We start from the raw sequence: 45,140 nt of genomic DNA, 5'->3' as shown, positions 1-45,140 counted from the left end.
AAAATATGAGTTAGTGTTGGATTAGGAGATAAAATGAAGCTTTAAAAGAGGGAATATTGTAAAAGATTGTAAAAAAAGATTCTAAGAAGTGTGTTGTGTATTAGGAGCTAGAGTAGGTATATTGGCTTCTATTATTTATATTTAGGCTATTTAGTGTAGTTAGTTATAGATTAATAAGGAGTTGGTAAAGATGGATTAAAGAGGCTTTATAATGAGTAAGAAAGTTAATTGATGTGATAGAAATAGGTGAAGATTTAAGCTTTCCACTTGCCTACACACTTGTAAGCAAGGCTGAATGTATGTGCTTTATAAATGGTTCTTTGTTTTCTGATTTTGAAATAGAAGAAAATAGCATTGTCTTTAATGAGCCGGTTTTTAAAGGTGCAAAAATAGAGCTACAACTAATAAAGCCACAAGAATAAGCTATGACTTAAACTCTCTAGCACTAAGGGCTATTTTTAAAGAGGCTATTTCTTCTTTTAGCTCTTTTATTTCTTTTCTTTTATCTTCTAGCTCTTCAACCCTTCTTCTTTCTGCTTTGTCTAGTTGTTCATTTTTATCTTCTATTTCTCTCCATCTGTTTTTTATTTCTTTATCCTTATGCCACCCCATACAAAAGCAACCAAAAATAAACCCAACCAAAACTCCAGAATTAAAACTCCCATCACTTAGCATTAGCTTTATAAACTCTACATATTCCATAAAAACTCCTAAAATAAAGATTATACAAAAAGCAAGAATTGCAAATAAGGACTAAAACAATCTATCCCTTACAATTGCAAAATAAAACCCATACAATGCTAGACAAAAAAGGAGTAAGCCATGAGCTTAATACGAAGTGCAGGTGATAGCAGACTTAAAAGAGTTCATCTAGCCATTGATGTAATAAAAAACCAAGATGAGCTAGTAGATGGGATAAAGGGAAATCTCTTTGCATTAGAAGAAGAGGAAGCATTTTTAATGCTAAAAGAAAATGTTGAAGAACCTAAAAGTATAAGAGAGTTAAGAAGAGAAGGCAAGATTATGATTATAGAAAATGGTAATGGATTAGGAAGAATACAAAAGGAGGCAGAGAATGAGCAATAATTGGATATTGCCAAATGTAGCAAGTGCAAGTGGAAGTGTGGAGAATGCAAGTGGAGGAGAAATACCAAACATAAGCGGTGGTGGAATCCCAAGTGAAAGTGGTGAAAGTATAGAACTACCAAATACAAGTGGAGGAGAAATAGTAATGCCACAACCTCCAGAAAATGAAAGCGAAGAAACTCTAAAAGACTATCTAGCAGAATTACAAAAAATCTATGAAGAGCTAAAGTGCAAAGAAGATGAATTAACACTAGAAGCATTAAGAAATGATATAAAAATCAAACAAGCAGAGATAAAAGAGATTCAAATAACATATAAACAAAAGCAAAACCAAGAAAAAACACTCCTAGCAGAAACAAAAGTATTGCAACAAGAAATAGACTCACTAAGAACTTAACATAAATCAATGCAATATTTTTTCTATCACTATACAATTCATATTTTAAACTTAAGGAGAATAAATGCTTGATTCAAAAACAATAGAAATAATAAAATCTACAATCCCGGCATTAAAAAATTGTGGTGAGGATATTACAAAGGTATTTTATAGAGAACTTTTTACAAGATATCCACAAGTGCAAAGTATGTTTGATATGGAAAAGCAAAAAAATGGAAAACAGCCAAAGGCATTGGCTGCTGCGGTTTTAAATGCTGCTATGAATATTGATAATTTAGAAAACATTAGGAAGAGTGTTGAAAAAATAGGCAAGATTCATGTTGAATTAAATGTAACTAAGGAGCACTATCCTTTAGTTGGTGAGTGTCTTTTAATAGCCATTAAAGAAGTCTTACAAGATGCGGCAACAGATGAAATAATGGAAGCCTGGGAGAAGGCATATGGAGAAATAGCAGAGTTCTATATCAATATAGAAGAAAAATTATATAAACAAAACTAAAATTTATAAAAATCTAACTTCATTATTTTTTTATTTACATTTTTCTGAAATAATATAAATTACACTTTGTAAAAGGAGAAATGATGAAGATTAGAAATTTACTCTTAGGTGCGTTGTTAGCTTCTAATGTGCATGCATTTGAAGTTAGCGAGCTACCTCCTGTAAGCTCTCGTGAGATGCCTGATGTATCTCAAAATAGAATCTACTCATATTATAATTCAATTAAAGATGCAAAAAATGCAGTTGTAAATATATCAACCCAAAAAAAAGTAAAAGCACCAAACATACAAGGACACCCACTCTTAAATGATCCATTTTTTAGGCAGTTCTTTGGTGATGCTTTTGGTTCTATAGTACCAAAGGATAGGATTGAGAGAAGCCTTGGAAGTGGGGTTATCATCTCTAGTGATGGATATGTTGTAACGAATAATCATGTAATAGATGGTGCAGATAAGATTCTAGTATCATTGCCAGAGAGCAATAAAGAATATGAAGCAAAATTGATAGGAAAAGATGAAAAAAGCGATCTTGCAATTGTTAAGATAAATGCTAAGAATCTTCCATTTTTAAAGTTTGCCTCAAGCAGTGATTTGCAAGTTGGCGATGTAGTTTTTGCAATAGGCAATCCATTTGGGGTAGGTGAGAGCGTAACTCAAGGGATAATTTCTGCTCTAAATAAATCTGGTATAGGAATCAATGATTATGAAAATTTCATTCAAACTGATGCTTCAATTAATCCCGGAAATAGTGGTGGTGCATTAGTTGATAGCAGAGGCGGACTAATAGGAATAAACACAGCGATACTTTCAAGAACTGGCGGGAATCATGGTATAGGATTTGCCATACCTTCTGAAATGGTAAAAAAAGTATCAAAGGCACTAATAGAAGATGGTGTAATAGAGCGAGGTTATCTTGGGGTTAGCATACAAGATATAAATAGTGATTTAAAAGATATGTATCAAAATCAAAGCGGTGCAGTTGTTTTAGCTATTGATGATAAATCTCCCGCTAGTAAAGCTGGATTAAAAGTATGGGATTTAATAACTCATATTAACAACAGGGCAATTAAAGGTGCAGCAGATCTTAAAAATGTAGTAGGAACATTTAGCCCAAATGATAAAATCACACTCACATATACAAGAGATAAAAGAGAGTATAAAACAACAATAGTGCTAAGCAAAGCTCCAAGTGGTAGCGATGGCAGTGTCGTATCTGGTGGAATCAAGGGGCTTGATGTAACAACTCTAAGTGCTGATATAAAGGCCAAATATGGAATCCCAAGCAATATAGCAGGTGTGTTTGTAGTAAATGTTGATCAAGGTAGTAAGGCGGATGAAATTGGATTTGTCGAGGGAGATATAATAGCTCAAGTTGAAAGCTACATGATAAAAGATACAAAAGACTTTAATGATGTAATGAATCGCTATAAAGGACAAGCAAAGAGAATGATTATAAATCGTGGAGGCAGAATCCTAACAATAGTAGCAAGATAAATAAATGCCAAACTCTTGGGTTTGGTATTTAGGACTTTTTATAAAAAGTCTGCTACCTGTTCATATAATAAAGGAAGTATCTGTAAACAAAACTATTGACTTATATATCCTTTATACCACACTTCTAATGCGTATAGATTCCATAGCATTTTGGCTCTTTTTTCCTCTCCATAATTTTGTGTGTTGTTACAAAGCGATAAAATCTCTCCTTGTGATAGAAAATTATTAGATATTTTTGGATTTGTTAGAGAATCTAAGATATTGTCTTTTAGGTCTTTATTTACCCATTTTTTAAGTGGCACTTCAAAGCCTCTCTTTGGTGCATTAAAGATTTCTTTTGGCAAATATTTTTGAGCTAGGATTCTAAGGATATATTTTGTCTCTCTGCCTCTTATTTTGAAATCATCATTGATTCTTGGTGCGAATTCTACAAACATCTTTGAAAGAAATGGACTTCTTGCCTCTAGTGAATGTGCCATTGTTGCTATGTCCATTTTTGGTAATAAATCGCTAAGTAGTATGTTTTTTGAATCTAATAGAAGCATTTTTGATAGCGGGGTTAGATTTGAGTTAAATATATCTTCTACTTCATTGCTAAATTTTTCTAGCATATTGCTTGATAGATTCATGTCAAATATATCGGTGGTAGATTTTAGGTAGTATTTACTTGGGTTTTTATAATAGTATTTTGCCATTTCCATAAGGCGATAGAAATATGTATAAAAAGAAGCTTTTTTGCTTGGTTTTGGCAAAAATTTGCTTATAGGTGCTAGATATGATACCTTTGGCATTAGCAGATGCCCTACATATCGTCTATATCCTCCAAATAATTCATCTGCACCATCTCCTGTTAGAATCACGCTTAGATGCTTTTTTGCCTCTTTTGCTACATAATAGCTAGGTATAGCACTGCTATCAAAAAATGGTCTTCCGTAATTTTGTAAAATTGTTTCTATATCATCTTTTAGATTTGTGCTTATTTTTATTGTTTTGTGGTCTGTGTTATATTTGTTTGCTGTTAGCTGTGCTAGATGAGATTCATCATAAGAATCTTCAAATGAAATTGTAAATGTTTTTAAATTTGGATTTAGATTTGATGCTATTGCTACTATTAGTGAGCTATCAATCCCACCACTTAAAAATGCACCAACTTCTATATCTGATGATACAAGTCTGTTTTTTATGCTTTCTTTTAGTATTGATTCGCAGTTTTCTAGGACTTCATTTTCATCATTTATTTTATCTATTTCATAATATCTTGCTAAATCAAAATATTGATGAAATTCTAAGACATGGCTCTTTAAGTCATATATCCCATAGTATCCATTTGGAATTGAGTGCGTATGCTTATATGGTGTGCCATCATGGTAAAAAAATCCACTCTTTAAAAAGAAAGCTATATTATCTAACTCTAACTCTAGCTTAGTGATACTAAGGAGTGTGTTTAGCTCACTAGCAAATGCGAATTTGTCATTTTCTTTGTAGAAAAAAAATGGCTTTTTGCCCATTCTATCTCTAGCCATGAATAAAGTATGACTCAATCTATCATATATAACAAATGCAAACATTCCATCTAGCATATTTAAAAATTCACTACCATAATTATCATATAGTGCCAAAATCGTCTCTGTATCGCTATGTGTTTTAAAGTCAAACTTCAAGCCTTCTCTTAAGTGCAGATGATTGTAAATTTCTCCATTAAAAATTATGCTCAAATGCTTATAGTGCATAGGTTGAGAGGCACTAGTGCTTAAGTCTTGTATGCTAAGGCGAGAGTGAAATAAATTTAAAATTCCCCCCAAGCTCATCTCTTCTAAGAATCCCTTATCATTTGGTCCTCTATGATATAGCATGGATTCTATTTTTTCTCTATTTGTAGATATATTTAGGCTTCCGGCAATTCCGCACATTTATTAATCCTTTATTTTATACACTACGATTTTATCATTTTTTAGGATTAATTCCATTTCTTTATTGTTGTTAAATAATATCCATTGTAATACATTGCTATTTTTGTAGGTTTCATCGATTGTTAAGACATTGTTTTTGAAGTTAAAGATTCCACTATTTTGCAGTGTTTTTCCATTTTGTGGGTTGATATTTCTAAATTTATTTATATTTGCAACTAGAGGTATCATTCTATATGGAATAATCCAAAAAATATCATAGTTTGAATCTTTTTTGATATTAGTATTTTCTAGCGTTTTTATGTATTCTAGCGGAGTTTGGTTATTGAGTGAGTTTGTAAATATAAAATTCCATTGCGACTTTTCCATGCTTTTCATGTTTTGTGCAAGTTTTATTGATAGATTTTTGGCGAATCTTTGATTTGTATTTAGCAGTATTTCTGCTATTGGATAGTTTATTATCCCTGCATGTCGTCCGCCATCTAGGAGTGTTATAGATTCCGTAAAATATGATATTGCATATCCATAGTCCCACCAAGAAAATGCAATATCTCCATTTTTTATTGGTAGCTTTTGCAAACTTTGTATTTCGCTCTTTGATAGAATTGGTTGTGGAATCTCATATTTCATACATGCTATAAATAAGCCAAGCGCTATGATTGACATGCCTAAGATTATGTTTTTGTATTTTTGAAGTTTATGCAACAAAAATGCTATTAATAAAACAATGCCAATAGCGATAATTGGGCTTAAAAACATGCTAAATCTAACCCCAAGCTTAAATGAGGCAATCCCTAGTAGTAAAAATGGTATCAAAAGCAAATAAATATATGCAAAGTTTCTATTTTTTAGTGCAAATATTAGTCCTATCACACAAAACCCAAAGATTCCACATATAAATACAATAATACCACCGCTTCTACTTGCCATATCTATAAAAGTCGCAGGTGTAGTCTCTAAAATCAAATTTACAACAGATGTATAAATATAGCTATTTGAATGCTGAATCTCTCCAAATAGATAAGCATTCACTTGAGAGATTATTGGGTTAAAAAGCCCAAAATAATACGCATAAATAATTGAAATTACTAGTATTAGATATTTATACTTTTTTAGCACAAAAACAATAAATAATGCAACAAAAGAATAGCTAAAGGGCGTTAGTGCAATTAAAAAAACACTTATTATATCTAGTTGTAACTCTTTTTTTATTGTTGCGTATAGCAAGTAGAGCATAAAGCTACTTAGAAGAATGCTAGAAATCCCATTGTGCCAATTTATAGAGGCAATAGAGAAGATTCCAAAGGCTAATAATGAGTAGCTCCTACCTTGTAAAATATATTTCCATAAAAATAAAATGCTAAGTAATGGTAGGGATAAAATTAACATATCAGTATCAAAATAGCCAATAATTGTTCTTTGAAAATAATGTGGAGCAAGCAAGCTTAGCATACTGCCTATAAGGGCTAGAATCTTATTTTGTGTTGTAGATTCAGTGTTTGTAAATTGCAAAATTTGCAGTATGCAAACATACATAATAATCCCAAAAATCACCCCAAATACAACACTGCTATATGTAAATGCAGTCTCTTTAAAGATTGCACTAAGTATCCCACCAAGTATAGAAAGTGGTGGTATGGAAGATAAAAGTGATAGTTGCTCTTTTATGTTTGATAGTGCAAATTCTTTTGCAAACTTTGCATAATAATATGAATCATAAGAAGTTAGAATAAGTGTGTCATTTATGAAATTCTGTGGATTTTGTGCAAATTTGTAGAACTCTAAATATTGAAATAAAAAATATACAAAACAAATAGTAAAAATAAATAAGCAGTGAAGATAAGCATCCTTGTGCTTGGAGAAAAAAGATTCCAAGATAGAATCTTTTTTATCTCTTTGAGAATTGAGGGCTTCTTCTTGCTTTTCTTTTTCCGTATTTCTTCCTTTCAACAACTCTTGAATCTCTTGTTAATAATCCTTTTGGTTTTAGGATTGCTCTGAAGTTAGTATCATATGCTACAAGTGCCTTTGAAATACCATGTCTTAGTGCCTCAGCTTGTGCTGAATATCCACTTCCCATAGTAACTGCAACTATATCAACGCTCTTTTCTTGCTTAGTTAATAAAAGTGGTTGCATAACTTTCATTTTGATAGCTTCATGCCCACCCAGCCAATTATTCAAACTAACTCCACCATTTATTGTAAATTTACCTGTTCCAGGTGCTAACCAAACTTTAGCGACTGCTGTTTTTCTTTTTCCTGTTGCATAAATCTTTGCCATTATCTATCCTTGTTTTGATACTTGCGCACTGTGAGGGTGAGTTTCGCTGTTATATACTTTTAGCTTTTTAATAATTGCTCTGCCTAGTTTTGTCTTTGGAAGCATACCTCTAACAGCTAGTTTATATAGCTTTTCTGGGTGCTTTTCTAGCATTTCTCTTAGTGTTTTTGACTTTGTGCTACCAAAATAACCTGAATGCGTAAAATACTCTTTGTCATCTAGCTTCATACCGCTAAACTTAGCTTTGCCAGCATTTATAACCACAACAAAGTCTCCACAATCTACATGAGGAGTATAGCAAGGTTTATGCTTACCTCTAAGTAGAGTAGCAACCTCTGTTATTAATCGTCCAAAAGTCTTGTCTTTAGCATCAAGAACAACCCATTCTCGTTTAATTTCGTTGGCTTTTGCCATTTTGGTAATTTTCATTTCTTTACCTTTATAACTTTAAGTTTTAAGTCGCAAATTATATTGAAAATTTGTTAAATTTTGCTTAAATTAAGTTTTGTAAAAGCTATTGTATTTCTTGTGGCATGAAGTTTTCGTTGTATTTTGTTATTTCTATTTCTTTGTTATTAATAATTGCTCTTGCTGGTTTTAATAATCCAGATTTACCACAATCAAACGCTCTTAAGAATCTGCTTCTATGCTCCAAATCCCAATTGCTATCAAAAAGACCATCATTTGGTAATTGTGATTTATAATAGAAGCTCCCACTACCTGTCATAGGTGTGCCTTTTAATTTTTCATTTAATAAATCTTGCAAAATCGATTCTAATGTCAAAACCCCAAGCTCTAGTTGCTCTTGTGTGAGTGATAAGAATGTATGATTTTTGTTTAAAATTATTTCTTTTTGCACTAGAATCTCTCCACTATCGATATTTTCATTGACCATATGCCATGTAATTCCGCTTTTTTCTTCATTGTTATATATACACCATAGTGCAGCATTTGAGCCTTTATATTTTGGTAGTAGAGAGTTATGGTAATTAATGATTGTTAGATTATGTTTGTCTAGAATCTTTTTTGTAAAAATAAAATAATTATTTGCACTAACTACTAGCGTCTTTGAATCTATCTGCATAAAGATATTTTCTAATTGGTTTTTATTGATTATATTTTGGTAGTTTATATTTTGCTTTTTGCAAAAATTGCTAAATAGTGATAGTTTTGGTTCATTTTGACTTAGAGCAAATATTTTTTCTTTTGGTAGCTTATATTTTTCATATAGAAGTTTCATTGTTTTTAGTGCCAAGTTTCCACTGCCTATTATGCATATTTTGTCAAACTTCATATTATTCCTTGTTAGTATCTATAAAGATTCCAATATAGTATCTTCTCCATTTTTAAAAGTCCAAAAACGTTTAGGAGATGTTTTTAGTAATAAATATGGATTCTTTGTTAGCTCATTTTTAACTGCTTTATAAAAGTCTTGTGCATTAAAATAATAGAGAAAAGAAGCACCAAGTTTTTGTGATTTAACAACTCCTAAAGAGAGTAAAGCTTTAAACATTTTAGAATAATCTACCACAATCTCGCCATTAGGTGGCAAACAAAAATGATAAAACTCTCCTTTATGTGATATTTCCTCTAAATCTATCACTTCACCAGAAAATGGCTTGAAATAGCGGTATTTAACGCCAAAGTTTGCTTCCACAAACATCATAAAAGTGCAAACTCTAATATCAATTCCTAAAAATATCATTAGTGCATTAGAATCTAATAAATTTTGATATACACAATTACCCAAAAATGGGTTGTATTCTACACTCTTATCTATGCTTTCTCCGTTATTTGAGCAAAAGCTAAACATAGGGTGGATACTTCTATGCTTAGTAGCATTTCTATATGCTTCTGTTAAGATTCCAACCTCGCTTGGCAAACTCCTTAAATCAGCAAAATGTGTCTTTGGAAAGGAGTAGTTAAAACAAGGCATTAAAATTTCGCTATTGCATTTTAATAGAATCTCTAAATAATTATCCATTATTTCTTGTGGTGGTATTTTTTGATTGTTTTTTGTGGGAATTCCTAAGTTTGCAATGGCACTATGAATTAGAATATTTTTAGAATCTTTTGTATGTATTTTCAAAAAAGATTCAAACTCTTCTAACGCATATGTTTTCACAAAAACTCTCCAAAGTTTTTAACAATTTTCTCATAGCTTTGCGTAATTTCTTGTTTGAAATCTTCATTATTCCATGCTTTACGACTTAAAAGTAAGAATTCTAATTTTTTGTTTAATGTGTTTATATCTTGTGTCAAATCAAGTTTTGCTAATAAATAAGAATACACAATCTCCAACGCCTTAAAGGCAAATATAAGCTTTGGTTCATGCAAAAGTGGTTCTAATTTTTCTTTTAAATTTTCAAAAATTTCTTCTTTATGCTCCCTTACTAGTGTGCAAGGATGGTTTGTATCATTGTAAATTACATCAAAAAATGAAGCATATAAAAACCCCTCACATTCGCCTTTATACGATATTTTGGGGATAAAGGGATAGATTCTGCAAATTAATGGTCGCATAGAGTGAGGATTGCATAGTCCCTTACAATCACATATCAAATAATAAAGCGTAAGATTTTTGCCATTTAACAAGGTAAATTCTTCTTTTTTAATTTCATCTATATTGCTAATCCCGCCATTTTGTTCGTAGTAGCTATACTCATCTTCTAAGAGTGGAAGCGTTATTTTAGAAAGTATGGAGAATTCTTTGTTCATAGTGCAACAATATCCATTGCAAGTTAAATGGCAGTCTTTGAAGGCCACAAATTCTGTGTTGTAAATATATTCCCATATCATTTTAGGTTTTCCTTCTTTATTATCTCATACAGACCGTTTAAAGTACCAAACTCAACTGGGTCATATTCGCTAAAGTCAAGTTCTATTTTCAGTTCGTCTTCTAAAAAGCTAAGCAATTCTAAAAATCCAACAGAATCAATTCCATTATTTCCAAAAATAGCTCCTCCATCGAAGTTTGGATTTTTTGTTTTTATAAAATTTTCAATTTTTTCTTTCATTTTTATCCTTTACATAATTAAATTACTTCTTCAATTAATCCGCATTCTATGAACTTGTTTATATATTCTTTCATACTAAGCAAATTAAAGCTACAAATTTCTGCAATTTCTAGCAAATCTCTCTTACCATCGCAATACATCAACAAATTCCGCATATCTTTAATTGCTTTTATGCTTTCTTTAGTTGATAGTGTGGGATATAGTTCATATTTTCCAAGCTGTGGCTCACAAAGAATTTTGTTTTTATACACTCTATTTAGTTCTAGTGCTTCTAAGATTCTTTTTGCAAAAGTATATCCACCCTCTAAGCCCTCTTTGCTGATAAAGTCTAAATTGTCTAGTGAAGTGTGATATTCTTTATACTCGCCAAATTTTGTGCGAGAGATGGTGCAAAATGGCAAATCAATCCCCGGCGCACAATACTGCCTCTCATCACTCCCACGCTCCAAATAAGAATATTCCCTATATCCTTTATAATAGTGCTTTAGGATATGCCTTGTGCTCCTATCTGCTAGATTGTTTCCCATTTGAGAAGTGACAAAAGAGTAGTTTTGATTATCTCCTAAGCAAGTTAGCACAAATCCAGCTATGCAATTTTCTTGCATTTGTTTTAAATGTGTGGAGAGATAATAAATTGCCCCTATGGTTTCTGGCAAGAATAAGATTCTATAAGAATAATATGAATCTTTTTCTAACAGATATTTAGCTAAGTATGTTGCAACACAAATTCCAGAAATTTCATTGTTTGCCATTTGTGGGTGACAAATATATGTGCTAAGAATTATTTCTTTTTTGCTTTTTCCCTCTATTAGAATCTCTCCATAACTAAGAGAGCCATTTTCTAGACTAGAATTAATCACTACTTCAAACTTTTCTTTGCTGTTTTTGTATTTTTTTTCTAGCTTCTTTTTTAGGCTATCTTGCAAACAGAATCCCCAATATTCTTTATAATAAGAGGTGATATAAGGAATCGCCTCACTTTGACTTTCTAGCGAATGCAGATGTGTTTTTAGTTCATTAAACTCTAGCTTTAAATTTTGTGGCGTGGAATATCCAACTAAATGCAGATTATTTTCTTTAAAATCACATATTTTCTCACCATTTGGGGTTACAATATAGGCATCTTTTACATTCCATTCTTTTGGAATTGTCCAATCATAAGCCTTTGTGCCACTTGCAACTTCGCAAATTTCTAGCTTATGTTCTAGGATTTTATCAATTTCTTTTAGAGTTTGCCTATTGCCATCACCACTAAGAGAGCGTGGGATTTTAAAGAGGAGCTTGGCAAATAAATAGAGTTCATAGCCAATATCATTATGCCCCCCCCCCCCACCACTTATTTGCTAATTCTTGCATAAAATCTCTTCTTTAATTTTATTTCTATCTATTTTGCCATTTGCATTTATGGGGAATCTCTCTAGCGTTACAAACTTGCTTGGTATCATAAAGTTAGGCATTTCTTCTTTGCATTTTGCTAAGATTTCTGCTTGGTTTATTTCTATAGCTTCTATTACGCCTATTAGCTTATTTATACCATTTTCTGTAATTACCACTGCAATACTAGGTAGGTTTGTGATTTTGCTAAGCTTTAAATCCACCTCTAAAAGCTCGATTCTATATCCTTGAATCTTTACTTGATCATCAATTCTACCACAATAGCAATATAAAAGCTCATTTCCAATTTGCTTTTTTATACCAATATCGCCTGTTTTATAATAATTTTTATTATTTATGTGTATAAATTTTTCATTTGTTTTTGGCTCATCATCTAAGTATCCTAATGCTACTTGATCTCCACTTATCCAAATTTCTCCCATTTCTCCATTTTCTACTTCTTTGCCATTTTCATCTCTTAGGCTTATTTCTAAATTCTCTAGTGGAAATCCAAGTGGGATCCCCTCTTCATTTAATGCTTCGTTGCAAGGTTTGCCAAATTTATAGCACAGATATTGTGTGGCAACAATTGTGGTTTCTGTGGGACCATAGAGATTATAAACTTTGCTTCTGTTAGCACATGTTGCCCATGCTTGCGCATTTTTTAAGCTTAGAGCTTCACCACAAAACATAGACAATCTTAGGCTTGGTAAAGCTTCTTCTTTTAAGGCTTTGAGTTTTGATAAAAATTTGATTAGCGAAGGAACTGCATAAAAGATTGTTAGCTCTTTTTGCTGTATGAATTTAATGGGATTTATTAGAGAATCTGCAGGGATTACGCATAATTTAGCTCCACTTAAAAGAGTGCAGAAAATATCATGCATTGCAACATCAAAAGTTATGTCAAAAAAGTTTGAGATTCTATCTTGTGGAGTTATTTTTAAGAGTTTTTGCATTTTTGAAATGTAGGCAAAAAGATTGTCTCTACTTACCTGAACACCCTTTGGAATCCCAGTGCTCCCAGAGGTAAAGAGTATGTAGGCAACTTCATTTTGTGCTACTTTATAAAGATTATTAGTGCTAGATTTTTTAATTGTGCTAAAAACTTCAAGCTCTAGCTTTAGCTCATTTTGTAATTCTAAAAAAAGCTCTTTGCAAGATTCATCTACTACGATTTTTGTGGCTTTTGCGTTTTGTATCATTAGCTTTAGGCGTTCTTTTTTGAACTTCGGATTTAGTGGGATAAAGGTTAGATTTGCTTTTATGCAAGCTAAAATAGAAACATATGTAAGATAACTTCTAAAGCAAAATATTAAAACCCTCTCTCCTTTGTTTTCTAAAAGAGAATTAGCAAGAGTGCTAGAATCTCTATCTAGCTCTTCATAGCTAAAAGTCTTGTCGTCTATTTCAAGGGCGATTTTATCTTTGTGAAGCAAAAGAGATTCTAGGAGGGAATTTTTTAGATTCATTGTTGTCCTTGTGAGGCTAGATACTCTTCATAACTTCCACGAAAATCAACTATTTCATTGTTTTCTTTAAACTCTATAATCCTATTTGCATACGCATCAATTAACTCTCTATCGTGGCTTATACAAATGACATTTCCACTATATTTGTATAATGCCTCTCCAAGTGCGATGATAGCCTCTAAATCAAGGTGGTTGGTAGGCTCATCAAGCACTAAGAAATTCCCACCTTCTAGCATGAGCTTGCTTAACATCATTCTATGTTTTTCTCCACCGCTTAGGGAGTTTATGTTTTTTTCTTGCTCTTCTCCGTTAAATAGCATTCTACCTAGTGCGTTTCTTATCTCTGTGGCTTCTTTTTTCTTATCAAATCCTCTTAGCCATTCATAGAGGGTTTCTTCGCCCTTTATAAGCTCGGTGGTGTTTTGAGGGAAGTAGCCTCTCTCAATCGTCGCACCCCATTTTATGCTTCCACTTTGTGGCTTTAGGTTTTCACATATTAGCTCACAAAATGTAGTCTTGCCAATACCATTTCTCCCAATAAGTGCGATTTTATCACCCGGAAGTATGGTTAGGTTTAAGTTTTTAATCACTTCTAAGTCTTCATAAGAAAAGTTCAAGTTTTCAATGTTTAATGCCTCATTTCCTATGGTGCGGTTTGGCTTAAAAAGTATGCTAGGATCGCGTCTAGAGGATACTTCAAGTGCTTTTATGTCTAGCTTTTCTAGTTGTTTTTGTCTAGAAGTGGCTTGTTTAGCCTTAGAAGCATTTGCCGAAAATCTAGCGATAAAAGATTCTAGCTCTTCTTTTTCTTTTAGCTTTTTGTTTCTCTCCATTTCTTGTTGTTTGGCAATGAGAGTTGAGGCAATATACCAATCATCATAGTTTCCACTAAATTCTCTAACAGATTTAAAATCCAAGTCCAAAATATGTGTGCATACGCTATTTAAAAAGTGTCTATCGTGTGAGATTACTACAAGTGTGCCTTCATGGCGTCTTAATTGCTCTTCTAAGTAGGAAATCGTCTTTAAATCTAGGTTGTTTGTAGGTTCATCTAAGAATAAAACATCAGGTTTTGGGAATAGAACTTGTGCTAGAAGCACTTTAAACTTATCTCCACCCGTTAGCGTTTTCATAAGCTCATCGTGGATTTTAGCAGGGAATCCTAAGTCTTCTAAAATCTTTTCTATTTGCACATCATATTCATAGGTGGGATCTTCTTCGGCGCAAATCATCTCTAATTCACCTAAGCGTTCATTAACTGGGTCGCTAAAGTCTCCTGCTTCATAAAGTCTTTCTTTTTCTTTAATTGCTTCATAAAGTCTTTTATTGCCATAAAGCACACAATCTTTAATGCTAAAGTCCTCATATGCAAATTGATTTTGCCCAAGCACTCCAAGCCTAGCATTTGGGTCAAATGAAATATCTCCGCTTGTATGCTCAATCTCTCCACTTAAGATTTTTAAAAAAGTGGATTTTCCAGCACCATTTGCACCTATTAGCCCATATCTTTTGCCCTTATCAAGCCTTAAATTTACATTTTCAAAAAGTTTTTTGGTAGCATATTGCATACCAAGCCCGGTTATTTGAACCATAATAATCCTTAATTATCCGCCTAAATATCTCTTTTTTATATCAGGGTCGTTTAGTATATTCTCCGCTGTATCATTCATCGTTATTTTGCCATGCTCTAGCACATAGGCACGATTTGCTATTTTTAGTGCTGCAAATGCGTTTTGCTCTACTAGTAGTATTGTAATTCCATTTTCTCTTAAACTCGTTAATATCTCAAATAGCTCTCCAACTATTTTTGGCGCTAGACCCAAGCTTGGTTCATCTAGCATTAGCAATTTTGGCTCACTCATCAATGCTCTTGCAATGGCTAACATTTGTTGTTCTCCACCGCTCATTGTTCCTGCCATTTGCTTGTGTCTTTCTTTTAATCTAGGAAATAATGCATACATTTTTTCTTTCATAACAACAAAATTTTCATCATTGTTATAAGCACCCATTCTTAGATTCTCATCAACACTCAAGTTTGTAAAAACTCTCCTACCTTCAGGCACTAAGACCAAGCCTCTTTGAATTATTTTATGTGTAGGTATATTTGAAATATCAGCACCAAAAAATTTTACTTTACCCTTTGTTTTAACGCTATTTACTATGCCATTTAGAGTAGAAGTTTTTCCAGCACCATTGCTACCTATTAGTGTGATTATTTCGTGTTCTTCTATGTGGAAGCTAACACCCTTTAGTCCATTTATAAGTCCGTATTGAACTTCAAGATTCTCAACTTGTAGCATAATAATCTCCTAAATATGCAGCAATTACATCTTTATTATTAATAGCGTCAAATGGGCTACCGCTAAATAGTTTCTTACCATAATCTAAAACAAGAACCTCATTGCATAATTTATTTACAAAAGGCATATCGTGCTCTATTAGCAATATGCTTAAATTAAAATCTTTTTTCATTTTGAAAATTAGTGTTCCTAGCTCCTCTGTTTCTATTGGATTCATGCCTGCTGCTGGCTCATCTAGTAAAAGAAGTTTCGGATCTGTCGCTAATGCCCTTGCTATTTCTACCTTTCTGCTATTTCCATAGCTTAGAGAGTTGGCTTGCATGTCTGCCTTGTCTGCTATGCCTAGATAGTCTAGTAATTCTAATGCCTTTTGTCTTATTCGTCTTTCTTCTTTAAAGAATCTGCCTATTCTAAATGCCGCTTCAAAAAAGCTATATTTTGCATTATTATGTAAGCCTATTAGCACATTGTCCAACACACTCATTGAATTAAAAAGCCTTATGTTTTGAAATGTTCTTGCTATACCCAAATTTACTATTGTGTTTGGCTTATAGTTTGATATATTTTTGCCATTGAAGCTAACTTTTCCAGCGGTAGGTTTGTAATTTGCTGTAATTATGTTAAACATTGTTGTTTTTCCAGCACCATTTGGTCCTATTAAGCCAAAGATTGTGTTGTTTTCTATGCAAAAGCTTACATTATCTATTGCCTTTATTCCACCAAATGAGATACTAACATCTTTTAGCTCTAGCAATGCCATTTCTAGCCTTTAAAAAATTTTTTCTTTGGGTTTAAATCCCATAATTCTTTTTTTCCCATAATCCCCTCTCTTGCAAAAAGCATGATGCATAGAAGTATAAGTGAGAAAAACACCATTCTTAAGCCGGGATATGAACCAAAATCAGTCCCAAAAAACACAAGAGGTTGATCTAAGAATCTAAGCCATTCTCCACCACCTATAACTAAAATAGTTCCTAAAATGGCTCCAGTAGTGCTACCAAGTCCGCCAAGAACAATTATTATAAGCAACTGAAATGTAAGTTCAAAACCAAATATTTTTGGATCAATCGTAGTTAGCCAAACAGCCATTAATCCACCACCAACACCCTCTAAAAATGCACTTGTAGAAAATGCAAATGTTTTGATTTTAAATGTATTAATACCCATAGCAATTGCTGCATCTTCATCATCTCTGACCGCCTTCATTGCACGACCAAATTTGGAATATACAATCTGTAAAATCAATATAACCGAAGCTGTTGCAATAATGCCACTCCAAAAGAAAATTGTGATATTTGCTCCATTCTCAAAAGAATGAGTATATAAATATGACATGAAAGCTTTTATGGATTCTGGCATATTTGGTGAGTTTGCAATGCTATACATAAAGGCTTGTATAGAATTCATTATTGTGTCGTTGTTGTTTGGTATTTCATTTAGCCCAATAGCACCATTTGTCCATTCTGGGTTGTTGATTGCTAGGATTTTTATTATAAATCCAAAACCAAGAGTAACAATGGCTAGATAATCGCCTCTAACCCTAAAAACAGGGAATGCTAATAGTATAGAGATAAATGCAGCTACAAGACCGCTACACAATAATGCAGGTAACAACTCACTATACATGCTTAATACAAATGGGTGAGGATCGCTTAGCTGAAACATACCAAGCTTAGAATCTGAATCTAAAAGCATTAATGCAGTTACATAAGCTCCAATGGCCACAAAGCCATTTGGCTCTAGCGATAGCTGTCCAGTAACACCATTTATTAGGTTATAGCTAACTGCTAAAATCACAAAAATAAGTATATTATTAAATACTCTAAGCAAGTAATCATCAAGCACACTTTGTGCTAGAAATAACACAACAATCATTAGTATATAGACTAGTATATGCCCACTAAATGTTGTGGCAGTAGGATTATTATGGTATAAATTTTTTACTTTCATGTATTAAAACCTACTTTTTTCTAATTTCCAATCACCCATGATTCCAACTGGGCGGAATAGTAAAACCAATATCAAAAATAAAAATGCAAATGCATCTTTGTAACCACCAAGATTTGGGAATATAGCCACAGCCATAACTTCTGTGAATCCTAAAATAAATCCACCAAGCACAGCACCGCCAACGCTCCCTATGCCACCTAAAACAGCAGCTGCAAATGCTTTTAATCCTATTAAAACGCCCATTAGAGGATCTATTGTAGGATATGAAACAGCATAGAAGATTCCACCAATACCTGCAAGAGAACTGCCTATGGCAAAGACTATGGCAATTATTGTATTTACATTTATTCCCATTAGCCCTATTGTGTGTATGTCAAATGCAGTTGCTCTAATTGCCATGCCTTGTTTTGTATTATATAAAAATTGCAACAACATAATTAATAGTAGAATTGTTACTGCTGGTATTATAATTGTTATATGTGTCAGGCTTATACCTACTATGTTTATGTTTTGGCTTAGAAACTCTGGTGCGTTAAAAAATTTCGGAGTTGAACCGAAAAATACATTAAATATATTTTCTAAAAAAAAGCTAATACCAATTGCAGTTATAAGCATTGAGATTCTAGGAGCTGAACGAAGTGGCAAATAAGCTATCTTGTCTATTATAATACCAAGTAGTATGCATAGAAGTATTGCAAATATAGCAGATGCAATAAATGGAAGTCCAAGAGAGTTTATAGCAAAAAAACTCAAAAAAGCACCAACCATCATAATATCTGCATGAGCAAAGTTAATAAGTCTCAAACACCCATATACCATAGTGTATCCTATGGCGATTAGGGCATATGTGCTTCCTAGACTAATACCATTTATGCATTGCTGTATTAATGTCAAAAAATCCAAGTCTTATTCCTTATGGTTCAATAGTTGTTTTATATACCAATTTACCATTTTTTACTTCATTTATTACGGCACTTCTTATTGCTTCTCCATTTTGCAGAGAGAATTTTCCACTTATTCCTTCAAAATCTGTTACATTTCTTATTTTGTCATTTATGCATATTTTATCATTTGCACCACATGCCTCTATTGCTGATATAGCAAGTCCATACGCATCAGCTAACATTGCACTAAATGTGCTGACAGGCTCTTTATATGTTGCTTCATATTCTTGTATAAATTTTGCACCTTTCTCTGTTTGTTTTGAGCTAGTAGAATAGTAATCAGTAACCATATATCCTTCTCCAGCATCTTTTGCTACATCAAAGAATATTTTGTTTGAAACCAATCCATCGCCACCTATTACAGGCATGTTTAGCCCCAATTGTTTTGCTTGAAGTGCTATTAATGCACCTTCATTGTAGTAGATAGGTAAATATATCATATTTGCTTTTGCTGCTTTTATGCTTGATAGTTGGGCTCTAAAGTCTTTTGTCCCAGCTTGTGCGTTTGTTTCTATTACTATTTCTCCGCCTAGTTTTTTGTATTGATCTCTAAAAGCTTTTGTTAGACCAATTGAGTAATCGCTACTATTGTCAAATAAGATAGCAGCTCTATTTGCTCCTAAGTCTTTAATTGCTAAATTAGCAGCGATGATTCCTTGAAAACTATCTGCAAATGAGATTCTAGATACAAATTTTTTACCTTTTGTTACTCTATCATTTGTAGCTACTGGAGATATTAGCGGAGTTTTGCTATCATCTGCTATTTTTGTCATGGCTAGCGCATTAGTAGAAATCATTGGACCAATTACTACACTTACTTTGTCGGTAGAAACTAGTTTTTGCATAGCATTAGCAGATTCTATTTTATCACTTTTGTTGTCTATCAATACCAATTCTATTTTGTCCCCATTTTTTGTTGTGCTTTGATTTTTATAAGCTATGTCAATACCCCTTTTACCTAGCTCACCAAACCCGCCAACAGCACCACTAATAGGTAATACAACTCCAACTTTGATTGTCTCTGCACTTACAGCACTTGCAAACATTCCAAATGCTAAAGTTAAGCTAACAAATACCTTTCTCATGACATTCCCTTATTTGTGATATTAAAATTTGCGATTTTATTAAAAAATACTTTTAATTCTTATTAATTTTTGGATTTTGAAAATTTCTTGCAGATATATAATCTGCAAGAATGGAGTAGATTATTGATTTGCTACTAGAGTTAGGATTAGCTTTACTTCATCGCCTACTAGGCTATCTTTTAGGCTAGATTCCCATACTACACCAAAGTCTGATCTTTTTATTGTTGTGTTTGCATTTATTTCTAGTGTTTTTCCATTTAGTTTGCTTTGACTATCTAAAATCACTTCTTTTGTTGTGTCTTTGATTGTTAGTTTCCCATATATTTTGCCATTTTCAAATTTAGTCATTTTAAATGTCATATTTGGAAATTTAGCAACATCAAATATATCTGGTGCTCTTAAGTGGTCATCTCTTTTTTGGTTTGCAGTATCTACAGATGCTACATCAATAGTGCCATCAAGTGCTTTAATAGCATTATTTTCATAGTCTATATTTCCACTAAACTTTGAAAAATTACCTTCAACTTTTGTGAGTTTTAAGTGAGATATTTCAAAGCCAACTTTTGATTTTGCCATATCTAGTGTGTATGGTGTTGCAAATAGAGCTAAATTTAATGCTCCAAAAATAGTAGTTATCATAAATAACTTTTTCATCGTTTTCCTTTGTGTTTAATTTAGCCCTACATTGTATCACATTTATTTTAGTTTTCTTGCTTTTAGGTATGCCCTTTGTGGTGCTTCATAGCCTTCTATGGTTTTTGTATGGGTGGAATCTAAAAAGTTTTCTAAGCTCATATCATTGCTCCATTTTGTTTTTCTTTGTTCGTTTATTTCTGTTTTTTGGGTTGCTATATGTTCTATATCAGAAAACCCACATCTGCTAAGCCAATTTTGAAATGTCTTTAGTGTGGGTATGAAATATACATTTGGCATTTTGGCATAGCTTCCATTTGGACATAGGGCTATTTCAGAATCTCCACTTATTATAATGCTATCAAATATCGCTTCGCCACCTACTTTTAGAGAGTTGTATATTGTCTTTATTGAATCAAGTGGGCTTTTTCTATGGTATAAAACTCCAAGACATAATAAAACATCAAACCTTATATCCATAAATTCTAAGTCTTCTATTCCAAGCAGTTCAAACTTAACTTTAGATTCATGTATGAAAAAATTTATAAAATCAAACTGCATTTTACATAGTGGCATTGGGTCTAGCCCTACTATTTGCTTTGGATTTTTTTCTAACATCTTAAATATATAGTATCCATTGTTACAACCAATGTCTCCTATTATTTTATTTTCTGCATTTATATGTTTTGAGATTAGATTATATTTTATTGAGCTATCCCACTCGCTATTTATTTCTATATCATTTATTTTAAACGGTCCTTTACGCCATGGCTTTAGGCTTAATGCTACATCTTCTATGAGCTTTAGGGATTCTTTACTTATATTTGGTAGATTTATTTCTACAAAGTCATTTAGAGTTATATTGCATATTAATTCTTGCTTGTCTATGCTATTTAGCCTATTTATAGATTCTATTAGTGGTGTTATGTTTTTATAGCTTAGAAGTTTGTTTCTTTGTTTTTTAATTTGTTCTAGATTCATTAGTATATTGGTGCGTCAAATTGATCTTGGCTTTGTTGCAAGGCTTCATCTGTGTATATGACATTATCAGGGCATTTTTCTCTATAATTTCCTTGTGCGTCATAATAGTATGTCTTATCATCCCACACAGAGTTTCCATATCCACAAGCATTTCTATATAAACAACCACTAAAGATAAAAGCTACAATAAAGCTAACAAGCACAATTTTCATACAATACTCCAAAAGTAATTTCTAAAATTCTATCAAATTATAAAAACATTCAAAGTTACTCTTTGCAATAGCAAAAACCAAAGAATCTCTCACCCAAAAAGCTAGGGTCAATTAGTGTTCTTATTTTTGAAGATTCTTTGCTATAAGATTCAAAGCCAAAATGCTCAATATACCAATTACACGCCATATCAAGCCCCATATCAACTAAGATTCTATTTTGTCTGCCAAATAGGACTTCTTTTGCATTTAGGCTTAAAAAGTAGTCTTTTAATATCTCAAAATTTACTTCATAAGTTATATCGCATTGTCCAAAATCATGGATAAAATCTCTTTTATATTTTCTTTTATTTGGTGATAGAAAGAGATTCCTTGTTTTGTGGTTTTTGTAGAATCTTAGTGTAAATTCATCTTTTCTTTCAACAAGTCCATAATCAAAGCTTATAAAATACCATTTTTGCAAGGATTCTAGGTTTTTAAAAAAGTCATCTAGTATTGGTATTTCTCCTCTTTGTATATTGAATTTTTGTGCGATTTGTTTGATTTTATTGCTGGCTTTTTTAAATATAAGATTCCCATGTTCGATAAAAGCCATGTCCTCACTATCGTATATTTCGCAAGGAAATGCGTCAAAGAGTTCATTGCTTATAAAAATTATATTGTCGTATGACTTTAGAGATTCAAAGTTATCTGTAGTTATTAGCTCTTTGTCTTTTATGCGTTGGTTAAATGTATTTTGTTGAATCTTTACTAGCTCTTTTAGTGGTTCTATTGTTATGTATTTTGCTTCAATGTTGTGATTATTAAGAAAGTAAGCAACAGAGGCTATCAAATTTCCAGTATTTGCTCCTATTTCAACTATTGCAGCGTTTTTAGTAATTAGCTTTGAGATATAATTTGCTATGCTATAACCAAAAATATCACTAACGCTAGTGCTTGTGTAAAAATCGCCACTTACGCCTATTTTGCTATGTCTATAATAGCCATCTTTACCATATAGCCACTCTTGCATATATTTAGAAAATTCCATAGCTTATCCTAGGTTAAATATTGACTTATCTAGTGATTTTATATGATAACTAGTTCGATGAATCTCGCATAATCCATATTTTTCTATAGATTCTATATGTTCTTTTGTTACATAGCCTTTGTTGTTGTGAAAATTATATTGTGGGTATTTTTGACTTATTTCTATCATTTCGGAATCTTTTGCACATTTTGCAACGATACTAGCTGCACTTATTGGTTGTAGTTTGTTATCACCTTTTATTAGGGTCTCTAGCGTGTTTATTTTAAAGTTACAATTCCCATCAAAAATATATCTATCTGCACAAAGGTTATCAATTATTTCAAGCAAAGATTCTCTTATGCATTTGCTTAGCCCATATTTATCAATTTCTTTTGAATCTTTTTTGACTAAATGAAATTTAGAATTTTCCTTTATTGTATCAAGTAGCGAGAATCTCTGCTTTTGGGATAATTTTTTAGAATCTTTAAGCTCTGCTATATCGCATTTTAAAACAACTCCACAGACAAAAAGAGAACCAGCTATACAGCCCCTCCCTGCCTCATCTATACCACAGATTATCATTTTATAAGTATGTGTTCTAGCACTTCTTTGAAGCTTTCAACTGCGTAAATCTTCATTCCTTCTTTTACTTCATTTGGTATCTCATCCAAGTCTCTTTGGTAATTTTTCTTTGGGATTAAGACTTCTTTTATACCGGATTTATATGCGGCTATTAGCTTTTCTTGTAGTCCTCCTATTGGCAATACATCACCCCTTAAAGTAAGCTCACCAGTCATTGCAACTAAGCTTTTAATCGGTCTGTTTGATAGGATTGACGCTAGAGCACTACCTATTGCTATGCCAGCACTTGGACCATCTTTTGGCACTGCACCTTCTGGTACATGCAAGTGTATGTCAAACCTATTGTATATTTCATTTGCTTCTGGTTTATATTTATCGTTTTTTTCTTTTTGTGTTAGAGGTATTAGTTTTGAATCTATTTTTAATACCCCATTATCTATTAGCGATTTTATATGAGAGTATGCTATTTTGGCACTTTCTTTCATCACATCGCCCAAGTTTCCAGTTAGATGCAATCCTCCTTTGCCCTTTATCTTTAGTGCTTCTATTTTTAGCACATCACCTCCGACACTTGTCCATGCTAGGCCATTTACTAAGCCTATTTCGTTCTTTTTGCTTATTTTGTCAAACTCAAAGACTATTTTATCTATGTAAGAATCTATATTTTTTGGTGTTATGGATATTTTTTGTTGTGGATTTTGCAAAATTTCTTTTGCTACTTTTCTTAGTATTTGTGCGATTCTTCTTCTTAGATTCCTAACTCCCGATTCTCTTGTGTATTTTTCTATTATTAGTTCTATTGCTGCTTTGCTAAATGATACTTCATTTGGCTCTAGCCCGTGTTTTTCTAGCTCTTGTGGGATTAGATATTTTTTGGCTATTTGCTCTTTTTGAGATGGAGTATAGCTATTTATGTTTATAAACTCCATTCTGTCTCTAAGAGGTGCTGGAATCTGTGATATATCATTTGCAGTTGCTATAAAAATTATCTGCGATAAGTCTATATCAAAGTTTGTGTAATAATCTCTAAATTCTTTATTTTGTTCTGGGTCTAAAATTTCTAGCAAGACAGATGAAGGATCTCCTCTAAATGAGTTATGTACTTTATCTATTTCATCTAACACAACTACCGGATTTAGTTCTTTTGCCTCTATTAGTCCTTGCACTATTCTTCCAGGCATTGCTCCTATGTATGTCCTTCTATGTCCTCTTAGTTCATTTACATCTTCTAGCCCACCAAGCGCGATTCTTACAAGCTTTCTCTTTAGGGCTTGCGCAATTGAGTTTGCTAAACTTGTTTTGCCTACTCCGGGAGGACCATAGAAGCATAATATAGTTCCTTTGCTATCGTTATTATTTTTCTTTCTTAATGCCAAGAGTTCCCTTGTTGCAAAGTATTCTACAATTCTTTCTTTTGGCTTTTTTAGTGCATAGTGATCTTTGTTTAGCTGTTTCTCTACTTCCTCTATTTTTAAGGCTTTTTTAGAATAGCTCCCAAATGGAATCTCTAGCACCACATCTATATAGTTTTGCAATAAATTTGCATCTGCGCTATCTTGGTGCATTCTACTTAATTTTTTTATCTGTTTTGATACCTCTTTGTATGCACTTTTGCTCATGTATTTTTTTATTTTTTCTAGCTTTGAGTGATATTCCTCTATTTCAGAATCTCTTGTAGCATCAGTGCCTAGTTCTTTTTGAATCTGCTTTAATTGCTCTTTTAGGAAATATTCTTTGTTGATTTTTTCCATTTGAGAATTAACTTTAACTTTTATTTCTTTTTGGATTTGTTGTGCCTTTATCTCTTCTATTATCGTATCAATTAGGGTTAATATCCTCTCTTCAGTGTCTTCTTCTTTAAAGATTCTATATGCTTGTTCTTTTTTTAGTTTTGTAGCACTTGCAATTAAGTCTATGGCTCTATTTGGTTCATAAGTTTCATTTATGCTTCTTAGTAAATCTTGCGGGAATGATTGTGATATGCTATGTAGTGTCCTTGTTTTTTCTTTTAGGATATTTAGCATTGCTTCTACTCTTGATTCATCATAAGGCTTGGGTAGAATCGGCATAACACTTGCGATTATTGGCTCTTTGTTTGTTAGGCTTATTATCTTTCCGCGAATTATCCCTTGAAATAGTATTTTTGTCCTACCTTCTGGTAAGGATACTTTTCGCATTATATTGCCTATAACCCCTACATCATAAAAAGAATCTTCTTCATCTTCACTCTTTTTTTCTTTTAGTGTGGTAATTAGCACCATTTTGTCTTTGCTTTCCATTGCTAGTTCTATGGCTTTTAGACTCGCTTCATCTTCTATAAATAGCGGTGCAATCATAAATGGATATAAAAACATATCCTCTTCTACTATTATTGGTAGATTTTTTGGAAATGAATCTTTGTCTATTTGCATGTTTTCTCTCTTAGATTAATTAATTACCATTCGAATAATTTTTTATACCATGGTGTATTTACTTGATTAAAATATACATCTTTTACCCATGAGTTTTCGTCAATTTTTTCTTGATATAGTTTTGCTGCGTCTTCTTTTTTCTTTTTGGTATATAGATTTATTATTTCTCTATTTAGTGTTAGGTTTGCTAGTTCTAACTTTAAAAGCATTGTATCTACCATTGGTCTATATCTTGAGTATGGATACTTGGCACTAAACTCCTTTGCTTCTTGTATTGACTTTAGAAGCAGTTGTTGATCTCTAAATTGCTCTGCAAATGCAAAGTAGTTTGCTTGTAGTTTTAAAAACTTGATGAAGTCTATGTTAGATTCTGTTCCGAATCTTTTTGTGTATTCATCAAAATAATATCCTGCCAATAAATATTCTTCTTCTTGCATGTGTGCTCTACCTAAAATTAGCATAGCTTCAGATAACAAGGGGGTGTTTAAATGTTCGCTTTGCAATGACACAAAGTAGCTATCTGCTTTTTCTAAATCACCATTACGAATCTCTTTTAACATATTTTGATACCAATAATCTGGTGTTTTATTTATTTCGTCTAAGTCTAATCCGCTATTTGACTTTGTAGTGCAAGATGCCAAAAACAACACAAAAAATAATCCGACCGCTGATACTTTCACTATTTTTAACACAACTTTTCCTCTAATTTTTGAGATTTAACGCATAAATAAATTGCAAAATGCTAATTATAGCTAATAAGAAATATAATTTTTCTAAAAACTATCTAAATAAAATTGATTTTTTGTTTTTCTTGCGATAAAATCACAATTACATAAAATAAACATAAAGCTTAGAGAGTTTAAGGAAAAAGTATGGAATTTGTGGTTAAATCACCGATTTTAGGGTTTGAACATATTGAAAAAATGAAGCTTGAGAGAATTTCAAAAGATGATGAAACTTTCATGCAGTTAAAGAGTTGTGGAGATGATGGCATATCTTTTACGCTGGTTAATCCATACGCTATGAGAGGTGATTATGAGTTTGAGATTCCTGCGCCAATTAAAGCACTCTTGGAATTATCTACCAAAACAAATACAGATACAAATAGCACTAAATTGGTAACTTTAAATATAGTATGCATAAAAGAACCAATCGAGGAATCCACGGTTAATTTTCTAGCTCCTTTATTGTTTAATTTTGATAATGCTACGATGGCTCAAGTTGTTTTAGAGAGCTTTAGATACGAAAACTTTGGTCTATCAGAGCCAATTTCTAAGTTTTTTGATTTTTCAAATAAAAACTCTTAAGCAAAAATGGAAACATTAATACTTGTCGGATATGGCAAGATGGCTAGAGCCCTCGCATTTGGGTTAAGAGATAGATTTAAGCTCAAAGTCTGCGGTAGAGACAAGATAAAGATTCGTGCTTTTTGTGATGAGTTATCACAGGGCAATTCATTTAATGTAGAACCATACTTTTTGGATGACAATATCATAGATATACAAGATTCTCATGTTCTTTTATGTATTAAGCCATATGCTATTAATGAATTTTTATACAAAGGTAAAGCAAGTGCTGTGTATTCGATACTCAATGCAGTGAATCTAGATTCATTAAAAACAGAAATTAGTAGTGAAACCTACATAAGGGCTATGCCAAATGTAGCTGCACAATTTAATAGATCGATTACTAGCATTTGCGGTGATATGGAAGCAAAAGATAAGGCATTTGATATTTTTGGTGTAATAGGTAGATGCGTATGGCTTGATGAGAAAAAAATGTCAATAGCAACAGCAGTTGGTGGTTGTTCTCCAGCATTTTTAGCAGTTATTGCAGAATCTTTTATCGATAGTGCAGTTGCGTATGGGCTTAGTAGAGATGAGGCAAGAGAGGTAGTTCAAGGATTATTTTATGGGTTTTCTAGTTTGTTAGATGAGATTCACCCAAGCCTAATAAAAGAGAGCGTAATGAGTCCGGGAGGCTCAACTTCTCAAGGCATTTTGAGTTTAGAGAGAGATGGCATAAGGGGTGTGATTAGTAATGCCATTTTAAATTCTAAGAATTTTTCGTAGTGAGAGATATAGAGCATATAGCAATACTTGGCGGTAGTGGCAGTGGCAAGACCAAATTGTCGCTCGAGGTTGCTACTTTATTTGATTGTGCTATCTTGTCATTAGATTCTCTTAGTGTGTTTAGAGAAATAGATATTGCTTCTGCAAAGCCCAGTAAAGAGGAAAGAGGAGATATTGTTCATTTTGGGTTTGATATTATTTCTCCAGCTAATAGTCATAATGTCCATACTTTTATTGATGAATATAATAAAGCGGTATCTTTTTGTAGGGATAATAATAAGAAGCTTTTAATTGTTGGTGGTAGTAGTTTTTATTTAAAAACATTGCTTAGTGGCCTATCAGAGATTCCTAAGCTTGATAAAGACTATATACAAGAAAAGCTAGATAGCATAGGTGATATTGCAGAGAGATATATGTTTTTAGATTCAATTGATAGTGAATATGCTAAAAATCTAAAACCAAGTGATACTTATAGGATAGATAGGGCTTTAAGCATATATTTTGCTACAAACACAAAGCCTAGTGTGTATTTTGCTAAAAATCCTCCAAAGCCAATAATAAAACAATGTAAAATCTTTGAGATTCTGCTTAGTAGAGATGAATTGCTAAAAAAAATACAGATTCGAACGCAAGATATGTTTGATAGAGGTATTATAGATGAGGTTAGATATTTGGTGGATAAATATGGAGAAACAAAGCAATGGATAAAAAGCATAGGCATTAAAGAATCTCTATCTTATATAAAAGGTGGAATCTCGCTAAAAGAAGCCCAAGAGTTGATAGTAACCCACACAATGCAACTTACAAAAAGACAAAGGACATTTAATAAAACACAACTTGAATCTCATTTGAAAGGTAATTATGATGAAATTTGCTCTAGTGTAATTGAGCATTTGAAAATGTGTTAAAATTCATTAAAAGTATTTATAAGGTTATATCATGGGTAAGAAGCTTTTGTATGTTAGTCCATTTAATTTGCACGATACTAGCTCTGGTGCTGCCTTGCAGGTAAGAACAATGCTTGAATCTTTGGTAAAAAGGGGTATTGAAGTTAAAGTTTTAAGCAGTTTTGTCTTTGATTCTCCTAGAGGCACTACTTATTTTGGAAATTTAGAAGAAGAGATAAAAAGGGGCGTTAATTCTCCAGCAATTATTCATGATAGTGGCATAGAATATAGATATCTTGTGTGCCAAAATAGAGATTTAAATTTAATGACTTATAAAGAGTTGTGGGATTTTTTCCAATACTTTACAATGATGTGCAATACATATAGACCTGATATTGCTATGGGATATTGTGTTGGAACAATAGGAGTAGCAATACAAGCAGAATCTAAAAAAAGAGGTATCCCATTTGTATATCCTTTGTGTAATGCAAATCACCCTCATTTTGAGTTTTGGGATTGTGATTTAATCTTTACAGAATCCAAAGCCACAGCTAATTTATATGGCATTAGGGATAGACTTAATGTATGTAGCACTGGTATTTTTATAGATAAGGATAAATGTGTAACACAAGAAAGAGATCCGCAATATATAACTTTTGTAAATCCTTCACCAAGTAAGGGTGCTACTATCTTTGCAAAAATAGCTGAAGTTTGCAAAAAAGAGTTACCTGATTTAAAGTTTTTAGTAATTGATACTAGGGTTAGTTTTGTTGAAGCTTTGCCTTTAATGCATTTATCAAGCAATAAAGAAAAGTGTCCATACAAGCCTCAACAATTTACAAATGTTGATTTTATGAAAGCTACAAATAATATGAAAGAAGTTTATAAAAGAACAAAGGTATTATTAGCTCCATCTATAGCTTATGAATCTTGGGGTAGAGTTATAAGTGAGGCAGTGCTAAATAAAGTCCCATGCGTAATAAGTGGTGGAAATGGCGGTATGGAAGAAGCAATGGCAGGAGCAGGTATAGCAGTAGCAGTGCCTGAAGCATGTAAAGAAGACCATCTAAGAATCCCTACTAATGAAGAAATTAAGCCATGGGTTTCTGCGATCAAAAAAGTACTAAAGAGTGATTTTAGCAAAGAGTTTGAAGAAGCAGAAAAACAACTAGATATAGAAGCTAGCACAGATAGACTGCTAGAGTTATTAGAACCATTATTTATGCGTAAGGCAAGTAATAGCCCTCATATAATCCATAATGGAAGCTTGAGAATGGGTGCTGATGGAAACTATAGATAAAGAAGTCTTTAGGAATATTCCTAAAATTGACAAATTATTAGAGCATGAATCTTTTGTTGGGTTTAATAGAGGATTTTTAAAAAAGTGTATAAATAAATTTTTAGAGATTTATAGGCAAGAATTACTTAAGGGTAGCAAGATTTTAAGCATTGATGAATGTGTGCTTGAAATATCAAAAATCTATGAATCTGTCTTTAGAAAATCATTAAAGCCACTTATTAATGCTACTGGAATTGTTGTGCATACAAATTTAGGAAGAAGTGTATTTTCCGAAGAATTATTAGATGAAGCAAAGCATGTTTTGAGTGCTTATAACAATTTAGAATATGATGAAAAATTAGCCAAGAGAAGTGAGCGATATATACACCTTAAAGAGATTTTTGTAAATTTGTTAGAATGCGAAGATGTCCTTGTTGTAAATAATAATGCAGCTGCTGTTTTTTTAATACTAAATACATTTGCAAAAAATAAAGAGGTGATAATCTCAAGAGGTGAGCTAGTAGAGATAGGTGGAAGCTTTAGGATTCCTCAAGTTATGGAAAATGCTGGTGCGATTTTAAAAGAAGTTGGCACAACAAATAAGACAAATATTTTGGACTACCAAGAAGCTATTAACCAAAATACTGCAATGATTTTTAAGGCTCATAAATCAAATTACGACATAGTTGGATTTAGTAGTGAAGTTTCATTTGAGGAATTAATTTTACTATCAAATAAGCATGATATTTTAGATTATTACGATTTGGGAAGCGGATTTTTAGAAACTAGTAGTAATTTTAATGTATGTGAAGATTCTTTAGAGACAATAGCTAAACTAAAACCAAGCCTAGTTAGTTTTAGTGGAGATAAGCTTTTAGGCGGAGCGCAAGCAGGGATTATATTTGGCAAAAAAAAATATATAGACCAATTAAAGAAAAACCAGCTTTTGCGTATGCTAAGGGTGGATAAATTTACTATTTGTCTTTTGGAATCTACGCTACTTTGTTATTTAAAGGGTGATATAGACAAAATACCAACTGCAAAAATGTTGAGCTATACATTAGATGAGCTTGAAAAAAGAGCAAGAACTTTATATGAAATGTTGCCAAAAAAATACAATGCCACAATAATTGAGGCAATAGGTTATAGCGGTGGTGGTGCTATGCCAAATAAGCAGTTAAAATCATTTGGAATCTCGCTTGTAAGTAAAGATGAATCAGAGCTTGAGAGGTATTTGCGAGATAGTGGAATAATTGCTAGGATAGAAAATGGTGCAGTTATACTTGATATACGAACGATATTTGATAGAGATTTTCTAAAAATAAAAGAGGTTTTAGAGGAATGCAAAATTTAATTATAGGCACTATTGGGCATATAGACCATGGAAAGACAAGTCTAATAGAGACTATAAATGGTTTTTGGGGAGATAGCAGAAAGGAAGAGCAAGAAAGAGGAATCACGCTTGATTTGAGCTTCTCTAATTGTCTAAGCAATAATAAAAATATTTCTTTTATCGATGTGCCTGGACATGAGAAGCTAGTAAAGCATATGATAGCAGGTGCGTTTGGTATGGACTATTGTATGCTTGTAGTAGCTGCAAATGAAGGGCTTAAGCCACAAAGTATAGAGCATATAAAAATTGCAAAATTGCTTGGAGTTAGTAGCTTTATAGTTGTTTTTACAAAATGTGATTTAGAAGATATAGATACTACAAATGCGACAAATGAGATACTAGAGCTAATCTCTCCTTTAAAAATATTTCACACTTCAATATATGATAAAAAAAGCATTGAATCTTTAAAAAATTATCTATTCTCACTACCAAATAAGATTCATAGAAATTTAGATGTTTTTAGATATTACATAGATAGGGTATTTACGCTAAAGGGTATAGGTTGTGTTGTAAGTGGGACATTGCTTGATGGAAGGTTGGCTTTAGAAGATAAAATTTGGTGTTGTAATTTAAATAGGGCATTAAATATAAAAAATATACAAAACCATGGCGAGTATCTAAAAGTAGCAAACATTGGAGAGAGAGTTGCTATAAACTTAAGTGGAGTATCACATAATGAGCTAAAAAGAGGCGATTTGTTAACAAAGAAGGGCTATTTTAGGGGATTTGATACTTTAGAAGTTAGTATTGAACTCTTTAGTGATGTAGCACATAATAGTGATGTAATATTTTATATAGGTGCATTAAAGTGCAACGCTAGAATCTTGTTTTTAGATGATTCTAAAAAGTATGCAACAATAAAAACGCAACAAAAGATTTTTGCAATTTTTGGAGAGAGATTCATAATAAGAGATGATAATGTAACACTAGGTGGCGGTAGCATACTTGGAGCAATAGCAGATCCTATGAAGAAGTCTCAAAAATTACATTGTGTAAAGCTTTTATATAAAAGAGATTTTAAAAATGCGTTTTTGTTGCTTTTAGAAGTGCATAAAAAAGGATTTGGACTTCTTAGTGCTACACAAAGATTTGCAATCTCAAAAGAAGAAGCACTAAATATTGCTAATACTTTGGAGAATTGCTATGTAGATAGCCTAAATTTAGTCGTATATCCAAAAAGCAGTATAGATGTTGTGCTAGGATATATTAAAGAAATATTACACAAGAATAAAAAAGCACTTCTATCAAGCACACTATTAACCCAAAAATACTCATGGGTATCGGAAAATCTTGCTACACTTGCTTTAGAGTGTGCAATTAGCGATAAACTAGTTGTTAAAAAAGAATCTTTTTTTGTATCTCCTAGCTTTAATGATAGTGTGCATAGTTATGTGTATAATGAAATATACTCTATGCTACTTACCCAAGAGTATGAACCACTTGCACCATATAATATTTATGATGTTTTAGATATTGATAGAAAAACAGGTGATGATGCTTTAAAGATTCTAACTAAAGAAAAGAAGGTATTAAGACTTAGTCATAAGCTATTTATTACATCTAGTGCGTTATCTAAGCTACTTGAAGAGATGAGGTCTATTATAAAAAATGAAGGATATTTGGATATTAATAATTTTAAGAGACATTTTCCATTAAGTAGAAAATATTTAATTACATATCTTGATTATCTTGATAGTTTTTCAGATATTATAAACACCAATGGAACAAGGACATTAAAGGATAGTTGATGTTTGATTTTTTGCATAATCCACCGCTTAATAGAGAACTAATAAATATGCTTGGTGGAGATAGAGTAAATATGCTAAGTATCACGCCAAATGCACAACAAAAATCCAAAAAAGACAACCAAGCTTTAAGCGAGACTTTGCATTGTGCTATATCGCGCCCTTTTAGTTTTAGTTTGGAATCTTTTTCTTTCTTGCTTAGTTTATGTGAGGCTTATGGTAGAGTTGGAGTAATTGCAAGTGCAAATAAAATGCTATATGAAGCCTCAAGAACACATAATAATTGCATACAAATTATCCCAAATATCGATAATGGAAGTGTTGAAAGCGGAGTAAGAGAGGCACTCTCTAATGGAGTTAAGTGTTTTTTTGTTCCGTATTTAAATGAAGATATTTTAACTTCGAATCTATATTTAGATGAAATACTTCATTCTTGCTTTAGTGTTTGGGATATTAGCTATGCATTAGCACTAAATTTGCCACTACCAAAAAATGCAAATTTCATGCTTATAAATGGTGAAAATCTAGGGGTTCTTAGAGGATATGGAATCTTGTGCAGTAAAAAGAGTGATTTTTTTGGGCTTAGTGCTTTAAGTATGTATTTAGAGATAGAAAATTTGTATGAAGTATTCATAAAAGCAATATCGCTAAAGCAAGAATGTAGCGGTATAGACTATGCTTGTAGATTTTTTGAGCATATAAAAGAAATATTGCATGATGATGTGTATAGATTCTACAACACGCCAAAAAATACGCTACCATTGGGGCTTGTATCTAGTAGGGCTAGAAATCTCATTCAAAGTTTGCTTTTTGATGATATATCTTTAATTAATGGGGTTGATTGTTTATATGGCTTTTCTAGTCCTTCTTTTGTTTTGCAACTTATGGGGTTTAGTGAAGATAGGGCCAGAGAGCTTTTATGTCTTAGCTTTAACAATCAAAATATAGATGATACAACAATAAAAGAAAGTGCAATAAAGATAGCTAATAATTTTTTACAATTAAAAAAACTACAAGGATAAACATGGAATTAACACAAGCGATAAAAGCATTAGAATTAGCCGGTAGAAACTTTAAGCTAGAGACACAAATTTTGCCTCTATCTAGTTTAAATAAACGAATTTTAAGTGAGGACATTATTTGCCAAAAGTCTTTACCTGCGTTTGATAATTCTGCTATGGATGGGTTTGCTTGTTGTCTAAGTGATAGACAAAGCAAAGTGATAGGAACGATACTAGCTGGTGATTTTTCTTCTCTTAGCATTAAAAGTGGAGAATCTATAAAAATAATGACAGGAGCAAAGATACCTAATGGCGCAGACTTTGTAGTGCCATTTGAAGAGGTAGAAGGGGGCTTTAGTGCAGAGAAGATAGTATTAAATAAAGAATATCAAAAGGGACAAAATATTCGCATTATGGGAGAAGAAGTAAGCAGGGGAAATATACTCTTAAGTGTTGGAGATGAGTTAGATTCAAGTGCATTAATGATTCTAGCTTCACAAGGCATAAGTCATGCTAGTGTGTATGAGAAGCTAAAAATTTGTGTTTTTTCTAGTGGAGATGAGCTAAAAGAGCCGTGGGAGAGTGCAGCTGACTATCAAATATATAACTCAAATACAACAATGATAATAGAGAATCTAAAAGAAGTTGGTATAGAGTGTAGCTATGGTGGAGTGTTAAGAGATGATAAGGATAGTATAAGGGCTATTTTAGATAGTGCTTATGATGTGATTTTTACAACTGGTGGAGCTAGTAAAGGCGAGGCTGATTTTATGCGCGAGATTCTAAGTGAAAATGGTGAGTTTATAGTTGATTTTATAAATATTAAACCAGGAAAACCAATAATGGTATCAAAATATAGAAGTAAAAATAGGGATAAGTTTATAGTAGCATTACCAGGGAATCCTTTAGCTTCTTGTGTGTTGTTAAAGTTTTTAATTATTCCATTTTTAAGGCAGCTTAGTGGTGCTAGTGCACATTATTTGCAATATATATCTCTAAAAAATACTGAATCTTTTAGAAAAAAAAATAGAGTAGAAGCTATGCTTGGAGATATTAAAAATGGAGAGTTTAGTGTGGTTAGGGGTTATACCTCTGGGGAGATTTTGCCTATTTTTAGAAGTAGTGCTATTGCTATTTTTTCACAAGATAGATGTGATATAGAAAGTAAAGATCAAATTAAAATATTGCCTTTTAAAAGTTTATGGGGCAAAATAGAATCTAATTACATAAATTAGGAGGGGTTATGAAAAAGATTTTATTTGCAATTGATGATACAAAGGCGTGTCAAAAGGCTGCTAGTTTTATTGTTGATTTTTTTGGGAAAGATGAACGCTTTAGCATTACTTTAGTGCATGTAAAAACGCCAATAATGCTATATGGAGAGGCAGCACTTGCAGCATATGAAGAGATAGAAAACAAAGAAAGCAAAGAAAGTAGTAAGCTATTAGAAAAGTTTGTTGATATTTTTAGAAATAATAATATTGATGTTACAAGTGTTATGCTAGAAGGTGAAGCAGTAGAGGAAGTGCTAGAGTATTCTAAAGATTATGATTTATTGGCGATAGGACATAGTGAGAGTAGTATTTGGAATAGTATTTTTTCAAGCAATCAAAGTAGTTTCTCTGAAAAGTCTCCTATACCGATTCTAATTGTAAAGTAACATTTATATGTTACTTTATTACTCATATAAATATACTTGTTACTCTACTAAACATATATAAAACTATTTTCAAAAAGTAAGCTAGATTCAATTACTATTAGTATAAATTAGTGTAGGATATTATTAAACCTAATAACAAAGGAGTATTAATGGAGCGCAATAGCAATTATTACGAATCTATAAATAAATTTAAGAGATTTGTTACTTTAAGAAACAAAGTTGCCACTACACTATCAATAGTAGTGCTTATATGTTACTATGTTTTTGTAGCTGGAATTGGATTGTTTCCCGATGTGTTGGGTTATAGGCTTGGACCTAGCTCCATTACGCTTGGGATTATGGTTGGTATTTTTTTAATAATCTTATGTATTTTAACAACCGGACTTTATACATTTTTTGCAAATAAATATTTTGACAAAGTTCAACAAGAAGTTATAGAGGATTTGGAAAAAAGTGGTGCTTTAGATGATTTGAAGCTAGGCAAAACAAAAGAGAGGGAAAATTATGAATAAAATATTGTTAGGATTTATTATTAGTATTTCAAGTGTTTTTGGTGCTGCTGTTGATGTGGGTAGTGCTGGTATGTCTAGCTTCAATCCTATTGCAGTTAGTATGTTTGTGATATTTGTTCTTGCGACTTTGGGAATTACTTTTTATTCAAACAAAAAATCACAAAGTGCAAGTGGTTTTTACACTGCAGGTGGTAATATCACAGGATTGCAAAATGGAACTGCTATTGCAGGAGACTTTATGAGTGCGGCTAGTTTTTTGGGGATTACTGCACTTGTTTTTACAAATGGTTTTGATGGGCTTATTTATTCTATTGGTTTTTTGGCTGGTTGGCCTATTATTTTGTTTTTGATTGCTGAAAAATTCAGAAATCTAGGGAAATTCACATTTGCAGATATTACTGCATATAGATTAGATTCAAAGCCCATTAGAGTTATATCTGCTATTTCTGCACTTAGCGTAATTGTATTTTATTTAATCGCACAAATGGTTGGTGCAGGGCAACTAATACAAGTGTTATTTGGGCTTCCGTATGCTACTGCTGTTATTTTGGTTGGAATTTTAATGATTTGCTATGTTGTATTTGGTGGTATGCATGCGACAACTTGGGTGCAAATTATTAAGGCTATTTTATTGCTTGGTGGAGCGACTTTTATGTCGATTATGATTTTATATTTAACCAAATTTGATCTTAGTTATTACTTTGCAGAAGCGGTGAAAAATCACCCTCAAGGTGAGAAAATAATGTTACCTGGAGGATTTTTGCCTGATACTATTTCTGCTGTTTCTTTGGGACTTGCTTTGATGTTTGGAACTGCTGGGCTTCCTCATATTTTAATGAGATTTTTCACGGTTAAAGACGCAAAAGAGGCTAGAAAGTCAGTATTTTATGCAACCGGTCTTATAGGATATTTTTATATCCTTACATTTATTATTGGCTTTGGTGCTATTGCATTATTGCTTGGGAATCCAAACTTCTTAAACGAAGATGGAAGCTACAATGGTATTTCAAATATGATTGCTGTTACTTTAGCACAAGTGATTGGCGGTGATTTATTTTTAGGATTCATCTCTGCAGTTGCATTTGCTACTATTTTGGCAGTAGTTGCTGGACTTGCTATTTCTGGTGCTGGAGCTATAAGTCATGATTTGTTTGTAAATGTGTGTAAAAATGGAGAATGCGATCCAAAGTTAGAGATGAAGGTTACCAAAATTGCAACAATTGGCATTGGAATCTTGGCGATATTTTTAGGGATTATTTTTGAGAAGCAAAATGTAGCTTTTACCGTTGGATTGGCATTTGCCATAGCAGCTAGTGTCAATTTTCCTATATTATTACTTAGCATATATTGGAAAGAATTAACTACAAAAGGTGCATTTTTTGGTGGATTAATAGGACTTATTTTTGTGGTTGTATTAGTTGTCTTAAGCCCTAGCATTTGGGTGAAGAGCTTTGGATTTGAAGAGGCTATCTTCCCATATGATCACCCGGCTATTTTTTCTATGCCACTTACTTTTGTGTTAATTTATGTTATTTCTAAACTTGATAATTCAAAACGAGCTACAATCGATAGAGCAGGATTTGAAGCACAAGATTTTAGAGCACAGAGCGGAGTTGGTATAAGCGAGGCAGTAGCACATTAGCATGATTAATCTCCAAAAATTTTGGAGATTATAATGGAACTAGAAAATATTGTAAAAATTTATGATGAATAATTTTACAAACAAGCAGAAGGCAGTTATAGATCTGCAATACACACAATAAATTTTTTGTAACCAAAAAGTGTCATTGATGTTGGTTGTGCGTTGGCACTTGGCTTAAAGCTTGGAGCGAGTTTGATTCTTCTATTAGGGTGTTTGGTATTGATGGGAATAATATGGAAGATTCTATGTTTTTTATCCCAAAATCAAATTATCAACAAGTAAATCTAACAAATGATTATCAAAAAATCTTAGAATCTTTAAATAATAATGAAACTTATAAAGCCTCTAGTATGCGGGGGGGGGTTGGGAGGATTAAGCCCTTTGATGTAGCAGAGAGCTTAGAAGTTGCAGAACATTTTGAAGTAAAATATGCTCAAAATTTCATAAATTTATTAACTAGTTTATCTTATATTATAATTTTTTCAGCTGCAATTCCTCTCCAAGGTGGAACTCATCATGTAAATGAGCAACCACCAGCGTATTGGGCTAATTTGTTTGCTAGTAATGATTATGTATGTTATGACTTTATAATACTAAATTTTGGAACAATGCAAATATATAATTGGTATAGGCAGAATATACTTGTTATTGCACATAAAATGTAAATTTTGGCGCTATCTCTCCAGTATCATCTCATAGCTTTTTAATAACGCTAGATATGTATTATAGGTATTTTATACAAAATCAATAGGATCTATATCGATTGTGCAATTCTCTCCACGCAATATTAGCAAAGAATCATGCAGATTCTTTGCTTCTGTACTTCTTAGCATGATACTAAATCTCCATTTGTTGGATAACTTTTGAATTGGAGATTCCCCATATCCTACTATTGTTGTCTTGCTTTTTAGATTCTGTTTTATTTTGGAGATTAATTTTTCCATTATTAAAATCGCTTTATCTTTGTTTATGTGTGAGATTTTTACAAGTGCTAAACGCATATATGGTGGGTATAGGTGCTCTCTAATTAGTAATTCATCTTTTAAAAAAGATTCGTAATCTTGCAGATAATTTTGTAAGTATTCTTTATTTTTGCTTTGAATTAGAACTAATCCAGAATCTTTTCTTCCGCTTCGTCCAGCTAGTTGCAATAGTAAAGATATTGCTTTTTCATTTGCCCTATAATCACAGCTTTGAGCTATGTAATCTATGCCTAAAATTACACTTAGTTTTACATTGTGATAATCATGTCCTTTTGATAACATTTGAGTGCCAACTAAAATATCTATTTTTCTTTTGTTAAACTCATTAAGAATGTGTGTTAGTTTTTTTTGTGTTGTTATCTCATCTCTATCAAAGCATTGAATTTTTGAATCTTTTAGATTGCTTTGTAGATATTTTACATATTCTTGTGTGCCTATTCTTTGGCTACTTAATTCACCTCCACAAGGACATCTTTGTGGGATTTCTTGTGTGTGTTGGCAATAGTGGCATTTTAGTTTTTTATTTTTTAAGTGCAAACTCATTCCAACGCTACAATTTGGGCAGTGTATGCTAGTGCTACAAGATTTGCATATTAAGTATTTGAAATTTGCCCTAGTTGGGAGAAATACTATTGCTTGATTATTTGAATCTATGGTGTTTTGTAGTGAGTTTATAATTATTTTATCTTCACTATTTTCACAAAATACGAATTTTTTGTTTGAATTATAGTAAGTGCCTTTTAGTCTATACATAGAATTATTTTCTTTGAATCTATAATATGTAGAGAGGCTTGGTGTTGCAGATCCTAGAAGTATTTTTATATTATGTTTTTGTGCAAGATAGAGTGCTACATCTCTTGCGTGGTATGTTGGGTTTGAGCTTGATTTGTATGCATCATCATGCTCTTCATCGATTATTATTAGCCCTAAAGAGTGTATTGGCAAAAACAATGCAGATCTTGCACCAGCTAAGATTCTTATTTTATTATCATAAATTAAGTTTAGTATTTCATTTTTCTTTTTTTTGCTAACTTTTGAATGCCAAAAGGCTAAAATGTCCCCAAAAACCGCCTTTAGTCTCTTTTCCATTTGTGGTGTTAGCGAGATTTCAGGCATTAGAAAGATTGCATTTTGTCTATTTTTTAGTGCTTCATTTATTAAATGTATGTATATTTCTGTTTTGCCACTTCCAGTATCACCAAATAAAAGTGTGCTTTGTCTATCTTTTATGAAGTTTAGTGCCAAATTTTGTGCTTGGCTTAGGCTTTGTAGTTTGAATTCTATGGAATCTAGCTTTGTATCTTTGTTTTTAAATGGTGTAAATAGCCCATAGCTAATGGCTCTTGTTGTAAAATAATAACTAGTAATAAATTCTGCTATTGATAATTGAATCTTGCTTAGAAAATATTCGCTTGCAACTGCCTCTTTGCATTCAAAATTTGGTTTATTAGATTCTAAAAATACAACACCATGTATTATCTTGTTTATTAACTCTACTTCTACTATTTGTCCTATTTTTAGTGGTATTTTAGAATAGTATGTTAGCTCTTGTAGATTATGTTTTAGTGGTAATATTTTATAGTAGAACAATTATCTGCTTTTTAACTTTGTGATAGCACATTGTATGTTTTGTTTTAAGCTTTGTGTTTCTTCGCTTGACTCTAAAAATGCTACTAGCAAATCGCGAGGATTCACATTGCCACTATCGTCTGCTAGATTTTTTAGTTTAGCTAAAGTTTCGCTTGATATATCCTTTGAAGGTATTTCATAGAATCTTCCATAGATACAAACGCGAAATGGACTATCCATAATCAACCCTTAATCACACTTTGAATCTTATCCTTGATTACTGCTAACTCTTTGTTTTGAGTTTCTAGGATCCTATCTTTTTCATTTATCTCATCACAAAGCGAGTTTATTTCTGATTTTTTTGCTTCATTTTCTGCTTTTAGCAATACAATTTGTTGTCTTAATTGTTGATTTTCTTCTTTAAAGAGCTTATATTCTTCAAGTAGCTTATCTATACCTTCTAAAAGTGTGTTCGATTCATTTTCTTCCATAGCAACTCCTATTGCATTGAATAAAGTGTGGTATTTTAACATAAACATATAATTTTTGCTAAAATACGCAATCTTAAAAATTGGAAAAGCATGAATTTCATCGAAGTAAATCAAGTTTATAAAAAATATGGCAAACTGGAAGTTTTAAAAAATATTAATTTAAGTATAAAGCAAGGTTCAATTTTTGGTCTTGTAGGACATAGTGGTGCTGGGAAGAGCACATTGCTTAGGACATTTAACGGGCTTGAGGGTATAAATAGTGGTAGTATTAAAATAGATGGAGTTGAAGTTACATCTCTAAAAAAGGAATCTTTGCGAAAGTTACGCAAAAATATTGGCATGATTTTTCAGCATTTTTCGCTTATGGATAGGAAAAGTGTGTATGAAAATATAATCTTGCCACTAGAATGTTGGGGAGAGAAGATAGATAAAGATAGAATCTATAATCTACTTGAGCTAGTTGGGCTAAAAGATAGGGCCAAGCATTATCCAAGTGAGCTTAGTGGAGGTCAAAAGCAAAGAGTAGCTATCGCTAGGGCATTGGTTATGAATCCTAAATTACTTCTTAGTGATGAGGCGACAAGTGCGCTTGATCCACTAATTACAAGTTCTATTTTAGATTTATTGCTAGAAATTAAAGAAAAGCTTGGTGTCACAATTGTTATTGTTACACATGAAATGGAAGTTGTAAAAAAGATATGTAGCGAGGCTGCATTTATGGAAAATGGAGAGATTCTAAAATGCGGAAGCATTGAATCGCTATTCCTAGAACCAGACAAAAAAATGAGAGAGTTTTTGGGAGAAAATGAGATATTACCAAGTAGCGGGGTTAATATAAGAATCTATTTTCCAAAGGAAGTAGCAAGCAATCCAATTATCACAAAAATGGCAAGAGAGCTTGATATAGATTGTAACATAGTATGGGGGAATTTAGAATCTTTTGGTGGTATCGCACTTGGTGTGCTTGTTATAAATATACAAGAGGATATAAAAGAGAAAGTCTTTAGTTACCTAAGCACACATGGGACAAATTGGGAAATAGTTGATTAAGGGATTTTATGTCGGTGATTACAACAAATATAATGCATGCAACTACAAGGGAGATAAATTTATTTACAAAGCATACTTTAGATTTAAAGAGTTATTTAGAGTTTGGTTGTGGAGGTAGCACATTTAATATGTTTTATCTAACTGAAGCTAATGTAATTAGCGTTGAATCTGATTTTAATTTTGCAAGGCAATTATTAAATAATTTAATGATTTTTGGCAATAGATTAAATATTTTTCATGTAAATATAGGTGCTGCTAAAGAGTGGGGAGTGCCAGTAGATGATAGTAGCAAAGCTTCTTTTTCATCGTATTCTTCTGCTATATTTAATGCGATTAATAGTGGGGGGGGGGCGAAATTGATACTATTTTTGTAGATGGCAGGTTTAGGGTAGCGTGTGCATTGAAGTCTATCAAACACTATCCAAATTCTAAGATAATCATTCATGATTTTTTTGATAGATTGGAAATTTATGGTTGTTTGCTTGAGTTTTTAGAATGTATCGATAGAGTAGATACTCTTGGGATATTTTTTGTAAAAGATTGTAAGAAAGAAAAGCTAGAGAAATATTATGAGGAATATAAATATGATTTTAGATAAGGATTGTTATGGATTATAAATTGTTAAATATATTATTAGAAGCTACAATTGATACTCTTTATATGAGTATTGTAGCAACTACAATTGCTACTGCTTTAGCGATTATTCCCGCTATTTTGCTTGTGTTACATGCACCAAATGGACTATCTCCAAATAGAGCCATATTTGTCGTGCTAGATACTATTACAAATACTCTTAGGTCTTTTCCTTTTTTGATTTTGATGGTTGTGTTATTTCCATTTACGCAATGGCTAATAGGAAAAAGTATAGGTGCTAGTGCCGCTATTGTTCCTTTAAGTATTGGTGCTGCACCATTTATAGTTAGAATAATAGAATCTGCGTTAAAAGAGGTTGATAGAGGTGTTATTGAAGCTTCACTTAGTTTTGGGGCTAGTAATTTGCAAATCATTTTTAGAGTAATGTTTATAGAGGCATTACCCAGCATTGTATCTGGCATTACACTTGCTTTAATACTTGTCATTGGCTTTAGTGCTATGGCTGGTGCAGTAGGCGGTGGAGGACTTGGCGATGTTGCTATAAAATATGGTTATTATAGATTTCAAAGCGATATTATGTTATATACTGTGTTGATTTTAATCTTCTTAGTTCAATTAATCCAAAGTTTTGGTGATTTTTTATATAGGAAATTAAAACGATGATTTTAACTGTAAGGGGTTTTGATGTTAAATAAATTGTTATTTTCGGTGTTTGGAGTTTTTTTGGCTGTTTTTTTTATAGCGTGCGGAGTGGATTCTGATTCTAGTGCTGACACTAAAGGAAGTGCAAAGTTAATAGTTGGAGCTACTCCAGAGCCGCATGCTACGATACTGTCACAGGTTGTTCCATTATTAGAAAAAGAGGGTATTAGTTTAGAAATTAAAGAATTTACAGACTATGTAACTCCTAATTTATCACTTGAAGATGGATCTTTAGATGCAAATTTTTTCCAGCATAAGCCTTATTTGGATTCTTTTAATGCAGAGAAGGGGACAAAGCTAGTAAGCGTTGCTAGTATCCACTTAGAGCCAATGGGTGTTTATTCTAAAAAAATTAAAAGCCTAGATGAGCTAAAAGATGGAGATGTAGTTACAATACCAAATGATCCATCAAATGGTTCTAGAGCATTGAGAATCTTAGAAAAAGAAGGTATTATCAAGCTATCAGAAGGGAATTTAGTGTCTCCACAAGATGTTATACAAAATGATAGAAATTTGAGCTTTAAAGAGGTTGATGCACCACAATTAACTAGGACGCTAGATGATGTTACAATCTCGGTTATTAATACAAATTTTGCACTTTTGGCAAATCTAAATCCTCTGCAAGATGCAATAGCAATTGAAGATAAAGAATCCCCATATTCTAATATTTTGGTTGTAAAAGAGGGTAGAGAAAATGATGAAAATATTCAGAAGTTAGTTAAAGTTCTACAAAGTGATACAATTAAAAATTATATAAATGAACAATACAAAGGTGCTATTATCCCAAGCTTTTAATAGCTTGGTTTAGATTATTGTAGATATTTTTCATTACTTAATTTATATATAAGGGGAGAGCTATGTTTAAAGGAATTTCAAATAAGTTGACAATGTATATGGGTATATTTATTGTGCTTGTTTTGATAGTAGTTAGTGGCTATAGTTATTTTCAGTCAAAAAGAAATGCATATGATTTATTGACACAAATTCAAACAAAAACGGTTGACGATATTGTAATTTTCTTTTCATATTATGATTATGTAAAGCGTAATGCAGTTAAAGCTGCAGCTAATGAGATTGCAAGAAATCCAAATATGACATTACAAGAAATATATTCTGTTGTGAAAAGTGTTGGTGAAGCTAGTAACTTTGCTGTATTTTATGCGGGATTTGAAGATGGTAGTATGATAAGATCTAATGGAAATCATCAGACGCCAGCAGATGGGTATGATCCTAGAGGCAGGACTTGGTATAAAGAAGTAAAAAATAATCCAAATGAAGTTTTTGTATCAGATCCATATATTGCTCCTAGTTTAAAAGCCCCTTCAATGTCATATTCGTATCCAATTGTATCAAATGGTAAATTCATAGGTGCTGTTGGCGGTAATTATGATTTATCTGAATATTCTGCAAATGTTCTTAGTATGGGCAAATCAAGAGATGGTTATAGTGTTGTTTTGGCAAAAGATGGTACTGTTATGTTTAGTGAAGAAGTTGGTAAAATGCTACAGAAAACAAAGTTAGCAGAAAACATAATGGAAGCATATTTGCAAACACCAGAGGGCAAAGATGGGAAAATATCAAAAGAAACATTAATAATAGATGATGGTGAGGGTGGTAATAGAGCAGTTATATGCGAATCTCCAAAAATGTCAAAATATTATGTGTGTTCAATTATGGCTGAAAGTGTCTATACAAATACGATAGAAGATATATTTTTTAAACAGCTTTTAGTCGGAGTGTTGTCGATAGTTGTTGCTTTGATTTTAATTAAATTTTTAATTAGTTTAAATTTAAAACATTTATCAACTATCCAACAAGGTCTACTTTCATTCTTTAAATACATAAACTATGAAACTAAACAAGCTCCTAAACCAATAGCTATAACATCTAATGATGAATTTGGTTCTATGGCTAAAGCCATAAATGATAATAT

The 45,140-nt window shown here is 32.2% G+C and carries 50 protein-coding genes; 23 read left to right on the top strand and 27 right to left on the bottom strand.

Features of this window, described 5'->3' with window-relative positions:
• Positions 1-233 precede the first annotated feature (233 nt).
• On the top strand, positions 234-422 hold the full coding sequence (locus tag PF021_RS07795; protein ID WP_271021929.1) for a hypothetical protein: 189 nt from the start codon (positions 234-236) through the stop codon (positions 420-422).
• Position 423: 1 nt separating this feature from the next.
• On the opposite strand, the gene PF021_RS07790 is transcribed toward PF021_RS07795, so the two are convergent.
• Positions 424-702, bottom strand: a complete 279-nt coding sequence (locus PF021_RS07790; RefSeq protein WP_271021928.1) for a coiled-coil domain-containing protein — start codon at positions 700-702, stop codon at positions 424-426.
• A 120-nt stretch (positions 703-822) separates the two neighbouring features.
• Between PF021_RS07790 and PF021_RS07785 the strand changes: the two genes are divergently transcribed.
• From PF021_RS07785 to PF021_RS07770, 4 genes are all read left to right on the top strand, one after another.
• A complete protein-coding gene (locus PF021_RS07785) occupies positions 823-1,086 on the top strand; it encodes a hypothetical protein (protein ID WP_271021927.1) in 264 nt (87 codons plus the stop codon).
• Positions 1,076-1,483 carry a hypothetical protein gene (locus tag PF021_RS07780; RefSeq protein WP_271021926.1) on the top strand — a complete coding sequence of 136 codons (408 nt, stop codon included), beginning with the start codon at positions 1,076-1,078 and terminating at the stop codon, positions 1,481-1,483. Before PF021_RS07785 ends, PF021_RS07780 begins: the two co-directional genes overlap by 11 nt.
• Positions 1,484-1,547: 64 nt before the next feature.
• Positions 1,548-1,982, top strand: coding sequence for a globin domain-containing protein (locus PF021_RS07775; protein ID WP_271021925.1), 435 nt, complete (start codon positions 1,548-1,550; stop codon positions 1,980-1,982).
• Positions 1,983-2,065: 83 nt separating this feature from the next.
• The gene (locus tag PF021_RS07770; protein WP_271021924.1) at positions 2,066-3,475 is read left to right on the top strand and encodes a Do family serine endopeptidase; all 1,410 of its coding nucleotides are present in this window, start codon (positions 2,066-2,068) and stop codon (positions 3,473-3,475) included.
• Between the two features lie 92 nt (positions 3,476-3,567).
• On the opposite strand, the gene asnB is transcribed toward PF021_RS07770, so the two are convergent.
• The 23 genes from asnB to PF021_RS07655 all read right to left on the bottom strand — a co-directional run bounded on the left by asnB (position 3,568) and on the right by PF021_RS07655 (position 26,319).
• A complete protein-coding gene (gene asnB / locus PF021_RS07765) occupies positions 3,568-5,385 on the bottom strand; it encodes an asparagine synthase (glutamine-hydrolyzing) (protein ID WP_271021923.1) in 1,818 nt (605 codons plus the stop codon).
• 3 nt (positions 5,386-5,388) lie between these two features.
• Positions 5,389-7,332: an STT3 domain-containing protein gene (locus PF021_RS07760; protein WP_271021922.1), complete on the bottom strand. Its 1,944-nt coding sequence runs from the start codon at positions 7,330-7,332 to the stop codon at positions 5,389-5,391.
• Positions 7,271-7,663 (bottom strand): 30S ribosomal protein S9, encoded by a 393-nt coding sequence (gene rpsI / locus PF021_RS07755; protein WP_271021921.1) that lies wholly within the window; start codon positions 7,661-7,663, stop codon positions 7,271-7,273. Before rpsI ends, PF021_RS07760 begins: the two co-directional genes overlap by 62 nt.
• A gap of 3 nt (positions 7,664-7,666) precedes the next feature.
• Positions 7,667-8,092, bottom strand: a complete 426-nt coding sequence (gene rplM, locus PF021_RS07750; RefSeq protein ID WP_271021920.1) for a 50S ribosomal protein L13 — start codon at positions 8,090-8,092, stop codon at positions 7,667-7,669.
• 85 nt (positions 8,093-8,177) lie between these two features.
• A complete protein-coding gene (locus tag PF021_RS07745) occupies positions 8,178-8,957 on the bottom strand; it encodes a formyltransferase family protein (RefSeq protein WP_271021919.1) in 780 nt (259 codons plus the stop codon).
• Between the two features lie 18 nt (positions 8,958-8,975).
• Positions 8,976-9,788 (bottom strand): AAC(3) family N-acetyltransferase, encoded by an 813-nt coding sequence (locus PF021_RS07740; protein WP_271021918.1) that lies wholly within the window; start codon positions 9,786-9,788, stop codon positions 8,976-8,978.
• Complete coding sequence (locus PF021_RS07735) at positions 9,785-10,462, bottom strand: hypothetical protein (protein WP_271021917.1); 678 nt, start codon at positions 10,460-10,462, stop codon at positions 9,785-9,787. Before PF021_RS07735 ends, PF021_RS07740 begins: the two co-directional genes overlap by 4 nt.
• Positions 10,459-10,680: an acyl carrier protein gene (locus PF021_RS07730; RefSeq protein ID WP_271021916.1), complete on the bottom strand. Its 222-nt coding sequence runs from the start codon at positions 10,678-10,680 to the stop codon at positions 10,459-10,461. Before PF021_RS07730 ends, PF021_RS07735 begins: the two co-directional genes overlap by 4 nt.
• A gap of 17 nt (positions 10,681-10,697) precedes the next feature.
• Positions 10,698-11,990 carry a DUF4910 domain-containing protein gene (locus PF021_RS07725; RefSeq protein ID WP_271021930.1) on the bottom strand — a complete coding sequence of 431 codons (1,293 nt, stop codon included), beginning with the start codon at positions 11,988-11,990 and terminating at the stop codon, positions 10,698-10,700.
• Positions 11,991-12,023: 33 nt separating this feature from the next.
• The gene (locus PF021_RS07720) at positions 12,024-13,523 is read right to left on the bottom strand and encodes an AMP-binding protein (protein ID WP_271021915.1); all 1,500 of its coding nucleotides are present in this window, start codon (positions 13,521-13,523) and stop codon (positions 12,024-12,026) included.
• On the bottom strand, positions 13,520-15,115 hold the full coding sequence (locus tag PF021_RS07715) for an ABC-F family ATP-binding cassette domain-containing protein (RefSeq protein ID WP_271021914.1): 1,596 nt from the start codon (positions 15,113-15,115) through the stop codon (positions 13,520-13,522). The genes PF021_RS07720 and PF021_RS07715 overlap by 4 nt, the downstream gene beginning before the upstream one ends.
• 12 nt (positions 15,116-15,127) lie before the next feature.
• Positions 15,128-15,823: an ABC transporter ATP-binding protein gene (locus PF021_RS07710; protein WP_271021913.1), complete on the bottom strand. Its 696-nt coding sequence runs from the start codon at positions 15,821-15,823 to the stop codon at positions 15,128-15,130.
• The gene (locus tag PF021_RS07705; RefSeq protein ID WP_271021912.1) at positions 15,810-16,583 is read right to left on the bottom strand and encodes an ABC transporter ATP-binding protein; all 774 of its coding nucleotides are present in this window, start codon (positions 16,581-16,583) and stop codon (positions 15,810-15,812) included. Before PF021_RS07705 ends, PF021_RS07710 begins: the two co-directional genes overlap by 14 nt.
• Before the next feature lie 2 nt (positions 16,584-16,585).
• Positions 16,586-17,773 carry a branched-chain amino acid ABC transporter permease gene (locus tag PF021_RS07700; RefSeq protein WP_271021911.1) on the bottom strand — a complete coding sequence of 396 codons (1,188 nt, stop codon included), beginning with the start codon at positions 17,771-17,773 and terminating at the stop codon, positions 16,586-16,588.
• 3 nt (positions 17,774-17,776) lie between these two features.
• Positions 17,777-18,676 (bottom strand): branched-chain amino acid ABC transporter permease, encoded by a 900-nt coding sequence (locus tag PF021_RS07695; RefSeq protein WP_271021910.1) that lies wholly within the window; start codon positions 18,674-18,676, stop codon positions 17,777-17,779.
• A 10-nt stretch (positions 18,677-18,686) separates the two neighbouring features.
• Positions 18,687-19,802, bottom strand: coding sequence for an ABC transporter substrate-binding protein (locus tag PF021_RS07690; RefSeq protein ID WP_271021909.1), 1,116 nt, complete (start codon positions 19,800-19,802; stop codon positions 18,687-18,689).
• Between the two features lie 120 nt (positions 19,803-19,922).
• Complete coding sequence (locus PF021_RS07685) at positions 19,923-20,456, bottom strand: YceI family protein (protein ID WP_271021908.1); 534 nt, start codon at positions 20,454-20,456, stop codon at positions 19,923-19,925.
• Between the two features lie 42 nt (positions 20,457-20,498).
• Positions 20,499-21,416 (bottom strand): tRNA 5-methoxyuridine(34)/uridine 5-oxyacetic acid(34) synthase CmoB, encoded by a 918-nt coding sequence (cmoB, locus tag PF021_RS07680; protein WP_271021907.1) that lies wholly within the window; start codon positions 21,414-21,416, stop codon positions 20,499-20,501.
• Positions 21,416-21,628: a hypothetical protein gene (locus PF021_RS07675; RefSeq protein ID WP_271021906.1), complete on the bottom strand. Its 213-nt coding sequence runs from the start codon at positions 21,626-21,628 to the stop codon at positions 21,416-21,418. Before PF021_RS07675 ends, cmoB begins: the two co-directional genes overlap by 1 nt.
• A 55-nt stretch (positions 21,629-21,683) precedes the next feature.
• A complete protein-coding gene (locus tag PF021_RS07670) occupies positions 21,684-22,655 on the bottom strand; it encodes an SAM-dependent methyltransferase (RefSeq protein ID WP_271021905.1) in 972 nt (323 codons plus the stop codon).
• A gap of 3 nt (positions 22,656-22,658) precedes the next feature.
• On the bottom strand, positions 22,659-23,216 hold the full coding sequence (locus PF021_RS07665) for a ribonuclease HII (protein WP_271021904.1): 558 nt from the start codon (positions 23,214-23,216) through the stop codon (positions 22,659-22,661).
• Complete coding sequence (gene lon / locus PF021_RS07660) at positions 23,213-25,627, bottom strand: endopeptidase La (protein WP_271021903.1); 2,415 nt, start codon at positions 25,625-25,627, stop codon at positions 23,213-23,215. The genes PF021_RS07665 and lon overlap by 4 nt, the downstream gene beginning before the upstream one ends.
• 23 nt (positions 25,628-25,650) lie before the next feature.
• Positions 25,651-26,319, bottom strand: coding sequence for an outer membrane protein assembly factor BamD (locus tag PF021_RS07655; RefSeq protein WP_271021902.1), 669 nt, complete (start codon positions 26,317-26,319; stop codon positions 25,651-25,653).
• Between the two features lie 180 nt (positions 26,320-26,499).
• On the opposite strand from PF021_RS07655, the gene fliW reads away from it, so the two are divergent.
• The 12 genes from fliW to PF021_RS07595 all read left to right on the top strand — a co-directional run bounded on the left by fliW (position 26,500) and on the right by PF021_RS07595 (position 38,483).
• Positions 26,500-26,934, top strand: coding sequence for a flagellar assembly protein FliW (fliW, locus tag PF021_RS07650; protein WP_271021901.1), 435 nt, complete (start codon positions 26,500-26,502; stop codon positions 26,932-26,934).
• 6 nt (positions 26,935-26,940) lie between these two features.
• Positions 26,941-27,699: a pyrroline-5-carboxylate reductase gene (locus PF021_RS07645; RefSeq protein ID WP_271021900.1), complete on the top strand. Its 759-nt coding sequence runs from the start codon at positions 26,941-26,943 to the stop codon at positions 27,697-27,699.
• Entirely contained in the window at positions 27,699-28,607 is a 909-nt protein-coding gene (gene miaA, locus PF021_RS07640; RefSeq protein ID WP_271021899.1) for a tRNA (adenosine(37)-N6)-dimethylallyltransferase MiaA, read from the top strand. The genes PF021_RS07645 and miaA overlap by 1 nt, the downstream gene beginning before the upstream one ends.
• Before the next feature lie 31 nt (positions 28,608-28,638).
• A complete protein-coding gene (locus PF021_RS07635; protein ID WP_271021898.1) occupies positions 28,639-29,886 on the top strand; it encodes a glycosyltransferase in 1,248 nt (415 codons plus the stop codon).
• On the top strand, positions 29,870-31,219 hold the full coding sequence (gene selA, locus PF021_RS07630) for an L-seryl-tRNA(Sec) selenium transferase (RefSeq protein ID WP_271021897.1): 1,350 nt from the start codon (positions 29,870-29,872) through the stop codon (positions 31,217-31,219). The genes PF021_RS07635 and selA overlap by 17 nt, the downstream gene beginning before the upstream one ends.
• Positions 31,207-33,006: a selenocysteine-specific translation elongation factor gene (selB, locus tag PF021_RS07625; RefSeq protein ID WP_271021896.1), complete on the top strand. Its 1,800-nt coding sequence runs from the start codon at positions 31,207-31,209 to the stop codon at positions 33,004-33,006. Before selA ends, selB begins: the two co-directional genes overlap by 13 nt.
• Positions 33,006-34,025, top strand: coding sequence for a nitrogen fixation protein NifS (locus PF021_RS07620; RefSeq protein WP_271021895.1), 1,020 nt, complete (start codon positions 33,006-33,008; stop codon positions 34,023-34,025). The genes selB and PF021_RS07620 overlap by 1 nt, the downstream gene beginning before the upstream one ends.
• 2 nt (positions 34,026-34,027) lie before the next feature.
• The gene (locus PF021_RS07615) at positions 34,028-35,239 is read left to right on the top strand and encodes a molybdopterin molybdotransferase MoeA (RefSeq protein WP_271021894.1); all 1,212 of its coding nucleotides are present in this window, start codon (positions 34,028-34,030) and stop codon (positions 35,237-35,239) included.
• An 8-nt stretch (positions 35,240-35,247) separates the two neighbouring features.
• Positions 35,248-35,664 carry a universal stress protein gene (locus PF021_RS07610; RefSeq protein ID WP_271021893.1) on the top strand — a complete coding sequence of 139 codons (417 nt, stop codon included), beginning with the start codon at positions 35,248-35,250 and terminating at the stop codon, positions 35,662-35,664.
• 149 nt (positions 35,665-35,813) lie between these two features.
• Positions 35,814-36,176, top strand: coding sequence for a DUF485 domain-containing protein (locus PF021_RS07605; protein ID WP_271021892.1), 363 nt, complete (start codon positions 35,814-35,816; stop codon positions 36,174-36,176).
• Positions 36,169-37,818: a cation acetate symporter gene (locus tag PF021_RS07600; protein ID WP_271021891.1), complete on the top strand. Its 1,650-nt coding sequence runs from the start codon at positions 36,169-36,171 to the stop codon at positions 37,816-37,818. Before PF021_RS07605 ends, PF021_RS07600 begins: the two co-directional genes overlap by 8 nt.
• Positions 37,819-38,051: 233 nt before the next feature.
• Positions 38,052-38,483, top strand: a complete 432-nt coding sequence (locus PF021_RS07595; protein WP_271021890.1) for a hypothetical protein — start codon at positions 38,052-38,054, stop codon at positions 38,481-38,483.
• Positions 38,484-38,552: 69 nt separating this feature from the next.
• On the opposite strand, the gene PF021_RS07590 is transcribed toward PF021_RS07595, so the two are convergent.
• The 3 genes from PF021_RS07590 to PF021_RS07580 are packed head-to-tail and all read right to left on the bottom strand — an operon-like array spanning position 38,553 to position 40,861.
• Complete coding sequence (locus PF021_RS07590) at positions 38,553-40,391, bottom strand: primosomal protein N' (protein WP_271021889.1); 1,839 nt, start codon at positions 40,389-40,391, stop codon at positions 38,553-38,555.
• Positions 40,392-40,610 carry a hypothetical protein gene (locus PF021_RS07585; RefSeq protein ID WP_271021888.1) on the bottom strand — a complete coding sequence of 73 codons (219 nt, stop codon included), beginning with the start codon at positions 40,608-40,610 and terminating at the stop codon, positions 40,392-40,394.
• A gap of 2 nt (positions 40,611-40,612) precedes the next feature.
• Positions 40,613-40,861, bottom strand: a complete 249-nt coding sequence (locus tag PF021_RS07580) for a hypothetical protein (protein WP_271021887.1) — start codon at positions 40,859-40,861, stop codon at positions 40,613-40,615.
• Positions 40,862-40,951: 90 nt separating this feature from the next.
• On the opposite strand from PF021_RS07580, the gene PF021_RS07575 reads away from it, so the two are divergent.
• The 6 genes from PF021_RS07575 to PF021_RS07550 form a co-directional block, all read left to right on the top strand.
• Positions 40,952-41,911: a methionine ABC transporter ATP-binding protein gene (locus PF021_RS07575; protein ID WP_271021886.1), complete on the top strand. Its 960-nt coding sequence runs from the start codon at positions 40,952-40,954 to the stop codon at positions 41,909-41,911.
• Between the two features lie 8 nt (positions 41,912-41,919).
• Entirely contained in the window at positions 41,920-42,285 is a 366-nt protein-coding gene (locus tag PF021_RS07570) for a hypothetical protein (protein ID WP_271021885.1), read from the top strand.
• A 26-nt stretch (positions 42,286-42,311) separates the two neighbouring features.
• Positions 42,312-42,509 carry a hypothetical protein gene (locus PF021_RS07565; RefSeq protein ID WP_271021884.1) on the top strand — a complete coding sequence of 66 codons (198 nt, stop codon included), beginning with the start codon at positions 42,312-42,314 and terminating at the stop codon, positions 42,507-42,509.
• A gap of 8 nt (positions 42,510-42,517) precedes the next feature.
• Positions 42,518-43,168 (top strand): methionine ABC transporter permease, encoded by a 651-nt coding sequence (locus PF021_RS07560; protein WP_271021883.1) that lies wholly within the window; start codon positions 42,518-42,520, stop codon positions 43,166-43,168.
• A gap of 21 nt (positions 43,169-43,189) precedes the next feature.
• On the top strand, positions 43,190-44,002 hold the full coding sequence (locus PF021_RS07555; RefSeq protein ID WP_271021882.1) for a MetQ/NlpA family ABC transporter substrate-binding protein: 813 nt from the start codon (positions 43,190-43,192) through the stop codon (positions 44,000-44,002).
• Positions 44,003-44,064: 62 nt separating this feature from the next.
• Positions 44,065-45,140, top strand: a 1,076-nt coding sequence (locus PF021_RS07550; protein ID WP_271021881.1) for a PDC sensor domain-containing protein, incomplete at its 3' end; no start/stop codon positions are given.

This window comes from Helicobacter ibis (assembly GCF_027859255.1).
GTDB lineage: Bacteria > Campylobacterota > Campylobacteria > Campylobacterales > Helicobacteraceae > Helicobacter_D > Helicobacter_D ibis.
This window is presented reverse-complemented; position numbering and strand designations above follow the sequence as displayed.

Coding starts and splice junctions, on each gene's coding strand:
- PF021_RS07790 (WP_271021928.1), bottom strand. CDS start 702: ATGGAATATGTAGAGTTTATAAAGCTAATGCTAAGTGATGGGAGTTTT.
- PF021_RS07785 (WP_271021927.1), top strand. CDS start 823: ATGAGCTTAATACGAAGTGCAGGTGATAGCAGACTTAAAAGAGTTCAT.
- PF021_RS07780 (WP_271021926.1), top strand. CDS start 1,076: ATGAGCAATAATTGGATATTGCCAAATGTAGCAAGTGCAAGTGGAAGT.
- PF021_RS07775 (WP_271021925.1), top strand. CDS start 1,548: ATGCTTGATTCAAAAACAATAGAAATAATAAAATCTACAATCCCGGCA.
- PF021_RS07770 (WP_271021924.1), top strand. CDS start 2,066: ATGAAGATTAGAAATTTACTCTTAGGTGCGTTGTTAGCTTCTAATGTG.
- asnB (WP_271021923.1), bottom strand. CDS start 5,385: ATGTGCGGAATTGCCGGAAGCCTAAATATATCTACAAATAGAGAAAAA.
- rpsI (WP_271021921.1), bottom strand. CDS start 7,663: ATGGCAAAGATTTATGCAACAGGAAAAAGAAAAACAGCAGTCGCTAAA.
- rplM (WP_271021920.1), bottom strand. CDS start 8,092: ATGAAAATTACCAAAATGGCAAAAGCCAACGAAATTAAACGAGAATGG.
- PF021_RS07745 (WP_271021919.1), bottom strand. CDS start 8,957: ATGAAGTTTGACAAAATATGCATAATAGGCAGTGGAAACTTGGCACTA.
- PF021_RS07735 (WP_271021917.1), bottom strand. CDS start 10,462: ATGATATGGGAATATATTTACAACACAGAATTTGTGGCCTTCAAAGAC.
- PF021_RS07730 (WP_271021916.1), bottom strand. CDS start 10,680: ATGAAAGAAAAAATTGAAAATTTTATAAAAACAAAAAATCCAAACTTC.
- PF021_RS07720 (WP_271021915.1), bottom strand. CDS start 13,523: ATGAATCTAAAAAATTCCCTCCTAGAATCTCTTTTGCTTCACAAAGAT.
- PF021_RS07715 (WP_271021914.1), bottom strand. CDS start 15,115: ATGGTTCAAATAACCGGGCTTGGTATGCAATATGCTACCAAAAAACTT.
- PF021_RS07710 (WP_271021913.1), bottom strand. CDS start 15,823: ATGCTACAAGTTGAGAATCTTGAAGTTCAATACGGACTTATAAATGGA.
- PF021_RS07705 (WP_271021912.1), bottom strand. CDS start 16,583: ATGGCATTGCTAGAGCTAAAAGATGTTAGTATCTCATTTGGTGGAATA.
- PF021_RS07700 (WP_271021911.1), bottom strand. CDS start 17,773: ATGAAAGTAAAAAATTTATACCATAATAATCCTACTGCCACAACATTT.
- PF021_RS07690 (WP_271021909.1), bottom strand. CDS start 19,802: ATGAGAAAGGTATTTGTTAGCTTAACTTTAGCATTTGGAATGTTTGCA.
- PF021_RS07685 (WP_271021908.1), bottom strand. CDS start 20,456: ATGAAAAAGTTATTTATGATAACTACTATTTTTGGAGCATTAAATTTA.
- cmoB (WP_271021907.1), bottom strand. CDS start 21,416: ATGAATCTAGAACAAATTAAAAAACAAAGAAACAAACTTCTAAGCTAT.
- PF021_RS07675 (WP_271021906.1), bottom strand. CDS start 21,628: ATGAAAATTGTGCTTGTTAGCTTTATTGTAGCTTTTATCTTTAGTGGT.
- PF021_RS07670 (WP_271021905.1), bottom strand. CDS start 22,655: ATGGAATTTTCTAAATATATGCAAGAGTGGCTATATGGTAAAGATGGC.
- PF021_RS07665 (WP_271021904.1), bottom strand. CDS start 23,216: ATGATAATCTGTGGTATAGATGAGGCAGGGAGGGGCTGTATAGCTGGT.
- lon (WP_271021903.1), bottom strand. CDS start 25,627: ATGCAAATAGACAAAGATTCATTTCCAAAAAATCTACCAATAATAGTA.
- fliW (WP_271021901.1), top strand. CDS start 26,500: ATGGAATTTGTGGTTAAATCACCGATTTTAGGGTTTGAACATATTGAA.
- PF021_RS07645 (WP_271021900.1), top strand. CDS start 26,941: ATGGAAACATTAATACTTGTCGGATATGGCAAGATGGCTAGAGCCCTC.
- PF021_RS07635 (WP_271021898.1), top strand. CDS start 28,639: ATGGGTAAGAAGCTTTTGTATGTTAGTCCATTTAATTTGCACGATACT.
- selA (WP_271021897.1), top strand. CDS start 29,870: ATGGAAACTATAGATAAAGAAGTCTTTAGGAATATTCCTAAAATTGAC.
- selB (WP_271021896.1), top strand. CDS start 31,207: ATGCAAAATTTAATTATAGGCACTATTGGGCATATAGACCATGGAAAG.
- PF021_RS07620 (WP_271021895.1), top strand. CDS start 33,006: ATGTTTGATTTTTTGCATAATCCACCGCTTAATAGAGAACTAATAAAT.
- PF021_RS07615 (WP_271021894.1), top strand. CDS start 34,028: ATGGAATTAACACAAGCGATAAAAGCATTAGAATTAGCCGGTAGAAAC.
- PF021_RS07610 (WP_271021893.1), top strand. CDS start 35,248: ATGAAAAAGATTTTATTTGCAATTGATGATACAAAGGCGTGTCAAAAG.
- PF021_RS07605 (WP_271021892.1), top strand. CDS start 35,814: ATGGAGCGCAATAGCAATTATTACGAATCTATAAATAAATTTAAGAGA.
- PF021_RS07600 (WP_271021891.1), top strand. CDS start 36,169: ATGAATAAAATATTGTTAGGATTTATTATTAGTATTTCAAGTGTTTTT.
- PF021_RS07595 (WP_271021890.1), top strand. CDS start 38,052: ATGGAAGATTCTATGTTTTTTATCCCAAAATCAAATTATCAACAAGTA.
- PF021_RS07585 (WP_271021888.1), bottom strand. CDS start 40,610: ATGGATAGTCCATTTCGCGTTTGTATCTATGGAAGATTCTATGAAATA.
- PF021_RS07580 (WP_271021887.1), bottom strand. CDS start 40,861: ATGGAAGAAAATGAATCGAACACACTTTTAGAAGGTATAGATAAGCTA.
- PF021_RS07575 (WP_271021886.1), top strand. CDS start 40,952: ATGAATTTCATCGAAGTAAATCAAGTTTATAAAAAATATGGCAAACTG.
- PF021_RS07570 (WP_271021885.1), top strand. CDS start 41,920: ATGTCGGTGATTACAACAAATATAATGCATGCAACTACAAGGGAGATA.
- PF021_RS07560 (WP_271021883.1), top strand. CDS start 42,518: ATGGATTATAAATTGTTAAATATATTATTAGAAGCTACAATTGATACT.
- PF021_RS07555 (WP_271021882.1), top strand. CDS start 43,190: ATGTTAAATAAATTGTTATTTTCGGTGTTTGGAGTTTTTTTGGCTGTT.